Annotated in this window: 48 protein-coding genes and 2 tRNA genes (2 of these 50 cut by a window edge); 31 read left to right on the top strand and 19 right to left on the bottom strand. The window is 68.7% G+C overall.

Annotated elements, in window-relative coordinates; genetic code table 11:
* The 5 genes from RKE50_RS14195 to RKE50_RS14175 form a co-directional block, all read left to right on the top strand.
* A protein-coding gene (locus tag RKE50_RS14195; protein WP_350037385.1) for an SDR family NAD(P)-dependent oxidoreductase crosses the window boundary here: on the top strand, positions 1 to 318 show its final stretch. Its footprint begins 603 nt before the window's first position; only the last 318 of its 921 coding nucleotides appear in the window; the start codon falls outside the window, past its left edge; its stop codon occupies positions 316 to 318.
* 28 nt (positions 319 to 346) lie between these two features.
* Positions 347 to 1,525, top strand: coding sequence for an acetyl-CoA C-acyltransferase (locus tag RKE50_RS14190; protein ID WP_350037383.1), 1,179 nt, complete (start codon positions 347 to 349; stop codon positions 1,523 to 1,525).
* Between the two features lie 76 nt (positions 1,526 to 1,601).
* Positions 1,602 to 2,585, top strand: a complete 984-nt coding sequence (locus tag RKE50_RS14185; protein WP_350037381.1) for an NADPH:quinone oxidoreductase family protein — start codon at positions 1,602 to 1,604, stop codon at positions 2,583 to 2,585.
* A 2-nt stretch (positions 2,586 to 2,587) separates the two neighbouring features.
* Positions 2,588 to 3,754, top strand: coding sequence for an iron-containing alcohol dehydrogenase (locus RKE50_RS14180; protein ID WP_350037380.1), 1,167 nt, complete (start codon positions 2,588 to 2,590; stop codon positions 3,752 to 3,754).
* Positions 3,751 to 4,188, top strand: coding sequence for an acyl-CoA thioesterase (locus RKE50_RS14175; RefSeq protein WP_350037378.1), 438 nt, complete (start codon positions 3,751 to 3,753; stop codon positions 4,186 to 4,188). Before RKE50_RS14180 ends, RKE50_RS14175 begins: the two co-directional genes overlap by 4 nt.
* Before the next feature lie 2 nt (positions 4,189 to 4,190).
* Here the strand turns inward: RKE50_RS14175 and RKE50_RS14170 are convergent, their stop codons facing one another.
* Positions 4,191 to 5,399, bottom strand: a complete 1,209-nt coding sequence (locus tag RKE50_RS14170) for an MFS transporter (RefSeq protein WP_350037376.1) — start codon at positions 5,397 to 5,399, stop codon at positions 4,191 to 4,193.
* A complete protein-coding gene (locus tag RKE50_RS14165; RefSeq protein ID WP_350037374.1) occupies positions 5,383 to 6,201 on the bottom strand; it encodes an SDR family NAD(P)-dependent oxidoreductase in 819 nt (272 codons plus the stop codon). The genes RKE50_RS14170 and RKE50_RS14165 overlap by 17 nt, the downstream gene beginning before the upstream one ends.
* 295 nt (positions 6,202 to 6,496) lie before the next feature.
* On the opposite strand from RKE50_RS14165, the gene carA reads away from it, so the two are divergent.
* The 8 genes from carA to RKE50_RS14125 are packed head-to-tail and all read left to right on the top strand — an operon-like array spanning position 6,497 to position 17,155.
* Positions 6,497 to 7,642 (top strand): glutamine-hydrolyzing carbamoyl-phosphate synthase small subunit, encoded by a 1,146-nt coding sequence (gene carA, locus RKE50_RS14160; protein WP_350037372.1) that lies wholly within the window; start codon positions 6,497 to 6,499, stop codon positions 7,640 to 7,642.
* 4 nt (positions 7,643 to 7,646) lie between these two features.
* Complete coding sequence (gene carB / locus RKE50_RS14155; RefSeq protein ID WP_350037370.1) at positions 7,647 to 10,868, top strand: carbamoyl-phosphate synthase large subunit; 3,222 nt, start codon at positions 7,647 to 7,649, stop codon at positions 10,866 to 10,868.
* Positions 10,865 to 11,341, top strand: coding sequence for a transcription elongation factor GreA (gene greA, locus RKE50_RS14150; protein ID WP_350037368.1), 477 nt, complete (start codon positions 10,865 to 10,867; stop codon positions 11,339 to 11,341). The genes carB and greA overlap by 4 nt, the downstream gene beginning before the upstream one ends.
* A 51-nt stretch (positions 11,342 to 11,392) precedes the next feature.
* Entirely contained in the window at positions 11,393 to 12,013 is a 621-nt protein-coding gene (locus RKE50_RS14145) for a hypothetical protein (protein ID WP_350037366.1), read from the top strand.
* A gap of 3 nt (positions 12,014 to 12,016) precedes the next feature.
* On the top strand, positions 12,017 to 13,402 hold the full coding sequence (locus RKE50_RS14140) for a hypothetical protein (RefSeq protein ID WP_350037364.1): 1,386 nt from the start codon (positions 12,017 to 12,019) through the stop codon (positions 13,400 to 13,402).
* Positions 13,402 to 14,382, top strand: a complete 981-nt coding sequence (locus tag RKE50_RS14135; RefSeq protein ID WP_350037362.1) for a sterol desaturase family protein — start codon at positions 13,402 to 13,404, stop codon at positions 14,380 to 14,382. The genes RKE50_RS14140 and RKE50_RS14135 overlap by 1 nt, the downstream gene beginning before the upstream one ends.
* A complete protein-coding gene (locus tag RKE50_RS14130; protein ID WP_350037360.1) occupies positions 14,382 to 15,491 on the top strand; it encodes a glycosyltransferase family 4 protein in 1,110 nt (369 codons plus the stop codon). The genes RKE50_RS14135 and RKE50_RS14130 overlap by 1 nt, the downstream gene beginning before the upstream one ends.
* A gap of 11 nt (positions 15,492 to 15,502) precedes the next feature.
* Positions 15,503 to 17,155: a heparinase II/III domain-containing protein gene (locus RKE50_RS14125; protein ID WP_350037358.1), complete on the top strand. Its 1,653-nt coding sequence runs from the start codon at positions 15,503 to 15,505 to the stop codon at positions 17,153 to 17,155.
* Here the strand turns inward: RKE50_RS14125 and RKE50_RS14120 are convergent.
* The 5 genes from RKE50_RS14120 to RKE50_RS14100 are packed head-to-tail and all read right to left on the bottom strand — an operon-like array spanning position 17,089 to position 22,517.
* Entirely contained in the window at positions 17,089 to 18,642 is a 1,554-nt protein-coding gene (locus RKE50_RS14120; RefSeq protein ID WP_350037356.1) for an alkaline phosphatase family protein, read from the bottom strand. The two genes, RKE50_RS14125 and RKE50_RS14120, sit on opposite strands and share 67 nt — an antisense overlap.
* On the bottom strand, positions 18,639 to 19,772 hold the full coding sequence (locus RKE50_RS14115) for a glycosyltransferase (protein WP_350037354.1): 1,134 nt from the start codon (positions 19,770 to 19,772) through the stop codon (positions 18,639 to 18,641). The genes RKE50_RS14120 and RKE50_RS14115 overlap by 4 nt, the downstream gene beginning before the upstream one ends.
* Complete coding sequence (locus RKE50_RS14110; RefSeq protein ID WP_350037876.1) at positions 19,765 to 20,730, bottom strand: glycosyltransferase family 2 protein; 966 nt, start codon at positions 20,728 to 20,730, stop codon at positions 19,765 to 19,767. Before RKE50_RS14110 ends, RKE50_RS14115 begins: the two co-directional genes overlap by 8 nt.
* Complete coding sequence (locus RKE50_RS14105; protein ID WP_350037352.1) at positions 20,730 to 22,187, bottom strand: oligosaccharide flippase family protein; 1,458 nt, start codon at positions 22,185 to 22,187, stop codon at positions 20,730 to 20,732. Before RKE50_RS14105 ends, RKE50_RS14110 begins: the two co-directional genes overlap by 1 nt.
* 12 nt (positions 22,188 to 22,199) lie before the next feature.
* Positions 22,200 to 22,517 (bottom strand): YhbY family RNA-binding protein, encoded by a 318-nt coding sequence (locus RKE50_RS14100; RefSeq protein ID WP_350037350.1) that lies wholly within the window; start codon positions 22,515 to 22,517, stop codon positions 22,200 to 22,202.
* 93 nt (positions 22,518 to 22,610) lie between these two features.
* Here RKE50_RS14100 and rlmE point away from each other — a divergent pair, with 93 nt between their 5' ends.
* The 17 genes from rlmE (at position 22,611) to RKE50_RS14015 (ending at position 41,852) form a co-directional block, all read left to right on the top strand.
* Positions 22,611 to 23,273, top strand: a complete 663-nt coding sequence (gene rlmE / locus RKE50_RS14095; RefSeq protein WP_350037348.1) for a 23S rRNA (uridine(2552)-2'-O)-methyltransferase RlmE — start codon at positions 22,611 to 22,613, stop codon at positions 23,271 to 23,273.
* A gap of 186 nt (positions 23,274 to 23,459) precedes the next feature.
* A complete protein-coding gene (ftsH, locus tag RKE50_RS14090; protein WP_350037346.1) occupies positions 23,460 to 25,391 on the top strand; it encodes an ATP-dependent zinc metalloprotease FtsH in 1,932 nt (643 codons plus the stop codon).
* 33 nt (positions 25,392 to 25,424) lie between these two features.
* Entirely contained in the window at positions 25,425 to 26,288 is an 864-nt protein-coding gene (gene folP, locus RKE50_RS14085; RefSeq protein WP_502937890.1) for a dihydropteroate synthase, read from the top strand.
* Positions 26,285 to 27,634, top strand: a complete 1,350-nt coding sequence (gene glmM / locus RKE50_RS14080; protein ID WP_350037344.1) for a phosphoglucosamine mutase — start codon at positions 26,285 to 26,287, stop codon at positions 27,632 to 27,634. Before folP ends, glmM begins: the two co-directional genes overlap by 4 nt.
* A gap of 81 nt (positions 27,635 to 27,715) precedes the next feature.
* Positions 27,716 to 28,462 carry a triose-phosphate isomerase gene (gene tpiA, locus RKE50_RS14075; protein WP_350037342.1) on the top strand — a complete coding sequence of 249 codons (747 nt, stop codon included), beginning with the start codon at positions 27,716 to 27,718 and terminating at the stop codon, positions 28,460 to 28,462.
* 24 nt (positions 28,463 to 28,486) lie between these two features.
* Positions 28,487 to 28,882 carry a preprotein translocase subunit SecG gene (gene secG / locus RKE50_RS14070; RefSeq protein WP_350037340.1) on the top strand — a complete coding sequence of 132 codons (396 nt, stop codon included), beginning with the start codon at positions 28,487 to 28,489 and terminating at the stop codon, positions 28,880 to 28,882.
* 30 nt (positions 28,883 to 28,912) lie between these two features.
* A tRNA-Leu gene (locus tag RKE50_RS14065) sits at positions 28,913 to 28,998 on the top strand.
* A gap of 237 nt (positions 28,999 to 29,235) precedes the next feature.
* Positions 29,236 to 29,312, top strand: a tRNA-Met gene (locus RKE50_RS14060).
* A gap of 96 nt (positions 29,313 to 29,408) precedes the next feature.
* Positions 29,409 to 29,894 carry a ribosome maturation factor RimP gene (rimP, locus tag RKE50_RS14055; protein WP_350037338.1) on the top strand — a complete coding sequence of 162 codons (486 nt, stop codon included), beginning with the start codon at positions 29,409 to 29,411 and terminating at the stop codon, positions 29,892 to 29,894.
* A 4-nt stretch (positions 29,895 to 29,898) separates the two neighbouring features.
* The gene (gene nusA, locus RKE50_RS14050) at positions 29,899 to 31,398 is read left to right on the top strand and encodes a transcription termination factor NusA (protein WP_350037336.1); all 1,500 of its coding nucleotides are present in this window, start codon (positions 29,899 to 29,901) and stop codon (positions 31,396 to 31,398) included.
* Positions 31,399 to 31,456: 58 nt separating this feature from the next.
* On the top strand, positions 31,457 to 34,096 hold the full coding sequence (gene infB, locus RKE50_RS14045) for a translation initiation factor IF-2 (protein WP_350037334.1): 2,640 nt from the start codon (positions 31,457 to 31,459) through the stop codon (positions 34,094 to 34,096).
* A 9-nt stretch (positions 34,097 to 34,105) separates the two neighbouring features.
* Positions 34,106 to 34,516, top strand: coding sequence for a 30S ribosome-binding factor RbfA (gene rbfA / locus RKE50_RS14040; RefSeq protein ID WP_350037332.1), 411 nt, complete (start codon positions 34,106 to 34,108; stop codon positions 34,514 to 34,516).
* Between the two features lies 1 nt (position 34,517).
* The gene (truB, locus tag RKE50_RS14035; protein WP_350037330.1) at positions 34,518 to 35,447 is read left to right on the top strand and encodes a tRNA pseudouridine(55) synthase TruB; all 930 of its coding nucleotides are present in this window, start codon (positions 34,518 to 34,520) and stop codon (positions 35,445 to 35,447) included.
* Between the two features lie 99 nt (positions 35,448 to 35,546).
* Positions 35,547 to 35,816: a 30S ribosomal protein S15 gene (gene rpsO, locus RKE50_RS14030; protein WP_350037328.1), complete on the top strand. Its 270-nt coding sequence runs from the start codon at positions 35,547 to 35,549 to the stop codon at positions 35,814 to 35,816.
* Between the two features lie 58 nt (positions 35,817 to 35,874).
* Positions 35,875 to 38,013: a polyribonucleotide nucleotidyltransferase gene (pnp, locus tag RKE50_RS14025; protein ID WP_350037326.1), complete on the top strand. Its 2,139-nt coding sequence runs from the start codon at positions 35,875 to 35,877 to the stop codon at positions 38,011 to 38,013.
* Positions 38,014 to 38,166: 153 nt separating this feature from the next.
* Positions 38,167 to 39,165, top strand: coding sequence for a tetratricopeptide repeat-containing glycosyltransferase family 2 protein (locus RKE50_RS14020; RefSeq protein ID WP_350037324.1), 999 nt, complete (start codon positions 38,167 to 38,169; stop codon positions 39,163 to 39,165).
* Positions 39,166 to 39,398: 233 nt separating this feature from the next.
* Positions 39,399 to 41,852 carry a TonB-dependent receptor gene (locus tag RKE50_RS14015; RefSeq protein WP_350037322.1) on the top strand — a complete coding sequence of 818 codons (2,454 nt, stop codon included), beginning with the start codon at positions 39,399 to 39,401 and terminating at the stop codon, positions 41,850 to 41,852.
* Between the two features lie 28 nt (positions 41,853 to 41,880).
* Here the strand turns inward: RKE50_RS14015 and RKE50_RS14010 are convergent, their stop codons facing one another.
* From RKE50_RS14010 to dksA, 12 genes are all read right to left on the bottom strand, one after another.
* On the bottom strand, positions 41,881 to 43,491 hold the full coding sequence (locus tag RKE50_RS14010) for a tetratricopeptide repeat-containing sulfotransferase family protein (RefSeq protein WP_350037320.1): 1,611 nt from the start codon (positions 43,489 to 43,491) through the stop codon (positions 41,881 to 41,883).
* Between the two features lie 46 nt (positions 43,492 to 43,537).
* Positions 43,538 to 45,469: an acetate--CoA ligase gene (acs, locus tag RKE50_RS14005; protein WP_350037319.1), complete on the bottom strand. Its 1,932-nt coding sequence runs from the start codon at positions 45,467 to 45,469 to the stop codon at positions 43,538 to 43,540.
* A 127-nt stretch (positions 45,470 to 45,596) separates the two neighbouring features.
* Entirely contained in the window at positions 45,597 to 46,481 is an 885-nt protein-coding gene (gene panC, locus RKE50_RS14000) for a pantoate--beta-alanine ligase (protein ID WP_350037317.1), read from the bottom strand.
* A gap of 280 nt (positions 46,482 to 46,761) precedes the next feature.
* Entirely contained in the window at positions 46,762 to 47,553 is a 792-nt protein-coding gene (panB, locus tag RKE50_RS13995; protein WP_350037315.1) for a 3-methyl-2-oxobutanoate hydroxymethyltransferase, read from the bottom strand.
* A gap of 16 nt (positions 47,554 to 47,569) precedes the next feature.
* Positions 47,570 to 48,253: a deoxynucleoside kinase gene (locus RKE50_RS13990; RefSeq protein WP_350037313.1), complete on the bottom strand. Its 684-nt coding sequence runs from the start codon at positions 48,251 to 48,253 to the stop codon at positions 47,570 to 47,572.
* Complete coding sequence (gene folK / locus RKE50_RS13985) at positions 48,237 to 48,767, bottom strand: 2-amino-4-hydroxy-6-hydroxymethyldihydropteridine diphosphokinase (RefSeq protein WP_350037311.1); 531 nt, start codon at positions 48,765 to 48,767, stop codon at positions 48,237 to 48,239. The genes RKE50_RS13990 and folK overlap by 17 nt, the downstream gene beginning before the upstream one ends.
* A 31-nt stretch (positions 48,768 to 48,798) precedes the next feature.
* Positions 48,799 to 50,076 (bottom strand): polynucleotide adenylyltransferase PcnB, encoded by a 1,278-nt coding sequence (gene pcnB / locus RKE50_RS13980; RefSeq protein WP_350037309.1) that lies wholly within the window; start codon positions 50,074 to 50,076, stop codon positions 48,799 to 48,801.
* 449 nt (positions 50,077 to 50,525) lie between these two features.
* Entirely contained in the window at positions 50,526 to 51,938 is a 1,413-nt protein-coding gene (locus RKE50_RS13975) for a sigma-54-dependent transcriptional regulator (RefSeq protein ID WP_350037307.1), read from the bottom strand.
* A 51-nt stretch (positions 51,939 to 51,989) separates the two neighbouring features.
* On the bottom strand, positions 51,990 to 54,971 hold the full coding sequence (locus tag RKE50_RS13970) for an ATP-binding protein (protein WP_350037306.1): 2,982 nt from the start codon (positions 54,969 to 54,971) through the stop codon (positions 51,990 to 51,992).
* Positions 54,961 to 55,137 carry a hypothetical protein gene (locus tag RKE50_RS13965; RefSeq protein ID WP_350037304.1) on the bottom strand — a complete coding sequence of 59 codons (177 nt, stop codon included), beginning with the start codon at positions 55,135 to 55,137 and terminating at the stop codon, positions 54,961 to 54,963. Before RKE50_RS13965 ends, RKE50_RS13970 begins: the two co-directional genes overlap by 11 nt.
* Before the next feature lie 30 nt (positions 55,138 to 55,167).
* Positions 55,168 to 56,064: a tRNA glutamyl-Q(34) synthetase GluQRS gene (gene gluQRS / locus RKE50_RS13960; RefSeq protein WP_350037301.1), complete on the bottom strand. Its 897-nt coding sequence runs from the start codon at positions 56,062 to 56,064 to the stop codon at positions 55,168 to 55,170.
* 22 nt (positions 56,065 to 56,086) lie between these two features.
* The gene (gene dksA / locus RKE50_RS13955) at positions 56,087 to 56,695 is read right to left on the bottom strand and encodes an RNA polymerase-binding protein DksA (RefSeq protein WP_350037299.1); all 609 of its coding nucleotides are present in this window, start codon (positions 56,693 to 56,695) and stop codon (positions 56,087 to 56,089) included.
* Between the two features lie 220 nt (positions 56,696 to 56,915).
* Between dksA and RKE50_RS13950 the strand changes: the two genes are divergently transcribed.
* A protein-coding gene (locus tag RKE50_RS13950) for a M15 family metallopeptidase (RefSeq protein ID WP_350037297.1) crosses the window boundary here: on the top strand, positions 56,916 to 57,671 show its 5' portion. 6 nt of this gene lie beyond the right edge of the window; 756 of the gene's 762 nt are visible here — the first part of the coding sequence; it begins with the start codon at positions 56,916 to 56,918; the stop codon falls past the right edge of the window.

Raw genomic sequence — 57,671 nt, 5'->3', positions numbered from 1 at the left:
ACCGAGGGGCTGATCCCCGAGAAGGCCTTCGAGCTGCTGACGCCGGAAACGGTAACCCCGGCGGTGCTCTACCTCGTCAGCGAGGATGGGCCGACGCGGACGATTCTCGCCGCCGGCGCCGGCAGCTACGCCGTGGCCAAGATCGTCGAGACCGATGGGCGCTGGCTGCCGCCGGAAGAGCAGACCCCGGAGGGCATTGCCGCACACTGGGACGAGATCACGGCGACCGCCGGCGAGCGCGCCCTGAATGCGGGCTTCGAGCAGACCGCGAAGATGCTCACCAAGGCCGCCGAGGGTCTCGGCATCAAACTGGATTGAGGCGGGCGAAACCCGCAGGGAGAACAACATGAGAGACGCGGTCATTGTCAGCACCGCCCGCACCCCCATCGGCAAGGCCTACCGGGGCGGCTTCAACAACCTCGCCGGCGCCACGCTCGGCGCCGCGGCAGTCACCGAGGCGGTGCGCCGCGCTGGGGTCGACCCGGCGACGGTGGACGATGTCATCATGGGTGCCGCCCTTCAGCAGGGCGCCACCGGCCAGAACATCGCCCGGCAGATCGCCCTGCGCGCCGGCCTGCCGGTCACGGTGCCGGGCATGACGCTGGACCGGCAGTGCTCCTCGGGCCTGATGGCGGTGGCCACGGCGGCCAAGCAGATCCAGCACGACGGCATGGACTGCGTGGTCGGCGGCGGCCTCGAATCCATTTCCCTGGTTCAGAACGAGCACATGAACGTGCACCGCATGGTCGACGAGGAACTGATGGCCATGCACCCGGACATCCACATGCCCATGCTGCAGACCGCCGAGGTGGTGGCTAAGCGCTACGGCATCAGCCGCGAAGCGATGGACGAGTACGGCCTGCAGTCGCAGCAGCGCACCGCCGCCGCCTACGAGGCCGGCCGCTACGCCGACGAGCTCGTGCCCGTGACCTGCCGGCGCATCACCTGGGACAAGGAAACCGGTGAACAGTCCGAGGCGGAAGTCACGGTGAGCGCCGACGAGGGCATCCGCGCGACCACCGCCGAGGGCCTGGCCGGCCTGAAGACAGTAATCGAGGGCGGCACGATTACCGCCGGCAACGCCTCGCAGCTGTCCGACGGCGCGTCGGCGCAGGTGCTCATGGAGGCGAAGCTCGCCGAGCAGCAGGGGCTGGAGCCCCTCGGCCTGTATCGCGGCATCGCGGTGGCCGGCTGCGAGCCCGACGAGATGGGCATCGGCCCGGTCTTCGCCGTGCCGAAGCTGCTCAAGCAGCACGGCCTCTCGGTGGACGACATCGGCCTCTGGGAGCTGAACGAGGCCTTTGCCGTGCAGGTGCTCTACTGCCGCGACCAGCTCGGTATCGACAACGACAAGCTGAACGTGGACGGGGGCGCTATCGCCATCGGCCATCCCTATGGCATGAGCGGCTCGCGCATGGTCGGCCACGCGCTGATCGAGGGGCGCCGCCGCGGCGTCAAGTACGTGGTCATCACCATGTGCGTGGGCGGCGGCATGGGAGCCGCGGGCCTCTTCGAGGTACTCTAGGCAGCTGCTAAGCAAGCGTTTCAATACGCCGCGGCGCCCCACCCGCCGCGGCATGACAACCCGGCAGGAGAAGACAATGCAGGCACTGGTATGCCGGGAGCACGGCCTCCCGGAAAAACTCGACCTGGTGAAGGACTGGCCCGAGCCGGAAGTGGGCGAGCACGACGTGCTCATCGGTGTGAAGGCCGCCGGCCTCAATTTCCCCGACGTGCTGATCATCCAGGGCAAGTACCAGTTTCAGCCCGACCTGCCCTTCGTCCCCGGCGGCGAATGCGCCGGTGAGGTGCTCGCGGTGGGCGACAAGGTCTCGCGCTTCAAAGTGGGGGACCGGGTGCTGTCCATGACCGGCCACGGTGCCTTCTGCGCAAAGGTGGCGGCGAACGAGAACGCCGTGTTCCCGGTGCCCGAGGGCCTCGACTTCAACCAGGCCGCCGGGGTCGCCATGACCTACCTGACGTCCTACCACGCGCTCAAGCAGCGGGCGCAGCTGAAGAAGGGCGAGACCCTGCTCGTGCTCGGCGCCGCCGGCGGCGTCGGCAGCACGGCCGTCGAGCTCGGCAAGCAGATGGGGGCAACGGTCATCGCCGCCGCGAGTTCCGATGAAAAGCTCGCCTTCTGCCGGGAGCTCGGCGCCGACGAGACCATCAACTACAGCGACACGGACCTGAAGGCAGCGGTCAAGGAACTGACCGGCGGCCGCGGCGTCGACGTGGTCTACGACCCGGTCGGTGGCGACTACAGCGAGCCCGCGCTCCGGGGCATGGCCTGGAACGGCCGCTATCTCGTCATCGGCTTCGCCAGCGGCCCGATCCCGTCGATCCCGCTCAACCTTACCCTGCTCAAGGGCTGTGCCATCGTCGGCGTGTTCTGGGGCCGCTTCCTCGGCGAGGAGCCCGAGCTCGCCCGGCAGAATACCGAGGAGGTCTGGGCCCTGTTTGCCCGCGGCGAGCTCAAGGCCGCCGTGACCGACGTCTTCCCCCTCGCGGACTTCCGGGAGGCCTACGCCTGCATGATGGAGCGCCGGGCGCGCGGCAAGGTCATCCTTACCCTGGGCGACTGACCGTGGACGCGTTCACCTTCAACACGGTGCCGCGGCTGGTGTTCGCGCCCGGCGCGGCCCGGGAGCTGGCGGCCCACTGCCGCAGCCTGGGCATTGCCCGCCCGTTGCTGGTGACGGACCCGGGCCTGGTCGAGATCGGTCTCGTTGCTCCCGTCGAGGCGGCGCTCGGTGCCGACGGCCTCACGGTCACGCGCTTTGCGGAGGTCCGCGAAGACCCGCCGGAGTCCGTGGTGCTCGCCTGCGTCGAGCAGGGCAGGGCCGCCGCTGTCGACGGAGTGGTCGCCGTCGGCGGCGGCAGCTCCATGGACACGGCGAAGGTCGTCGCCGCGCTCCTCGCCGGCGAACAGCCGCTGGCGAGGCTCTACGGCGTGGACCAGGTCCGCGGCGGCCGCCTGCCGCTGGTGCTCGTCCCCACGACCGCCGGTACGGGGTCCGAGGCGACGCCGGTGGCCGTGATCACCACCGGCGAGACCACCAAGGCCGGCGTGTCGTCGCCGGTGCTGCTGCCGGATATCGCGGTCCTCGACCCGGAGCTCACCCTCGGCCTGCCGCCGCGGGTGACTGCCATGACCGGCATCGACGCAATGGTGCACGCCATCGAGGCCTATACCTCCCGGCACAGGAAGAACCCGGTGTCCGACAACCTGGCCCGCAGTGCGCTTGCGCTGCTCGCCGGGAACCTGCGCACGGCGGTGCAGGACGGCGCCAACCTCGAGGCCCGCTCGGCGATGCTCCTCGGTGCCTTTCAGGCCGGCCAGGCCTTCGCCAACGCCCCGGTGGCGGCGGTGCACGCGCTGGCCTATCCCCTCGGCGGCCACTACCACATCCCGCACGGACTCAGTAATTCCCTGGTGCTGCCGAGCGTGCTCGAGTTCAACGCGGCCGCGGCCGCTCCCCTGTACGCGGAGCTGGCGCCGCTGGTCCTCGGCGGCCCGGTGGAAGGTGCCGCGGCGGAGGCCACGGAGGCGCTGGTGGCCGCCCTGCGCGCGCTGATCGAGGCGGTGGGCCTGCCGGCGACCCTGGCGGAAGCCGGCGTGCCGGCCGCGGACCTGCCCATGCTCGCCGACGACGCGATGCTGCAGCAGCGCCTGCTGGTGAACAACCCGCGGGAGGTGGCGCGGGAAGACGCCCTGGCGATCTACCGCGCCGCCCACGGGGCCGCGGCGTGAGCGACCGGGAGCAGCCCCGGCGCGGTGACTACCGGGTGTTCTACCCGTTGAGCACGCGCTGGGCGGACAACGACATCTACGGGCACGTCAACAACGTCGTGTACTACGCCTGGTTCGACAGCGCCGTGAACCGCTACCTGATCGAGGAAGGCGGCCTCGACATCGCCGGCGGCGACGTCGTCGGCTTCGTGGTCAGTTCCGGCTGCGAGTACCTCGCGCCCGTGACCTACCCGGAGGCCATCGAGGTCGGCATCCGCGTCGACCGCCTGGGCAACAGCTCCGTCCGCTACGGCGTGGCGATCTTCCGCGCCGGCGAGGACGCGGCCTGCGCGCACGGCCATTTCGTACACGTCTTCGTCGAGCGGGCGACGAATCGCGCCGTTGCCATGCCGGGCGCGCTGCGCGACGCCCTCGAGCGCCTCGGCGCCGGCTGAGGTCAGCGGTCCGCCAGGACCAGCACCACCAGGGTGAGGAAGATCACCGTCGCGCTGAACAGCGGGGCGAGGGCCGGTGCGACCTGGTACAGCGCCCCGCCGATGAGCGGCCCGCTGACGAAGCCGATGGCGGGGCAGGCCCCCACCAGCCCGGCCGCGCCACCCTGTTCCTCCGCTCCGACGGCGATGGAGGCCCCGGCGGTCACCGCGGGCATGGTCAGCCCGAGGCCGGCGCCGAGGCAGCCCATACCCGCGGCGATCAGCCCGAAGCCCTGCGCGGAGCCGATGCAGGCCGCCCCGGCGAGGGTGGCGAGAAGCCCGAGGCGCATGAAACTGCCCGGCGCGAGCTTCAGCCGCTGCATGACCGTGACCTGGATGGCAAAGGCGAAGACGGCGGAGATCATCATCGCCGCACCGGTGTACTGCGCGGTGCCGATGCTGGAGAGGCCGAGGGCATCCTGGAGCAGGAAGCCGAGGGTCTGCTGGATCGCCGAGAACCCCGTGAACAGGGCCACGGCGGTGAAGATATACAGCCGCACCCGCGGGTCCGTGAAGCGCAGCCGGGCGCGCCGGTGGCTGCGTCGCTCGTCCACCGGGATGCGCGGCAGTCCGCGCCAGACCACGACGGCGGCGACCGCGGTGAGCGCGCCGGCGAAGTACAGCGGTGCCAGCAGGCCGAGGGCCGCGAAGGCGCCGCCCATGGCCGGGCCCAGGATCATGCCGATGCTGTTGGCGGTACCGAGGCGCGCCATGGCCCGCGTGCGCGCGGCGGGCGTCGTGTGGTCCGCCGCGTAGGCGGTGCAGGCCGGGGTGGTCGCCGACATGATCATGGACTGACCACAGCGGGCCACGAGCGCCACGGTGTAGAGGACGGTGCCGCCGAGAAGGCCCGCCAGCCCGGCCCAGAACACCGACGTGAACAGCACGGTGCCCACCGTGTAGCCGACCAGGCCGGTGATGATCACGGGCTTGCGGCCGGCGCGGTCGGAGAAGCGCCCCCAGCGCGGCGAGCCGAGGGCGAAGACCAGCGCCGAGACGGCGATGATCGAAGTGATCTGCAGCTCCGACAGCCCGACCTCGCGGCCGAGCGGTGCGAGCACGGCAAACACCAGGGACTGGCCGATGGCGGTCGCGATCAGCGCGAACAGCAGGATGGCGAGCTCGCGGCCACCGAGGGTCGGCGCGGGCTGCGCTTCAGCGTCCGCCGGCACGGTGCAGTCCGAGCAGCCGCGGGTAGCGGACGGGGAAGAGGGTGGCGATGAGCGCGGCGAGGCGCGCGTCGCGACCGAGGAGCAGGCGCGCCCGGCCGCGCTCGGCGGCGCGCAGGATCTGTGCCGCGGCCGCGTCCGGCGCGGTGCGCGCGAAGGCCCGGAAGGCTTCCGCCCGGGCCTCCGGCGTGTCTGCCGGGTCGGCGCTGCGCGCGTTGCGGGCGATGTGCGTATCGACCCCGCCCGGGTGCACGCAGCAGACCTCGACGGGGCTGCCGGCCAGCGCCAGTTCCTGGCGCAGCGCCTCGCTGTAGCCGCGGACGGCAAACTTGGCGGCGTTGTAGGCGGACTGCGTGGGCACGCCGATGATGCCGAACAGGGAGGACAGGTTGACGAGGTGGCTGCGCGGCGCGCGCGAGAGCAGCGGCAGGAAGGCCTGGGTGCCGTGCACCACGCCGTAGAAGTTGATGTCCATGAGCCAGCGCAGGTCCTCGATGGTCGCCTCGGCGGCGCTGGCCACCAGGCCGACGCCCGCGTTGTTCACCACCAGCTCAAGCGCATCGGTCTCGGCGGCAACGGCGTCGCGCCAGGCGAAGACCGCGGCGCGGTCCGCGACGTCCACCGGGGCGGTGGCACAGGGGATCTCGGGCCGCGGCAGGCTTGCGGCCGTGGTCGCGAGCGCTTCGCCGTCGACATCGCAGAGCCATAGGGCGCAGCCCTGGGCGTTCAGTGCGCGGGCCAGGGCGCGGCCGATACCGGAGCCGGCGCCGGTGACGGCGGCCCGTTTGCCGTCAAAGTAAGCCATGGCGATTCCTCGCGGGAGAGCGCTGCATGATAGGCCATCGGCCGCGCCGCTGACAGGCGCTGCGCCGGTCGCGGACGCCCGTTCTGGACAGCCGGGGTGGCCATCCCCTACAATCCGCGGGCCAAGCGCCGGGCTCATGCCGGCAGCCTGGTTCAGGTGACAGTCCAGGTAACACAAGCCGTGCCATCGCCGCGCTGCGTCGGAGCACGTCACGGGAAGCGAGATGCAGGCCAACTCATCTCGCTTTTTTGCGGCCGCTCGACCGGTGCCGAGGCCCCACTGAGCGGAGGTTTCTTTGTCCAGCCCTGCCCTTCTCGCCCTCGCCGACGGTTCCCTGTTCCGCGGCAGCGCCATCGGCGCCGAGGGCAGCGCCGTCGGCGAGGTGGTCTTCAACACCGCCATGACCGGCTACCAGGAAATCCTCACCGACCCGTCCTACGCGAAACAGCTGGTCACCCTGACCTACCCGCATATCGGCAATACCGGTACCAACCCGGAAGATGAGGAATCGCGGGCCGTCTGGGCCGCCGGCCTGGTCATCCGCGACCTGCCGCTCTTCGCCAGCAGCTTCCGCAGCACCCGGCCCCTGGACCAGTACCTGCGTGACCAGGGGGTCGTGGCCATCGCCGGGATCGACACCCGCCGCCTCACCCGGCTGCTGCGCGAGAAGGGCGCCCAGGCCGGCTGCATCGTGACCGGCGAAGCCGCCGCGGACGAGGCCGCCGCCGTGGCTGCGGCGGGGGCATTCCCGGGCCTCGCCGGCGCCGACCTGGCGCGCGAGGTGACCGTGGATACGCCCTACCGCTGGACCGAGGGCAGCTGGCAGCTCGGCAGCGGTTTCCGCCAGTTCCAGGAAAGCGATCAGCGCTTTCACGTCGTGGCCTACGATTACGGCGTCAAGCGCAACATCCTGCGCATGCTCGCCGACCGCGGCTGCCGCCTGACCGTGGTACCGGCCGAGACGCCGGCGGCGGAGGTGCTCGCCCTCGAACCGGACGGCATCTTTCTCTCCAACGGCCCCGGTGACCCGGAGCCCTGCGACTACGCCATCGCCGCCATCCGCGAGCTGCTGGAGACGGACATCCCGGTCTTCGGTATCTGCCTCGGCCACCAGCTGCTGGCCCTGGCCAGCGGTGCGCGCACCGTGAAGATGAAGTTCGGCCACCACGGCGCCAACCACCCGGTGCAGGACCTCGACGCCGGCACGGTGCTGATCACCAGCCAGAACCACGGTTTTGCCGTCGACGACACGGCGCTGCCGGACTGCCTGCGGGTCACGCACCGCTCGCTCTTCGACGGCTCGCTGCAGGGCATCCACCGCACCGACAAGCCGGCGTTCAGCTTCCAGGGCCACCCGGAGGCGAGCCCGGGGCCGCACGACGCGGCGCCGCTCTTCGACCATTTCATCGAGCTCATGGCCGCGCGCGGCGCGGGGAACTGACGCCATGCCGAAACGTACGGACATCCAAAGCATTCTCATCCTCGGCGCCGGTCCTATCGTCATCGGCCAGGCCTGCGAGTTCGACTATTCCGGCGCGCAGGCCTGCAAGGCGCTGCGCGAGGAGGGCTTCCGGGTCATCCTGGTGAACTCGAACCCGGCCACGATCATGACCGACCCGGCCATGGCGGATGCCACCTACATCGAGCCCATCGAGTGGCAGACCGTGGAGCGGATCATCGAAGCCGAGAAGCCGGACGCGCTGCTGCCCACCATGGGCGGGCAGACTGCCCTGAACTGCGCTCTCGACCTCGCCCGGGAGGGCGTCCTCGAGGCCCACGGGGTGGAGATGATCGGTGCCACCAAGGAGGCCATCGACATGGCCGAGGACCGGGAGCTCTTCGACAAGGCCATGCGGCGCATCGGCCTCGAGACCCCGCGCGCCCAGACCGCGCACAACCTCGAGCAGGCCTATGCCGTGCTCGAGGACATCGGCTTCCCGTGCATCATCCGTCCGTCCTTCACCATGGGTGGCTCCGGCGGGGGTATCGCCTACAACCGGGACGAGTTCGAGGAGATCTGCAACCGCGGTCTCGACCTGTCGCCCACCAACGAACTGCTCATCGACGAGTCGCTCATAGGCTGGAAAGAGTTCGAGATGGAGGTGGTTCGCGACCGGAACGACAACTGCATCATCGTCTGCTCCATCGAGAACTTCGACGCCATGGGCGTGCACACCGGTGACTCCATCACCGTGGCGCCGGCGCAGACGCTCACGGACCGGGAGTACCAGCTCATGCGCAACGCCTCCCTGGCGGTGCTGCGCGAGATCGGCGTGGAGACCGGTGGCTCCAACGTGCAGTTCGGCCTCGACCCCGAGACCGGGCGCATGGTGGTCATCGAGATGAACCCGCGGGTGTCCCGCTCCTCGGCGCTCGCCTCCAAGGCCACCGGTTTTCCCATCGCCAAGGTGGCTGCCAAGCTGGCCGTGGGCTACACCCTCGACGAGCTGCAGAATGAAATCACCGGCGGCGCGACGCCGGCCTCCTTCGAGCCGTCCATCGATTACGTGGTCACCAAGATTCCCCGCTTCGCCTTCGAGAAGTTCAACGCCGCCGACCCGCGGCTGACCACGCAGATGAAGTCCGTCGGCGAGGTCATGGCCATGGGCCGGACCTTCCAGGAGTCCGTGCAGAAGGCGCTCCGTGGCCTCGAGGTCGGTTCCGTCGGCTTCGAACACCGCATCGACGTGGACAACCCGGACCTGCGCGACGAGCTCATCGGTGAACTCACCAACCCGGGGCCGGACCGGATCTGGTACCTCGCCGATGCCTTCCGCGCGGGCATGGCCGTGGAAGAGGTCTACGGCTACTCGGGCGTGGACCCGTGGTTCCTGGTGCAGATCGAGGACATCGTCAAGACCGAGAACGGCCTGAAGACCGAGGCGCTGCGCGACCTCGATGCCGCGCGGCTGTTCGAGCTGAAGCGCAAGGGCTTCTCCGATGCCCGCCTCGCGGTGCTGCTCGGCGTGAGCGAGGCGGAGGTGCGCAACCACCGCCACGAACAGGGCATCCGGCCCGTCTACAAGCGGGTCGATACCTGCGCCGCGGAGTTCGCCACGGCCACCGCCTACCTCTACTCGACCTACGAGGAAGAGTGCGAGGCGGCGCCTTCGGAGCGGCCGAAAATCCTGGTGCTCGGCGGCGGTCCGAACCGCATCGGCCAGGGCATCGAGTTCGACTACTGCTGCGTGCACGCGGTACTCGCCATGCGCGAGGACGGCTACGAGACCATCATGGTCAACTGCAACCCGGAGACCGTGTCCACGGACTACGACACTTCGGACCGGCTCTACTTCGAGCCGGTGACCCTCGAGGACGTGCTCGGGATTGTCGAACTGGAGAAGCCCGCCGGCGTCATCGTGCAGTTCGGCGGCCAGACGCCGCTCAAGCTGGCCCGCGCCCTCGAGGCGGCGGGCGTGCCGATCATCGGCACCACGCCCGATGCCATCGATCGCGCCGAGGACCGCGAGCGCTTCCAGCAGATGATCAACAAGCTCGGCCTCGCGCAGCCCGCGAACACCACCGTACGCAGTGTCGATGCGGCGGTCGCGGCGGCGGAACGGATCGGCTACCCGCTGGTCGTGCGGCCCTCCTACGTCCTCGGCGGCCGGGCCATGGAGATCGTCTACCGCGAAGAGGACCTGCTGCGCTACATGAACGACGCGGTGTCCGTTTCCGATGACGCGCCGGTGCTGCTCGACAGCTTCCTGAGCGCGGCGATCGAGGTGGACATCGACGCGGTCTCCGACGGCGAGACCGTGGTCATCGGCGCGATCATGCAGCACATCGAGCAGGCCGGCGTGCATTCCGGCGACTCGGCCTGCTCGCTGCCGCCCTACAGCCTGCCGCCGGCGGTGCAGGACGAGATGCGCGCGCAGGTGCGGCGCATGGCCCTCGAGCTCGGGGTCCGCGGCTTGATGAACGTTCAGCTGGCGTGGCAGGATGATGAGGTCTACGTGATCGAGGTGAATCCGCGCGCGTCGCGGACCGTGCCCTTCGTTTCCAAGTGCATCGGCGTGTCCCTGGCCAAGGTGGCCGCGCGCTGCATGGCGGGGACCTCGCTGGCCGACCAGGGATTCACGGAGGAGATCGTGCCGCCCTTCTTCAGCGTGAAGGAGGCGGTGATGCCCTTCAACAAGTTCCCGGGGGTCGACCCGATCCTCGGCCCGGAGATGAAATCCACCGGCGAGGTCATGGGCACGGGCGAGACCTTTGCCGGTGCCTTCGCCAAGGCGCAGCTCGCCGCCGGCGACCCGCCGCCCCGCCAGGGTACGCTGCTGGTCAGCGTCCGCGACGCCGACAAGCCCGGGGCCGTGGAAGTGGCCCGGCAGATGGCGGAGCTCGGCTTCGATCTCGTCGCCACCGGCGGCACGGCCCGGGCGCTGGAGGCGGCGGGCCTCACGGTGCGTCGGGTCAACAAGGTCATGGAAGGCCGGCCGCACATCGTCGACATGATCAAGAACGACGAGGCGGACATCATCATCAACACCACCGAGGGCCGGCGGGCCATCGCCGACTCGGCGCCGATCCGGGCCAGCGCCGAGGCGCACCGGGTCTTCTACACGACGACGCTGGCCGCGGCCGAGGCGGTCTGCCTGGCGCTGAAGCAGGGGAGTGACAAGGCCGTAAGGCGGCTGCAGGACCTCCACGGGAGCATGCATCGATGAACAAGGTACCGATGACCGTCCAGGGCGAGGCGGCGCTGCGCAAGGAGCTCGAGCACCTGAAGAAAACCGAGCGCCCGCGCATCACGCAGGCCATCGCGGAGGCGCGGGAGCACGGCGACCTGAAGGAGAACGCCGAGTACCACGCGGCCCGGGAGCAGCAGAGCTTCGTCGAGGGGCGTATCATGGAGATCGAGGGCAAGCTGTCCCACGCCCAGGTGATCGACGTAGCCCAGCTGCCGAAGACCGGAAAGGTCCTGTTCGGCACCACGGTGGACCTGATCAACACCGAGACGGACGAGACGGTCACCTACCGCATCGTCGGTGACGACGAGGCGGACGTTAAGCAGAACCTCATCTCCGTGAGCTCACCGATCGCCCGCGCCCTCATCGGCAAGGAGGAAGGCGAGGTGGTCGTGGTGAAGGCCCCGGGCGGGGACATCGAGTACGAGATCGATGAGGTCCGGCACGTGTAGGTCCATTACTGGTAGAGGCGGCGCTTGACCATCCCCGAGCCTGGTGCATTGTTGAAAGACTGGCTGGCCCCCGCCCCTTGGGATGCCGCCTCCATCAACGCACATCTCGCTGCCAGCACCCCCGAGTCCATCGGGCTCCCGGTGCTGCTGGTAGCGGCAGTCACCCTGCCTTCGGCGCTTGCCTGGCGCTGGCTTCGTGGCCCCGCTTCCTGGCCGGGGGCCCTCGCTATCATCGCCGCCGGATGGCTTCTGCTCGACCTGCCCTGGCAGTGGGAACTGGCTCACCGGCTTGCAGATACGCAAACCCGGTTTGCAGCGGTGCCGGCCACGGAGCGACCCGGGCGCACGGAGCATGCCGGGGCGTTCAACACCGCCAACTCGGTGAGCCCGATTATCGAAGCCAGTCCCGGGCGCATCTTCGTGGCATCCCTCGACGAGGGCATCGGCATGCTGACCGCATACTACCTTTACCCTCTGAACCCCTACTGGGCGCGCTCCGGTCCGCAGCTGCCTCCGCCAGGCAGTGTGCGGCCCGGTGACTACATCCTGGCGCTGCCGCCGGTGACGCTCCGCTACGACAGGGACAGGCGTCACCTTCTCGACGGCGATACCCACTGGCCGGCGCGCCTGGTTACCGCGCGTCCCTGGGGTGCTCTCTTCCGGGCGCTGTGACGCGTGGACCTGGCCCTCGCACTGCTGGCGCTCCTGCCCCTCGCACTGCCAGTGCTCTGGCTGTGGCGCCTGCTGGCACCCCGGGGCGCCCGCCGCTGGCTGGTTGTCGGTTACGGTCTGCTGGGGGGCCTGCTGGGTTGGCCGCTGCTGTTGCGTGGGCTCGATGCGCTGGGCATTCCGCTGGCCCCCGGCCTGCTCTGGGTACTGTTCGTCGGCCTCGCCCTGGCGACTGTGCTGGTCCCGCGTGGCCGGCCCGGTGCCCCGGCTCCCGTTACCAACCCCGGCATCCTCCCCGGGGGTAACGGGCGGCTGATCCTGGTGTTGCTCGGGGCCCTGCTTGTCCTGCGCCTCGGCGGCCTGGCCCTGGAAGTCTACTGGCGCCCGCTTTACCCTTTCGACGCGACCATGCACTGGGCGACCAAGGCCCGCGTGTGGTCTGCCTACCGGGAACTGCTGCCGTTCGTCGATAATGCGCAGTGGCTGCTGGAGGTCGACGGGCGGGTATTCACGGACCACCATCCCGCCTACCCGCGGACCGTCCCGCTGCTCCAGGCCTGGATGGCGCTCGCGGTCGGCTACTGGCATCCCTCCCTGGTCAACCTGCCCTGGCTCCTGTGTGTGCTCGCGCTCGGCGCGGCGTTCTACGGGCAAGCGCGCGAAGCCGGCGCGCAGCCCCTGGCGGCGCTGGTGTTCCTCTGGTTCCTGCTCACCCTGCCCTTGCTGAACACTCATGTAGCGCTCGCCGGTTATGCGGACCTGCTCCTTGGCACGGCCTACTGCCTGGCGCTCATGGCCCTGTTCAATGCCATCCAGCAGGGAGCGCGCTGGCAATGGGTCCTGGCCTTTGGCTGTGCCCTGGGCTGTGCGCTCATCAAGAACGAGGGCTTCTTCTGGATGCTCACTCTCCTGCCCGCCTGTTGGGCCGCCTGGCGGGGCGGGCCCGGCCTGCTGCTGGCAATGGCGGCGGTAGGCGCGGTGGCGGTTGCCGTTCTTTTATTCTTCCCCCGTGAACTCGTGGTTGCCGGTCACTCCCTCGCCAGCCTCGACCTGTATTATCGGCCCGGCAGCCTGGCGGCCATCGGCCGCAGCCTTTTCCTTTTCGACAACTGGCACTTCGGCGCCTGGTTGCCGCCGGTGCTGCTGGCGCTTGTCGCCTGGCGTGCGCCCTGGGGCCTTCGCCAATGCGCGCCGGTGCTTGCAGCCCTCGGCAGTGCGCTCGTGCTGTTCATCTTTCTCTTCACCTGTACGCAGTTTGCCATCGGAGCTATCCGCCACACGGCGGTTGGCCGCATCAGCCTGCACCTGCTGCCGGCGAGCCTCTTCCTGGCCGGCTTGCTGTATGGTTACCTGTTGCAGGAATCGCAGCTGGCGAAAAAGGAGGAGCGCTGATGGGCATCCCCGCGACCCGGTCCGGCGAACTGTCCGACCGTCCCGTCGGCACTGTTCTTGTTATGGCGTGGGTTGTCCTGGGTGCAGCCAGTGCCCTTGTTGCCCTTGCGCCGTCCGCCGTAGCTGCTTTTCTCGAGGAGGTTCTCCCCGTCCTGTCGCGGCACGTGCGGCCGGAGAAGGCGGTTTATTCACCGATTGCCTACTGGTGCCTGCTCACCGTGGCCTGGGGAGCGCACCGCTGGCGGCCCGCTTCGCCCGGAGCATTCGTCACCGCCGCTTTCCGGCAGGACCTGCTCTGGTACCTGTTGACCATGGCGTCTCGCCTGCTTTTCCTGAGCGCCTTTGTCGCTGTGCTGGGCGCATTCTACCGCCAGCACCTGGGTTTCCTGGAGGTCCGGGCCGTCGCAGCCTGGCACCCTGCGGCGCAGTTCCTGGCGGGGGTCATGGTGGCGGATTTCGCGCGCTGGTTGAGCCACCTGGTGCGCCACAAGGTGCCCCTGTTCTGGCGTTTTCACGCATTGCATCACTCCCAGCGCGATCTCAACCTGTTCACGGACGCCCGCGTGCACCCGGTTGACCGGATGGTCTCCGCAACGATCACGACGTTGGTGCTCCTGAGCCTCGGTAACGCGACACCGGTCGTGATGGCCTGGCTTGTATTCGAGACCGTGTATCCCAAGCTCTACCATGCGAATCTCCGCGCAAATTTCGGCCGGCTTCGCTTTCTCCTGGTGACGCCCCAGTCGCACCGTGTACATCACAGCGTCGAGCCGCAGCACCACGACAGGAACTTCGGTTTTATTTTCTCGATCTGGGACTGGCTCTTCGGCACCCAGTATCCAGGTAGTGATGACTACCCGCTCACGGGCATTCCGGACGAGAACTTTCCCCTGGAAAGCAGCGGCACCGCCGGTGACTTGCTGCGAACCACGCTGCAACAGCTTTGGTACCCCATCGCCGGAGGCCCCGGGAAGCGCTGATGCGCGTGGCGCTTGCGATCCAGCACTACCCGCCTTACCTGGGAGGTGCCGAGTGCCAGGCCCGGGACCTGGCGCGCGCCCTGGCGGCACGCGCGCACCAGGTTGAGGTCGCGAGTACGCGCTGGTCAAAAGCGCTGCCGCGACAGGAGGTGACGAGTGGAGTGGCGGTCTGGCGGTTGCCTGTCGCCGGGCCGCGCTGGTTGCGTTATCCATCGGCTTTCCTGGCGGGGCTGCGCGCGGGCTGGCGCCTCGGAGGGCGGGTGGATGTGCTACACGCGCACTGCCTGTCCGCCTTTGCCCTCGGAGCCGTGCTGGCGGCCCGCAGGCGGGGTGTCCCGTGCCTGCTGAAGCTCTGCTCTACCGGCGCTTGCGGTGACCTGGCGCGCCTTCGGCGACCGTGGTTGCTGGGCCTGCCGGAGAGGATCCTGCGCCACGTGGAGCGGCTGGTGGTGCCCTCGCTGGTTGTGGCCGATGAACTGGCAGCGGCGGGCGTACCGGCTTCCCGTACCCTGGTACTGCCGTCGATCTTCAATGTGCCGGCGAACCCCCGTCGCGCCATGCACCCGCCGCGCCGCGCGCTCTACGTCGGTCGCCTGCACGAGGGCAAGGGGCTGCGCACGCTCATGGAGGCCTGGCCTGCCGTTGTCGGCCGTGGCCTGCAACTGGTGCTCGTCGGCGACGGTCCCCTGCATGACGAACTCGCCGCCTGGGCGCGCTCCCCGGCAGTCGCCGGCTCGGTCGAACTGGCCGGATACCGTGCGGACCCCACCGTTTACTACCGCGGCGCCGACCTGTTCCTTTTCCCTTCGCGTTCGGAGTCCTTCGGCAACGTGATCGTCGAGGCGATGCTGCACGGCCTGCCGGTGCTGACCACTGCGGTGGGTGTCGTCGCCGAATGGAGCGCGGAGGCACCGGTTTATCGCCTCCCGGCTGATGATGTGGGCGCCTGGCGCAGCGCGCTGCAGGCGGCGGCTGCGGGTGCGCTCGATCCCGGCCTGGGCGAAAGTGCCCGTCGTTTCGCCTGCCGCCATTACGCGCAGGAGCCCGTGCTTGCCGGGCTGGAGCGGGTTTACCGGGACCTCGTCGAGGCCCGGGGGCTGTCCTCCTGAGCGCCGCGTCGATGCAATCCCTGGCCCGCCTCTACTGGCGCCTGCGGTACCTGACGCCCCTGCAGCTCATGCAGAGGCTACGGCTCCGGCTGCAGCCGGCAGCCCGCCTGCGACCACAACCGGCTGCGAGCGTGGTGCCGCCGCCGGGAGCCTGGCAACGTCCCGCGCTGGCAGCGTCGGTCTACCTGGGCAAGCACCGGTTCCGCCTGCTCGGCCGCGAACTCTGCCTGGCACTGCCACGGGCGTGGAGCGATTCGTCGCTCGGACGCAAGTTCCTCATGGAACTGAATACCTTCAACTGGCTCCGCGGCTGCAACCGCGAGGATGGCGCCGCGCTGCTGGAGAGCTGGGTCGCGGCACAGGGGCGGCCGGGTGGGCCTGGCTGGCATCCCTACATGACCTCACAGCGCATCGGCAACTGGCTGCTTTGGAGCCGGGCGGGACACGACCTCTCGCCGGCGGCCTGCGTCAGCCTTGTGCAGCAGCTTCGCTACCTCGAGAAACGGCTGGCCTACGATGAGTGTGATCACAAACTGATCAGCAATGCGCGCGCGCTGCTTTTCGCGGGCCATTGCCTGTCGCATCCCCGGGCAGCGCGCTGGCGGTGTCGAGGCGAGGCAATGCTGTCCCGCTGGTTGCCGCGGCTCGTGCTCGGTGACGGGGGCTACCGCGGTGCCAGCCCCATGTATCACAGCGCGCTGCTTCTCGATCTCCTCGATATCGCCAACCTCTACAGTGCCCGGGGTAATCCCCCGCCGGAGGCGCTGGCCCGCGTCGTGCCGGCCGCACTGCACTGGCTGCGCGCCCTCTGTCACACGGACGGGGCCCCGGCGCTCTTCAACGACTGTGCTTTCGAGGTCACCGTGGCGCCCGCTGAACTCGAGGCCTACGCGCTGCGCCTCGGCTGGTCGTACTCAAGACCGCCGGTCGAGGGCTGCGAGCTGTTTGCGGAAACCGGGTTTGCCCGCCTGCAGGCTGGCCCGGCGCTCCTGCTGGCCGATGTCGGTCCGCTGGGACCGGACTGCGCTGCGGCACACGGTCATGCAGATACCCTAACCTTCGAGTTCACGCTGGGACCTCGGCGCGTCTTTGTTGACGGCGGGCTCTCGACCTACGAGGGCCTTGCCCAGCGCCTGCGGGAGCGGGGAACCGCAGCGCACAATACGCTGCTTCTCGACGGTCGCAATTCCTCCGATGTCTGGGGGCTGTTCAAGCTCGGCCGGCGCGCGCGGATCCTGGCGCGCGAGACCGGTGAAGACGGAGCGTCGCACTGGGTGCGCGCCAGCCATGATGGCTACCGCAGGGGGGGGTCCCCGGCAATCCACGAACGCTGCTGGCGCCTCGGCGAGGATGAGCTCCAGCTGGAGGATCGCCTGGAGGGCCGGGGCAACCACGCGGTGGAGCTCCGCTTCCAGGTCCATCCTGAGCTGGACATCGAAGAGCTGCCGGGGCGGCGGCTGCGCATTGGCGGCGCGGGGTTCCCGGGCCTGGAACTCGAACTCGACGAGCGCCTGTCCCTGTCGCTCGAGCCTTTCAGCTACGGCACGCATTTCGGCCCCCCCCGGACGGGCACGGCCATCGTGGGCCGGGCACGGCTTCAGCTGCCCGTGTCCCTTTCCTGCCGTGGCTGCTGGCCGGCGCGGGTTCCAGCCAGAAGCGAGTAGCCGTTACCGAGCTCGGGCGGTCCACCAGCGAGCGCGCTCATCGTTCCCGCCACGGCCAGTATGCTCCCGCCGGCCGGCACGTCGCCGGGGGAAATACCCTGGCCGGCCAGAAGCAACAGCATCCGGTCGTTGTGCGCGCCGGTCCAGAGGGGTGGCGTGTCCAGCTGGAAAGGTGTGATGCCCTCGCCGCTGACCAGGTCGATGGGGCCGGACTCCGCCCATTCCACCAGCACGTCCGGGAGCGTGCTGGTGGCCGCGGCGCCGTAGTGGTCGGTCGTGAACAGCGCCCGGCGCACCAGGGGCGCGTCGGTCCTGCCGCAGCGCAGGCTCTCAAGCAGGCTGCAGAGCTCGCGCCCGAGGACTTCGTAGTCGGCTTTGGGGACACGTCCTTGCCGCTCGCGCCCCTGCAGGTTGATGCGCAGGCCTCCGACGTTGTCGTTCAGGCGCACCGGGAAACAGTCCAGTGCCTGGTAGTCGCTTCGCTGCAGCTTTGCGTCCAGCCATTGCCCCGGACCTGATAACAGCCGCCGCCAGGGCGCTGGCATGCGTCGCCAGAGGCCCTTCATGGCGGCCCGCGCCGAGCCGCGCGCCTTGCCGCTGTGGGCGAGCCGGGCCTTGAGCACGCGCTCCAGCATGTCGGGGTGGACATGGCCTGGCCCCATGCCCGGCCCCGCGAAGATGGCCACGCGGAATTCCCCGGAAAGCCCGGCTACCAGCTTTCCCACGGCCTGATCGAGCTTCACGCAGATCCGGGCGAGCGGGTCGGGGTCGCCGGTTGCGGGGTGGTCCGGGTGTGTCGAGTCGTGACAGTGCCACAGCAGGTGCCCGGCGCAATGGCCGGCGTCGAGGCCGACGACGGCGAGGTCCCAGGGTGTTTCCGCCAGTTGCCATGCCGCCAGCGTGGCCTGTTGGTCCACGCGTGCCTCGATCGAAGCGAGCACTTCGCCAACGACCAGCAAGGCCGAGTGTTCGTGGCGGTGCGCGAGGCAGGGGCAGCGGGTCGGTGCGCCGAGCTTCTTCACGAGCTCGTCTTGCAGCGATGCCGGATGGCACTCGAATTCGCGTTCGGGCACGCTGAGATGCATATTCCAACCGTTAATGCTTCGTAAAGAAGCCTCGCCCGGCTCGATGGGTGCCTTCGGGGCGTTGATCAGCAGGACGCGCCTGCCCTCGCGAGCCAGCAGGTCGTAGAAGGTGGGGACACGCGCCGCCACCGCATGTTCGGTGTCCGCAGAATAGTCGCCGGCCTCGCTCTGGCGGTGGTAGTAGCGGCCATGGTGGTCCGGTGTCGTACCCGTGTAGAGGCTTGGCATGAGCGCATTGGCGCCGAGGCCGGGAAGGCCCGCGATGACGGTGGCGCCGCCCGCTTCGCGCAGTGCACGGAGCTGCGGGAGCCGGCCCGCCGCCATGCCGTCTTCCAGCAGCCCGGGGTCGCAGCCGTCGAGCATGATCAGGAGCGTTCGGGTGGATTGCGCAGCCGCTGTCACAGTGCCTCCAGGGCCGCCAGTACCGGATCCCAGCCATGCCGGCGCGCGCTCTCCGCTGCCTCATGGCCCATGCGTCCCGCCCGGTCGCCTTCCAGGATCGCGCGGATTGCCGCGGCCAGCGCGGCCACGTCTCCGGAGGCTACCGAGAAGCCATTCACCCCCTCGTCGATTGCCGCCGCGAGAGAGCCCACGCGGGTGGCGATGACCGCGCGGCCGTAGCTCATGGCGAGCTTGGCGACCCCTGATCCGGTGGCGGAACGGTAAGGAAGCACGACCGCATCGCAGGCGGCGAAATACGTCGCCACCTCCTGCTCGGGGATATAGCGATCGTGGAAGTACACTGCGTCCTGCAGGCCCAGCGCCCGTACGCGCTGCTCCCACGTCGCCCGGGGCTCCCAGCACTCCCCGGCCACTACCAGCCTGCATGGTTGGCTGCGCTGCAACTCGGCCAGTGCCGCGAGCAGCAGATCCAGGCCCTTGTAGGGCCGGACGAAGCCGAAGAAGAGCAGCAGCGGCCCGGCGCTTTCCACCCCCAGCCGTTTCCGGGCCTCGTCGCGCGATGGCAGCGCGGCCCGGTCAATGGCATAGGCGGGGTGCTCGACCCTCGCGCACACTACCTCGCCCAGCAGCGCTCGCAGTTGCCGCTCTTCGCTTTCACCGTGGACGAGGAATGCGTCGGCCCGGCGCAGGACCAGCCTGCTGGCGATGCGGGCAAGACGGCCGCCATCATGGCCCACCACGTTGTGGCACAGGAAGATGATGCGCAGCCCCGGGCAGCGGCGCCGGAGGAGTACGGCGAGGCCGGCAAAGGCCGGACCCCAGTACAGGTGCCACCAGGGCAGAATCACCGTATCGGGCCTGAAAGCGCAAACCGCGCTTGCTGTTCGCCACCAGCTCAGCGGATTGAGCGGGTCCAGCAGCGGCTGCGCGGAGGGTTCGAAGATTCCTCGATCTTCCGGTGCCCGGTCTCCACGCCCGGGGTAGAGCCAGCGGGGATACTGGCGACTGACGCTGATGAAGAGGGCCCGGCTGTGTCCGGCGAGGGCGCGGTACAGCTCGGTCGTGTAGCGGGCGATACCCCCCTTGAACGGCCAGGACGGGCCGATGACGGCGTAGCAGCGCTCAGTCACGCCGGTCTTCCGGGGCCTGTGCGCGAGCCTCCAGGGCGCGCACCTTTTCGAGGGTCAGCTCCTGCAGCTGTCGCTGCTGCGAGATGAGGTCCGCAAGCAGGCCGGTAACGAAGGCAATGAAACCCAGGGTCAGCAGGACCCCACCGAGGAGCAGGGATTGCACGTGGCCATCGCCCTGACCGGCGAGGTACAGCATGAGGAAGCGCAGCACCGGCAGCGCACCGGCGAACCCCAGGATCGCACCGAGGCCGAAGAATACGCGGACCGGGCTGTACATGGCATACATGCGCAGCATCGCCACGAGCTGCAGGCCGATGAATTGAGGAAGGCTTCGGAAAAGCCGGGAGGGGCGCGTGTCCGGCCGGGTGGTTACCGGGACCCAGGCGATCCGCAGGTCCTTGCTTGCGGCCTGGAGGATCATTTCCACGGTGTAGCTGAAGCGCGAGAGAATATTCATGCGCAGCGCCGCCTGCCGCGACAGGGCCCGGAAGCCGGACACGGCATCGGGAACGTCGATGCCCGCCAGCGAGCGCACGGCCCGGCTGCCGATGCGCTGCAGCCATCGCTTGTGTCGCGGCGAGCCGGGATCCCGGTGGGGCCGCCGGTCACCGATGACGATATCGGCCTCGCCGGCGAGAATCGGCGCGATCAGGCGTGCGAGGTCCTCGCCCCGGTATTGTCCGTCTGCATCTGTGTTGACAATGATGTCGGCGCCGAGCGCCAGGGAGCGGTCAAGGCCGCTGCGGAAGGCCCTTCCCAGGCCCTGGTTTCCGGTGTGGCGGACCACTTCGGTCACGCCGCGGGATTTTGCCACGGCGGCGGTGTCGTCGGTGCTACCATCGTCTACGACCACGACCTCGATGCGGTCTATGCCGTGGAGTTGCTCTGGGAGGTCTTCGAGGGTAGTCGGCAGGTGGTCCGCCTCGTTGAAGCAGGGAATCTGTATGACCAGTTTCATCACGCTGTTTCCTCTCGCTGGTCTCCGCCCGGCAGGCGACGCGCCTGCAGGATAGCACCGCGCCCGGTGACGATAAGGCCGACGCAAAGAATGCAGACCGCCGCCGCAGTGGCGCTGCGGGGAGCGATCTCCTCCAGGAGCTGTCGTGCCAGGAGTGCAACGCCGAGCAGGACTGGCGCCGGCAACAGGGTGGCTGGCGCCGCGGCATCGCCGGAGCGGGAAACCAGGAACAGCAGGAGCAGGGCACTGGCGGCGTAGGCAAAACCGAGACCCAGCAGGTATCCCGAGAGCCCGGCTCCGGGCTGGCCCGCGACGACCGCAACAGCGACGGCCAGGCAGGCGGCGCCCGCCAGCAGGGCGAGAAGCAGCAGCTTGAAACGACCCCGGGCGATGGCAGTGAGTCGCAGCCCCTGCACCAGCGCCAGCGGCAGCAGTAGCCACAGGTTTGCTGCGAGCAGGACTGCTGCGTCGTGGAACCCGGCGCCGAGGAGCCGCGGCACGAGCCAGGGCAGCAGCTCCAGCCCCAGCAGGTAGCCGACTCCCCCGAGGTAGAAGCAGAGAGACCAGTAAAGCGCGATGAAGGTTGCCTGCCTCCCCTGTCCCGCATTGCGGGTAAGAAAAGGCAGAGCACTGTTGTTGATCATGCGAAGCGCCTGGCCGAGCATCGCCAGGACCTGTAGCAGGAAGGCCACCTCTCCCAGCCGCCCGGGCTCGGGGAGCAGGTACCGAAGGGCGATCAGCAGCCCGGGCCCGAACCAGGCGAGCAGGGTGGCGGCGAGGGCCAGGACGGGCCCGTAGCGTAGAAAGGCGCGTACAGTGTCGGCGGACCACTGCAGCCGCAGCGGGCCCCAGCGATGTGCATGCAGATGCCAGGCCGCGGCGAGCCCCAGCCACCAGCAGGTGGTCTGCGCCAGCGCTATGGTCACGAGGTCGTGGCCACTCCAGGCAAGGGCCACGGCCGCGGCGACTTCGAGTAGGGCGACCGGTGCGCTGGCGTAGAGCACATAGTCGTTGCGTTCGCGGCACATGAACAGCGCCAGTAACCAGCCCGTGGCGCCGCGCGCGATGACTCCCTGGGCGTAAATGACGATGAGCAGCCGCAAACCCGGGTCGGGCTCGCCGAGGAGTGCCGCGAAAAGCAGCACGAGGGTGGCCGCCAGTGCCAGCGCCAGGCGCAGCGCCATGCCACTTGCCGCGAGGGAGGCACGGCGGCCGTGGCTGGTCTGCTCCCAGCGCGCCAGGAGGAGTTCGTGCATCCCCCACGCCGAGGCGCTCGTCGCAATCAGGTACCAGCTCTGGGCGTAGACGTAGTGCCCGTACTGTTCGATGCCGAGGAGCCTGGCGAAGACGACCAGGTAGACAACCCTGAGGGCGAGGTACCAGGCCTGGTTGATGGCCTGCAGGGAGCCGCCGCGGAGCAGCCGCCGGTGTTCGCTGCCGCTGCCTCCCTTCGCCATTCGTGTCGTGGGTTAGAGTGCGCGGAGAAGGTTGGAGAGCTTGGGATCAGGGCGGTCACTCCGGCGCAGCAGGAGGGCGATCGCCCCGATGGTCTGGATGAGCCGCGCGTCACAGCGTGCGCAAAGGCTGTCGAGGAGCGCGCGACGCTCGTCGCGGTCGCCCGCGGTGACGCGGACCTTGATCAACTCGTGATCCGTGAGGGCCCTGTCGACCTCGGCGATCACGCCGTCACTCAGGCCGCGCCCGGCGATGGTGACGACGGGTTTCAGCCGCTGACCGCGAGCTCGCAGCTGGCGGATCTGCTCCTTGTTCTTCGGATCGCTGTGCATTCGCTTCGTGCTATGGTTGGCGCCTGCGCAGTGTAGCGAACCGCGGAAGCGGAGGGTAGCCGCGCTGTCGGGTAGGCAACAGGACCGGGGGCCGTGGCAAAGAAACGTTCATCCAGCAAGGCCTGGCTTCGCGAGCATCGCGATGACCCGTACGTGCAGCGCGCCCAGCGGGAGGGTTACCGTTCCCGTGCCTGCTACAAGCTTCTGGAGCTGCAGGAGCGCGATCGGCTGATCCGGCCGGGCATGACCGTGGTGGACCTAGGCAGCGCTCCCGGTGGCTGGTCCCAGGTCGCCGCGGAACTCGCAGGTGACCGGGGACGCGTGGTGGCGTCCGATATCCTGCCCATGGACAGCCTCGCGGGGGTGACCTTCATTCAGGGAGATTTCACGGAAGACGCTGTATTTGACGCGATCTGTGGCGAACTGGAAGGCAAAGGTGCGGATGTTGTGCTTTCCGACATGGCGCCCAACATGAGCGGCCTGGCCGCCGTGGACCAGCCCCGGGCGATGCTGCTGGCGGAACTGGCGCTGGACCTCGCGCTGCGCATGCTCCGCCCCGGGGGCACGTTCGCCTGCAAGGTTTTCCAGGGCGAGGGCTTCGAGGCCCTGCTGGCCGATGCCCGCGCCGGCTTCGAGCGGGTACAGACCCGCAAGCCCGCTGCATCCCGCTCGCGGTCCCGGGAGGTCTATCTCGTCGCCACGGGCGCCATTGAAAACGCCCGCGGTGCCCCGACATCAGTAGATGAGAGACAATAGACCCCGCCGGCCGTAGCAATCGATGTCCAGGAAAGCAGGACCCGGGAACTGGTCCCGGGAAGGGCCGGGCAGCGGCAACTGGGGACGATGCGCCCATACGCTATACTGGGCAGGAGAATCACGCGGCACTGTCCGCCGCGCGGCGTCAGCGGCGCCGGGAAACACGAGGTATCAGCATTGAACGACATGGCAAAGAATCTGCTCCTCTGGCTCGTGATCGCGGCGGTCCTGCTGTCGATCTTCAACAATTTCAACATGCAGAGCCCCACGGAGCGCCTGGTCTACTCGGCGTTCATCGAGGAAATCCAGCAGGACCGGGTAGAGAAGGTCGTCATCGACGGCCTGACAATCACCGGCACGCGCTTCGACGGCTCGCGCTTCGAGACGACGCGGCCCATGGTCGAGGACCCCAAGCTCATCGATGACCTGCTGACCCACGATGTGGAGGTCGAAGGTCGCGAGCCGGAGCAGCAGTCCGTCTGGACGCAGCTGCTGGTTGCCAGCTTCCCGATCCTGATCATCATTGCCGTGTTCATGTTCTTCATGCGCCAGATGCAGGGCGGCGCCGGCGGGCGCGGCGGCCCGATGAGCTTCGGCAAGAGCAAGGCGCGGCTCCTCGGCGAGGACCAGATCACCACCACCTTTGCCGACGTGGCCGGCTGCGACGAAGCCAAGGAAGACGTACAGGAACTGGTCGAGTTCCTGCGCGACCCGAGCAAGTTCCAGAAGCTGGGCGGACGCATTCCCCGCGGCGTGCTCATGGTCGGCCAGCCCGGTACCGGCAAGACGCTGCTGGCGAAGGCCATTGCCGGCGAGGCGAAGGTGCCTTTCTTCTCCATTTCCGGCTCGGATTTCGTCGAGATGTTCGTCGGCGTCGGCGCGTCCCGGGTGCGCGACATGTTCGAGCAGGCGAAAAAACAATCGCCTTGCATCATCTTCATCGACGAGATCGACGCCGTCGGCCGGCACCGGGGTGCGGGCCTCGGCGGTGGTCACGACGAGCGGGAGCAGACCCTGAACCAGCTGCTGGTCGAGATGGATGGTTTCGAGGTGAACGACGGCGTTATCGTCATCGCCGCCACCAACCGGCCCGACGTCCTCGACCCGGCGCTCCTGCGCCCGGGCCGCTTCGACCGCCAGGTGGTGGTGGGTCTGCCGGATATCCGCGGCCGCGAGCAGATTCTCAAGGTGCACATGCGCAAGGTGCCCCTGTCCGAGGACGTGGACGCGTCGCGCATCGCGCGCGGCTGTCCCGGCTTTTCTGGGGCCGACCTCGCCAACCTGGTCAACGAGGCGGCCCTCTTCGCCGCCCGCGCCGGCGTGCGCACCGTCGGCATGACCCAGTTCGAGCTCGCCAAGGACAAGATCATGATGGGCGCCGAGCGCAAGTCCATGGTGATGTCGGAACACGAGAAGCGGAACACGGCCTACCACGAGGCCGGTCACGCCATCGTCGGCCGGCTGGTGCCCGAGCACGACCCCGTGTACAAGGTCAGCATCATTCCCCGGGGCCGCGCCCTCGGCGTGACCATGTTCCTGCCGGAGGAGGACCGCTACAGCCATAGCCGGCGCCATATCGTCAGCCAGATCTGCAGCCTGTTCGGCGGCCGGATCGCCGAGGAAATGACGCTCGGCAAGGACGGCATCACGACCGGGGCCTCGAACGACATCCAGCGGGCCACCGAGCTCGCCAGGAACATGGTCACCAAGTGGGGCCTGTCCGAGAAGATGGGGCCGCTCATGTACGACGAGGGCGGCGACGAGCCCTTCCTCGGCCGCAGCGCGACGCAGCCGCACAACGCGATGTCCGACGAGACTGCCAAGCAGATCGACGCGGAGGTCCGTGCCATCGTCGACGAGTGCTACGCGACGGCGAAGCGGATTCTCGAGGAGAACATCGACAAGCTGCACGTCATGGCCGAGGCGCTGATGGTCTACGAGACCATCGACTCTGACCAGATCGACGACATCATGGCCGGCAGGCAGCCGCGGGAGCCGGAAGGCTGGGGCGGCAGCAGCGGCGGTCCCAGCGGGCCGAGCGCGGTCGGCGATGACGACCGGGCGACCGGCGACGACAAGCCGGCCAGCCCCATCGGCGGCCCCGCCAGCGAGCACTGACCTCGGCCCTCGCGGGCCCCGGTGGCTGACGCGGTGACCACGGCCCCCGTGCTCCGGGGCGGGGGGCGCGCCCTGTCCCTCGATCGGCCCCGGGTCATGGGGGTTCTCAACGTCACCCCCGACTCCTTCTCCGACGGTGGTCAGCTCTACCGGGCTGGCCGCGCCGACCTCGACGCCATCCTGCACCGTGCCGACGCCATGGTCGCGGCCGGGGCGAGCCTGCTCGACATCGGCGGTGAATCCACCCGTCCCGGGGCGGAGCCGGTCACCGAGGCCGAGGAACTCGCCCGGGTGGTTCCCGTGGTGGAAGCCCTGGCCGGTCGCGTCGACGCCATGCTCTCGGTCGACAGCAGTACCCCGGCTGTCATGTGCGCCGCGGCTGACGCCGGCGCCCATCTCATCAACGATGTGCGCGCGCTGCGCCGTCGCGGAGCCCTGGAGGCGGCGGCAGCGAGCGGACTTCCGGTCTGCCTGATGCACATGCAGGGCTCGCCGGAAACCATGCAGGCCGACCCGCGCTACGTCGACGTGGTCACCGACGTCGAGGGTTTTCTCCACGAGCGGGTGGCCGCCTGCCGCGCGGCGGGCATCGACGCCGGGTCCATCCTGCTCGATCCGGGTTTCGGTTTCGGCAAGACCGTCGCGCACAACCTCGCCCTGCTAGCGGCGCTGCCCCGACTCGGGGCGCTGGGCCATCCCCTGCTGGTCGGATTGTCGCGCAAGTCGCTCATTGCTAAGCTCCTCGGGCGGTCCGTGGAGGAGCGTTTGCCGGCCAGCCTGGCGCTTGCGGTCCTCGCCGCGGAGCGCGGCGCCAGCATCATCCGTGCCCACGACGTCGCTGAGACCGCAGATGCGCTCGCCATGGTGGCGGCGCTGGCAGAGGCAGGAGCCGCATGAGCAAGCGTTACTTCGGTACGGACGGCATTCGCGGTACGGTCGGCCAGGCACCCATTACCCCCGATTTCATGCTCAAGCTGGGCTGGGCCTGCGGCCGGGTGTTCACGGAACGCTCCACGGAAGCGGGCCGCTGTTCCGTGATCATCGGCAAGGACACGCGCGTTTCCGGCTACATGTTCGAATCGGCGCTGGAGGCCGGGCTGGTCGCTGCCGGCGTGGACGTCAAGCTCCTCGGGCCGATGCCGACCCCCGCCGTGGCGCTCATGACCCGCAGCCACAACGCCGACGCGGGCATCGTCATCAGCGCCTCCCACAATCCCTTCGAAGACAACGGCATCAAGTTCTTCTCCGCCGAGGGATCGAAGCTGCCCGATGACGTGGAGCTGGCCATCGAGGCGATGCTCGCTGCGCCGCTGGAAACGGTGCCGCCGCGTGCCATCGGCAAGGCCGTGCGCGTGGTCGACGCGGCCGGCCGCTACATCGAGTTCTGCAAGAGCACGGTGCCCGAGGGCTTCAGCCTGCGCGGCCTGCGCGTGGCGCTCGACTGCGCCCACGGGGCGACCTACGCCATTGCGCCGGCGGTGTTCGCCGAGCTCGGTGCCGAGGTGGAGTCCATGGGGGCCTCGCCCGATGGCTTCAACATCAACCAGGGCGTCGGCTCCACGGACATGGCGTCGCTCTGCGCCCTGGTGCGCGCGAAGGGCGCCGACGTCGGCATCGCCTTCGACGGTGACGGCGACCGGGTGCTGTTCGCGGACGAGCAGGGTGCGGTCGTCGATGGCGACGAACTGCTCTACATCATCGCCATGCACCGTCTCGCCCGGGGCACCGCCGACGCCGGCGTGGTCGGCACGCTCATGACCAACCTCGGCCTGGAGCTCGCCCTGCGCGAGGCCGGCCTCGACTTCGCGCGCACGCCGGTCGGAGACCGCTACGTGCGCGAGCGGATGGTCGCGGAGGGCTGGCACCTGGGCGGCGAGTCCTCCGGGCACATCATCTGCAGTGATGTCACGACGACCGGGGACGGAATCGTGGCGGCGCTGCAGGTGCTCCAGGCCCTGCGCGCGGCCGGCAAGCCCCTGTCCGAGCTCGCCGCCGGCATGAACCGGCTGCCCCAGCGGCTGGTCAACGTGCGCCGCAAGGGCAATGGTGCCCTCGAGGGTAACGGTACGGTCGCCGCAGCCGTGGCGGCGGTGGAGGCAGAGCTCGGCGACGCGGGGCGCGTGCTCTTGCGGCCGTCGGGCACGGAGCCGGTCGTACGGGTCATGGTCGAGGGGCGCGACGCCGAGCAGGTCGAGGCCCTTTGCGAACGCCTGGCAGAGGAAGTTGCCCGCGGCCTTGCCTGACCGCTTTTCCCGCCGATTCCCGCTTGTCACCCCCGGTGGTCTTGGGTACCATTGCGCCCCTTTCCGAGCCGGGTGCTAGCGATGCGACGTCCCTTGGTCGCTGGAAACTGGAAGATGCACGGGTCCCTTGCCGCGAATCGCGGCCTGCTCGAGGGGCTGGCATCGGCCGGGTTGCCGGACGCCGTCGACGTGGCGGTGTGTCCGCCGTTCGCCTACCTGCAGCAGGCCCTGTCGCTCTGCGCAGGCAGTGCCCTGGCCGTTGGCGCGCAGGACTGCAGCCACATGGCGGAGGGTGCCTACACCGGCGAGGTGTCGGCGCCGATGCTGGCGGACCTGGGCTGCCGCTGGGTGATCATCGGCCACTCGGAGCGGCGCCAGTATCACCGGGAGACGTCGCCGCTGATCGCCGCCAAGGTGTGTGCGGCGGCCGACGCCGGGCTGGCCCCGATCATCTGCGTCGGGGAGACGCGCGAAGAGCGCGAAGGTGGCGAGGCGGAAGCCGTCGTCGCCGAGCAGCTCGAGGGTGCGCTGGCCGACGAGCCGCGCGCTGCGGGAGTGGTAATCGCCTATGAGCCCGTCTGGGCCATCGGCACCGGGCTCACCGCGAGCCCTGACGAGGCGCAGGCCATGCACGCGTTCATCCGCGAACGGCTGGCGGGAATCGTCGAGGACGCCGAGGCGGTGCGGCTGCTCTACGGCGGCAGCGTCAAGGCCGGCAACGCGGCAGACTTGTTTGCGCGCCCCGATATCGATGGCGCGCTGGTGGGAGGCGCCTCCCTAGATGCGGAAGCCTTTACCGCGATCGTGCGCGCCGCCGCCACGGACTGACGCCCGGAAACGGGCAGGGGAGTTATGGAACAGATCGTATTGATCGTGCACCTGCTGCTGGCCCTGGCCATCATCGGCCTGATCATGCTGCAGCAGGGGAAGGGCGCCGACATGGGTGCGTCCTTCGGTGCCGGGGCGTCGCAGACGCTGCTTGGCAGCACGGGCAGCGCCAATGTGCTGACCCGCGCTACGGCCTGGCTGGTCGCGGCTTTTTTCGCCACCAGCTTCGGCCTTGCGATCATCGCCACGGAGAAGACGCGCAGCGTCGATGACGTGGATATCGCCGTGCCGGCGATGCAGCAGCAGCCGGCTGCGGAAGAGGCTTCCGCCGACGACCTGCCGGCGGTGGAGGCGGGCGACGTGCCCGCGGCAGCGCCGGTAGAAGGCGATTTGCCCACGGGAGACGTTCCCGAAGCGTAGGCGCCGGGGTAGAATAGGCAGGATCAACAAGCCGAAGTGGTGGAATTGGTAGACACGCTATCTTGAGGGGGTAGTGAGCTATGCTCGTGGGGGTTCAAGTCCCCCCTTCGGCACCAAACACAGCAAGTCGAGGGATCTGCTCCGCTGCGCGGAGTGCTCGCGGGGCCCTGGCCGGGCGCACCTGTGCGGCCCAGTTAAGTCCCCCCTTCGGCACCAAACAGCCCGGTCGCGGGCGAAAGGGACAGGCACAAAGGTTGTTGACCACACCGGGAGGCCTACCTATAATATGCGACCTCTTTGGGGGCACCTTGAGGGTGTGTCCCGGGCAAGCAAGCTTGCCATGAGCGTTTTGATGCGGGGTGGAGCAGCCTGGTAGCTCGTCGGGCTCATAACCCGAAGGTCGTCGGTTCAAATCCGGCCCCCGCTACCAAATACGCATCACCTGCTCCGGAACCTGGTGATGCGGCGTGAAAAGCCCCTTTTTGGGGCTTTTTCGTTTGTACCGAAAAAAATTCGCAGGAGACGCGTGAGCGGCAGGGAAAACAGGCTGCGTGAGTTGCTCGGACCGACCGTAGAGGCCCTGGGCTTCGAACTCTGGGGTGTCGAGCTCCTGGCGCAGGGGCGCCACAGCGTACTGCGGGTGTACATCGAGCGGCCCGAGGGCATCAGCGTCGATGACTGCGCCGCGGTGAGCGAGCAGGTCAGTGCGGTCCTGGATGTCGAGGACCCGATCAACGGTGAGTACACCCTCGAGGTGTCGTCGCCGGGGCTGGACCGCCGGCTCTTCGCCCTGGCCCAGTACGGTCGCTACCTCGGCGAGACCATCGACCTGCGCCTGCGCATGCCCTTCGAGGGCCGGCGCAAGTTCCGGGGGCTGCTCAAGGGCGTCGAGGGTGAGGACGTGGTGGTACAGGTCGATGACCACGAGTATCTGCTGCCCTTTGACACGATCGACAAGGCGCGGGTGGAACTGCCGGCAGACATCGGCGGCAACGGGCGCGAGGCAAGGTAGGCTCATGAACAAGGAAATCCTGATGGTCGCGGAAGCCGTCTCGAACGAGAAGGGCGTTTCCGAGGACATTATCTTCGAGGCGATCGAGCTGGCGCTGGCCACGGCCACCAAGAAGCGCTACGACGAGGACGCGGAGATTCACGTCAGTATCGACCGCGAGTCCGGCGACTACGAGACCGTGCGCCGCTGGCTCGTGGTGCCGGACGACGAGGTCGCCCTGCTCGGGACACAGTTCACCACGGAGGAGGCCGCCGAGAAAGATCCCGGCCTCAAGGTCGGCGACATCTACGAGGAGAAGGTCGAGAACGTCGAGTTCGGCCGCATCGCCGCGCAGACGGCCAAGCAGGTGATCGTGCAGCGCGTCCGCGACGCAGAGCGCGCCCAGGTCGTCGAGGAATACCAGGACCGGGTCGGCGAGCTGGTCGCCGGCTCCGTGAAGAAAGTGACCCGCGACAACATCATCGTCGACCTCGGCAACAACGCGGAAGGCCTGTTGCCCCGCGGTGAACTCGTGGGCCGCGAGACCTTCCGGGTCAATGACCGCGTGCGCGCCATCCTCACCGAGATCAGCACCGAGACCCGCGGCCCGCAGCTGATCCTGAGCCGCGCCTGCCCGGAGATGCTCATCGAGCTGTTCAAGATCGAGGTACCGGAGATCGCCGAGGGCGTTATCCAGATTCGCGCTGCGGCCCGGGATCCGGGTTCCCGCGCCAAGATTGCCGTGAAGACCAATGACCAGCGCATCGATCCCGTGGGTGCCTGTGTGGGCATGCGCGGCTCGCGCGTCCAGGCCGTGTCCAACGAGCTCGACAACGAGCGCGTCGATATCGTGCTCTGGGATGACAACGCCGCCCAGCTGGTGATTAATGCCATGTCGCCGGCGGAGGTGGAGTCCATCGTCGTCGACGAGGACGCCCACGCCATGGATGTGGCCGTGTCCGAGGATAACCTCGCCCAGGCCATCGGCCGCTCCGGCCAGAACGTGCGCCTGGCCAGCGAGCTCACCGGCTGGACCATCAACGTGATGAGCAACGAGGAAGCCGCGGAGAAGCACGAGGCCGAGGCCGGGCAGATCATCCAGACCTTCATGGACCAGCTCGACATCGACGAAGAGGTCGCGGAGATCCTCGTCGACGAGGGCTTCACGACGCTCGAAGAGGTGGCCTATGTCCCCCTCGACGAGATGCTTTCCATCGAAGGCTTCGACGAGGAGATCGCCGAGGAGCTGCGCGCCCGTGCCAAGGATGCGCTGCTGACGCTCGCGATCGCCTCCGAGGAGCAGCTCGGGGCAAACGACCCGGCCGAGGACCTGCTGACCATGGACGGCATGGACCGGCACCTCGCCTACCTCCTCGCCAGCCGCGGCATCGTCACCATGGAAGACCTTGCCGAGCAGGGCGTCGACGACCTGATGGATATCGAGAACATGACGGAAGAGCGCGCAGGCGAGTTGATCATGACCGCGCGCGCCCCCTGGTTTGCCGAAGAGGAAGCCCAGTCCTGAAGGCACTGGCCAGTACCACGGAAACTCAGGGAACCAGGGTAGCTAGGAGAGTATTTGCATGGCGCAGGTGACAGTAGAGCAGCTGGCGAAATCCGTAGGCGCATCGGTGGAGCGGCTCTTGACCCAGATGCGGGACGCCGGTCTGCCCCACAAGGACGCCGCGGAGCCGGTGTCCGATGAAGACAAGCAGACGCTTCTCGCCCACCTGAAGCGCAGCCACGGGGAATCCGCGGCGGCGCCGAAGCGTATCACCCTGAAGCGCAAGACCATGAGCACGCTGCGCACGGGCGGTTCTTCCGGCAAGAAGACGGTCAATGTCGAGGTTCGCAAGAAGCGCACCTACGTGAAGCGCGAGGAGCCCGAGGCGCCGGCCGAGGAAGCACTGGAGACGGCGGCCAGCGCCGAAGCCGAGCTGCCGGAAGCGGCCGCGGCGGAGGCTCCGGCAGCTGCAGCACCGGAGGCCCGCCCCGCCGAGGAAGTCCCCGCGCCGAAGGAGCCGGAATTCGAGCCCGTTCCCGAGGAAGAGGACGAGCCCGAAGACCTCGACCCGGAGGTGCTGCGCCAGCGCGCCGCCCTGCGCCGCAAGCAGAAAGAAGAGGAAGAGGCCGCAGCCCGCGCGGCAGCGATTGCTGCGCGCAAGGCCGAGGAAGAGCAGCGCCAGGCCGCCGAGGTGGCCGGGAAGGCGCGGGAAGAGGCGCCGAAGCGTCCCAAGCGCCTGCACGCTGCGCCGTCCGAACAGCCCCGCGATGAGCAGAAGCGCAAGAAGGGCCGTCTCGGCCGCAACGAACCGCTCGGCCGCGGCAAGCAGCGCGGGCACAACCTGTCCCTGTCCGACCTCGAGGCGGCAGAGGGTCGCGTGCGCCGTCGCGGTGGCCGCAAGAAGATGAAGGCCACTCACGAAGAGCACGGCCGTCACGGCTTCGAGATGCCGACGGAGAAGAAGATCTACGAGGTCGAGATTGCCGACATGATCTCCGTCGGCGGGCTCGCCGAGGCCATGGCGGTCAAGTCCGGCGTGGTGATCAAGGAACTCATGAAGCTCGGCGTCATGGCGACGATCAACCAGATGATCGATCGCGACACGGCGACGCTGGTGGTCGAGGAGCTCGGTCACAGGGTCAAGTACATCAGCGCAGACGCGCTGGAAGAGGATCTCACCGAGACCCTGTCCCAGCACGAGGGCACGCCGGAGCCGCGCGCGCCGGTGGTCACCGTCATGGGCCACGTCGATCACGGCAAGACGTCGCTGCTCGACTACATCCGCAAGGCCAAGGTGGCCTCCGGCGAAGCCGGTGGCATCACCCAGCACATCGGCGCCTACCACGTCGAGACGGGCCACGGCATGATCTCCTTCCTCGACACCCCGGGGCACGCGGCCTTTACCGCCATGCGGGCCCGCGGTGCGAAGAGCACGGACATCGTGATCCTCGTGGTCGCCGCTGATGACGGCGTCATGCCGCAGACCATCGAGGCGGTGCAGCACGCGCGGGCGGCGGGCGTACCGCTCATCGTCGCGGTGAACAAGATCGACAAGGAAGGGGCGGACCCGGACCGCGTCAAGAACGAGCTCTCGGCCCAGGAAGTGATCCCGGAGGAATGGGGCGGTGACACGCAGTTCGTCCACGTCTCCGCGATCACCGGGGACGGCATCGACGCACTGCTCGACGCCGTGCTCCTGCAGGCCGAGCTCCTGGAACTGACGGCGCCCAAGGATGTGCCTGCCCAGGGTATCGTCATCGAGTCGCGCCTCGACAAGGGCCGCGGCCCCGTCGCCTCCCTGCTCGTGCAGAGCGGTACGCTGCGCCAGGGCGAGATCGTTCTCGCGGGCCTTCAGTACGGCCGCGTCCGCGCCATGCTCGACGAGAACGGTGAGTCCATCGAGACCGCCGGTCCGAGTATCCCGGTGGAGATTCTCGGCCTGGACGGCACGCCCGACGCCGGCGACCAGTTCGCCGTGGTCGAGAACGAGAAGCAGGCCCGGGACCTCGCCGACTATCGCCAGGCGAAGATGCGCGAGAACAAGCTGCAGCGGCAGCAGGCGGCCAAGCTCGACAACATGTTCGAGAGCATGACCGCCGGCGAGAAGAAGACGCTCAACGTGGTGGTCAAGGCCGATGTGCGCGGTTCGCTGGAAGCGATCCAGGCCGCGCTCCTGGACCTCGGCAACGAAGAGGTGCAGGTGAACATCGTCAGCAGCGGCGTCGGCGGCATCGCCGAGACCGACGTTACCCTGGCCATTACCTCCAGTGCTGTGATCTTCGGCTTTAACGTCCGCGCCGACGCCGCGGCCCGGCGGCTGGTGGAGAACGAGGGCGTCGACCTGCGCTACTACAACGTCATCTACGACCTCATCGACGACGTCAAGCAGGCCCTGTCCGGCATGCTGGCGCCGGAGATGCGCGAGGAGATCGTCGGTATCGCCGAGGTGCGCGAGGTGTTCAACTCGCCGAAGCTCGGCCAGGTCGCCGGCTGCATGGTCACGGAAGGTACGGTCTACCGCAGCAAGCCGATCCGCGTGCTCCGCGACAACGTGGTCATCTACGAGGGTGAGCTCGAGTCCCTGCGCCGCTTCAAGGACGACGCCAACGAGGTCCGCAACGGCATGGAGTGCGGCATCGGCGTGAAGAACTACAACGACGTGCAGGTCGGGGACCAGATCGAGGTGTTCGAGGTCAAGGAGGTCGCCCGCTCCCTGTAGCGGCCCGCCATGGCACGAGAGTTCAGTCGTACCCAGCGGGTCGCCGATTACCTGCAGCGGGAGCTGGCGCTCCTGATCCAGCAGGAGGTCGACGACCCGCGCGTGGGTATGGTCAGCCTGACCGGTGTCGACGTGAGCCGGGACCTTGCGCACGCGAAGGTCTGGTTCACCCGCCTCGGCAGTGACAGCGCCGAGGAGGCGACGGAAGCCGCAGACGCGCTGAACGGCGCCGCCGGGTACCTGCGCACGCTGCTCTCCCAGGAGGCGACCATGCGCAGTGTCCCGCGGCTGCGCTTCGCCTTCGACAGCAGCGTTGGCCGCGGCCGCCACATGGAAGAATTGATCCGCGAGGCCGGCGAGCGCGACCGTGCTCTCGATGCCCGCCGCGAGCGCGACGACGCAGCGGACGGGGAGGGCTGAGGTGGCCCGCCGCCGGCACGGCCGCCCGATCAGCGGCATCCTGGTGCTCGACAAGCCGGCGGGGCTGTCTTCGAACCGGGCGCTGCAGCGGGCCAAGGGTCTGTACCGGGCCGCGAAGGCGGGCCACACGGGCAGCCTCGACCCCCTCGCCACGGGGGTGTTGCCGCTCTGCTTCGGCGAGGCGACCAAGGTGTCGCAGTATCTCCTGGAGGCGGACAAGGTCTACGAAAGCACCTTCGTCTTCGGTGTCAGCACCGACACCGGGGATGCCGAGGGCACGGAGACGGGGCGCGCCGATGCCGGCGCCCTCGACGCGGCCGCGGTGGAAGCGGCGCTTGCCGCGTTCCGCGGCGAGGTCGAGCAGGTCCCGTCCATGTACTCCGCCATCAAGCAGGGCGGCAGGCCGCTCTACGAGCTGGCGCGCCAGGGCGTGGAAGTGGAGCGCAAGGCGCGCCGGGTCACTATTTTCGCCTTCGAGCTGCAGGCCTTCCGCCAGGGCGAGCAGGCCGAGGCCGATGTGCGGGTGCACTGCAGCAAGGGCACCTACGTGCGCACCCTGGCGGAAGATCTCGGGGCAGCGCTCGGCTGCGGTGCGCACGTGTCGCGGCTGCGCCGGCTGCAGTCCGGCCCCTTCCGCATCGACGAGGCGGTTACCCTGGACGCGCTGCAGGCCCTCCGGGACGCCGGCGACGAGGCGGCGCTGGACGGGCTCCTGCTCCCGGCGGAGCGTGCCCTCGCGGACATGCCCCTGGTGACGCTCAGCGAATCGGCGGGTTTCTACCTGCGCCAGGGCCAGCCGGTGCTAGTGCCAAACGCGCCCTGTGATGGTATGGTGCGCGTCGCCGCAGAGAGCGGGGAACTGCTCGGTATCGGCGAGATATTGGACGACGGGCGCGTTGCGCCGCGTCGACTGATGGTCACCAGGCGGTGACACGAACCTGTCTGTAAATCTGCACGGACAGGCTCTTTACATGAATCGGCCACGCAGCGTAACGGGCGCGGCCTCGCAGGTTAACAAGAGGATGAACACATGGCATTGACTGCCGAGAAAAAAGCGGAAATCGTCAAGGACTACCAGCGCGTAGAGGGTGACACCGGTTCACCGGAAGTACAGGTGGCGCTGTTGACGGCCAATATCGAACAACTGCGCGACCACTTCTCGTCGCACAAGCAGGATCACCACTCTCGCCGCGGCCTCATTCGCATGGTCAACCAGCGCCGCAACCTGCTCGATTACCTCAAGCGCAAGGACGCCGCGCGCTACGCGGAACTGATCAAGCGCCTCGGCCTGCGCCGCTAGGCCAACCACACCGGGGCCCAGGGGCCCCGGTTGTCGTTTAAAGAATCGGAGAAAGATTGTGAATCCAGTAACCAAGACCTTCCAGTATGGCGGCCAGACCGTCATGCTGGAGACCGGGCGTATCGCCCGCCAGGCCACCGGTGCCGTGCTCGTGACCGTCGAGAACACGTCGGTGCTGTGCACCGTGGTCGCGGAAAAGAGCTCCAAGCCCGGCCAGCCGTTCTTCCCGCTGTCGGTCCACTACCAGGAGAAGACCTATGCCGTCGGCAAGATCCCGGGCGGCTTCTTCAAGCGCGAGGGCCGGCCCAGCGAGAAGGAAACGCTGACCTCCCGCCTCATCGACCGCCCGATCCGCCCGCTGTTCGCGGACGGCTTCATGAACGAGGTGCAGGTCGTGTGCACGGTGATGTCTGCCGACAAGCACATCGATCCGGACATCCCGGCAATGATCGGCACCTCCGCCGCCCTGGCGATCTCCGGCTGCCCCTTCAACGGTCCGATCGGGGCCGCCCGCGTGGGCTTCACGGAGCAGGACGGCTACCTGCTGAACCCGGCCTACGCGCAGCTCGCCGACAGCAAGCTGGACATGGTCGTCGCCGGTACGAAGGACGCCGTGCTCATGGTCGAGTCTCAGGCTGACCAGCTCACGGAAGACCAGATGCTGGGTGCTGTCCTCTACGCGCACCAGGAAATGCAGGCCGTGGTCCAGGCCGTGAACGAGCTCGCCGCGGAAGCCGGCAAGCCGCGCTGGGACTGGCAGGCCCCCGCCGTCGACGCGGAACTCGTTGCCGCGGTCGAGGGCCAGGTCAAGGACGCGCTCGGCGAGGCCTACCGCATCACCGAGAAGGCCGCCCGCTACGAGCGCGTCGGCGAGATCCGCCAGGCCTGCGTCGAGGCGCTGGCGGTCGAAGGCGGCCCGAGCGAGGAAGAGGTCAAGGACGTGTTCAAGAGCGTCGAGAAGCAGCTCGTGCGCAAGCGCATCCTCGACGGCGAGGCCCGCATCGACGGCCGCGACAACCGCACGGTGCGCCCCATCGCCTGCGAGATCGACGTGCTGCCGAAGGCCCACGGCTCGGCCCTGTTCACGCGCGGTGAGACCCAGGCGATCGGTGCCGTCACCCTCGGCTCCACCCGCGACGCGCAGATCATCGACGCCCTCGAGGGCGAGCGCCGCGACCCGTTCATGCTGCACTACAACTTCCCGCCCTACTCGGTCGGCGAAGCGGGCCGTATCGGCTTTACCGGCCGCCGCGAAGTCGGCCACGGCCGCCTGGCCCGCCGTGGTCTCGCCGCGGTGCTGCCCGGCGAAGAGGAGTTTCCCTACACCGTTCGCGTGGTCTCCGAGATCACCGAGTCCAACGGCTCCAGCTCCATGGCGTCCGTCTGCGTCGGCTCCATGGCGCTCATGGCTGCGGGCGTGCCCCTGAAGGCGCCGGTGGCCGGTATCGCCATGGGCCTGGTCAAGGACGGCAACCAGTTCGCGGTGCTGACCGATATCCTCGGTGACGAGGATCACCTCGGCGATATGGATTTCAAGGTGGCCGGTACCGCCGAGGGCGTGACCGCCCTGCAAATGGACATCAAGATCGAGGGCATCAACGAGCAGATCATGGAAATCGCCCTGGAACAGGCGCTGCAGGCTCGTCTGCACATCCTCGGCCAGATGAACCAGGTCATCGCCGAGGCCCGCGAGGTCACCTCCGAGAACGCGCCGAGCATGGTCACGCTCAAGGTCGACGCGGACAAGATCCGCGACATCATCGGCAAGGGCGGCGCCACGATCCGCGGTATCACCGAGGCCTCCGGCGCGACGGTGGATATCGACGACGACGGCACGGTGCGCATCTTCGGCCAGGACCAGGCGGCGCGCGACGCGGCCGTGGCCATGGTCGAGGAGATCACGGCCGAGGCGGAGATCGGCGCGATCTACGAGGGCCGGGTGGCCCGCATCGTCGACTTCGGGGCTTTCGTCAACATCCTTCCGGGCAAGGATGGCCTGGTGCACATCTCGCAGATCGCGAATGAGCGCGTCGAGAATGTCGCCGACTACCTGACCGAAGGTGAGGAAGTCCGCGTGAAGGTCCTCGACGTAGACCAGCGTGGCCGCATCAAGCTGTCCATCAAGGAACTCCTCGACGAGGAAATCGAAGAGGAAGCCACCGAGGCGCAGGCCCCGGTGGACGAGGCCACGGAGTAAGGCCCCGGAACCTGACGGAAAAGGGCGCTTCGGCGCCCTTTTTTTCTGGTTCCTCTCACCATTCCCGGCACCGTGCCAACACCCTGCCGGGAAACGGTCCGCTTTCCCGGGTGACTTTGCTAAGGTTGGCGCGCGTTTCCTGTCGAGGTGCCCATGGCGACCCTTTCCCTGTGCATGATCGTTCGCGACGAGGCCTGGATTCTCGAGGAATGCCTGGCGTCGGCACGGCCGCAGGTGGACGAGCTGGTGGTGGTGGATACGGGGTCCGTGGACGGCAGCCGGGAGATCGCGGCGGCCCATGCCGACCGGCTGCTGGACTTCGCCTGGTCCGACGACTTCTCGGCGGCGCGCAACCACGGGCTGGAGGCGGCCGGTGGAGACTGGATTCTCGTCCTGGACGCCGACGAACGGATCGCGGAAGCCGATTACCCGCGGCTGCGGGCAGCCATGGCCGAGGAGGCCTTCGACGGCTTCTACCTGCCCCAGCACAACTACGGTGACGACCAGGCGGCCAGGGGCTGGCGCCCGGCGGGCGAGCATGCGCCGCTTGCCCGCGGCTACAGCGGGTACACGGTCAACCCGATTCTGCGGTTATTCCGCCGGCACGAGGCGATCCGCTACCAGGGGCGCATTCACGAGATCGTCGACGGCACCATTGCCGAGGCACGTCGCGGCGAACTCGCGGTGCCCCTGCATCACTACTGCAATGCCAACACGGAGCGACCGCGCAGGGTACGCGGCGAGCGCTACCAGGCCCTGCTCGAGCGCGAGCTGGCGGCGGGCGCCGATGGGCGCCTCTACGGCCTCGCGGCTGCCGGCGCGTTGAACGTCACGGGGGACTATCGCCGGGCCCGGGACTATTTCCTGCGCGCCGCGGAGCTGGGCTACGAGCCGCAGCGCAGTCTCGAGGGGGCGGCGGAGGCGAGCTACCGCGAGGGCGACGTCGGTGCGGCGAACGATCTCTACCAGCACCTCTACCGCGACGGCTACCGGACGCCGTCCCTGTGCCTCAACCTGGCCAACCTGGCTGTGCGTCGCGGCGATCGCGCAGCCGCCCTGGGCCTGCTGCGGGAGTGCCTGTCGCTCGGCGGCCTGGGGCCTGACATCAACGCCTTGATCGAGCGGAATATCGTGCATCTCGCCGGGGCATAGGGTGCATGTGCGCGCACCGTGGTGGTGCGCGCGTCGCCGATGCCGCCGCGGGCGCTGCGTCTTCACGCGCCACCGGCAGCACCGCGCCGCGGGCGCCAATTGGTGTGAACCTTGCTTGGGTATTATTTCCTATTGCCTGTATCCGGTCCGGCAGGAAAATGGCAGCCAGAACCCACCTGACGGATCAATAACGATCAATGGGGCGGCAACCGATGTCCAAGAGGGGAAGAACCATGCAACGCAACCAGTCCGCACACCCGCGCTCCCGACTGTCCCGGGCGGTCGCCCTGGCCTCCCTGCCCCTGGTGGGGGCGGGTGCCGGCGGCGCGTCGGCCCAGGAAGGGGCCCGTCTCGAGGAGGTGGTCGTTACCGCTTCCCGCCGGACCTCCACGGTCCAGGACATTCCGATCAACATCTCCGCCGTGAGCGCAGAGAAGATCGAGAAGTATCGCCTCACGGGCATCAACGAGATCGCGCGCTACGTGCCCGGCCTCACGGTCATCGACCGCGGTGCCCGGGACGAGGTGCCGGATATCCTGGTCCGCGGCCTCAACACCTCGCAGCTTGGCCCGGGCTACACCAGTGACACGGTGGCCACCTACTTCGGCGACATCCCGCTGCCCCTCGACATCCGCCCGGTGGACCTCGAGCGGGTGGAGGTGCTCATCGGGCCGCAGGGCACCCTCTACGGCCAGGGCACCATGGGTGGCGCCATCCGCTACCTGCCGAACCGCGCCGACCCGGAGGCTTTCGGCGTCGACCTTCGCGGCACGCTGAGCCAGAACTTCGAAAGCGACGACATGTACAACGATGTCGGCGTGACGCTGAACCTGCCCATCATCCGCGACAGCCTGGCCCTGCGTGTCAACCTCGACCGCGTGGACGACCCCGGCTTCATCGACTACGACTTCGTCGTGCGCGAGGCCGGTGTCTCCGATCCGGAGCCCGACTTCTCCAACCCGGACGAGGTGAACGCGAACCTGCGCAGCTTCGATGACGCGAACGGCGAGGATACGCTGGCTGCCCGCGCCAACCTGCGCTGGCTGCCCACGGACTGGCTGGATGTGAACCTCTGGTGGCTGTACCAGGACACGGAGGCCGAGGGCCGTCAGATCAACCACAAGCAGGCCTTCGGTACCGGTGACTACGTTTCCGCCTACCGCTACCTCGAGCCGAACGACTACACCAACGAGCTGTACAGCCTGGAGGTGAAAGCCGATCTCGGCTTTGCGGAGGCGACCTTCATCTACGGAGAGACCGAGTACGAGGAAGAGGGCCAGCGCGACCAGACCGACCTGCTGCTCAACTTCGAGTACGGCTACGAGGCCTTCCCCACCTTCTCCTCCTTCACCCGGGAGGTCGTCGACGAGGAGACCGAGACCATCGAGATCCGCCTCGTGTCCACCTACGAAGGCCCCCTGTCCTGGGTGCTGGGTTATTTCAACAACGAGGTAGAGAGCTTCAGCGAGAGCCGCGAGTTCACCCCGGGCTTCGACCAGTTCGCGGTCGACAACTTCGGCGGTGTGCAGCTTCGCCCCGACAGCCTCGAATACATCTCCCAGGGCTTCGACACCGAGAAGGAAGAGGCGTGGTACGGCGAGATCTCCTACCGCTTCTTTGATCGCCTCGAGCTGACCTTCGGCTACCGCGACTATACCTTCGAGGTGGACAATCGCTCGGGCTTCGGCCTGCCGCTGCTGGAGACCGTGTTCTTCGGCGAGGACCCGACGGCGATCAACATCGACTTCGGCGAAAACGTCGGCGATGACAACGGCGACCTGATCAAGCTGAACGCCGCCTTCGACATCGACGACGACAACATGATCTACGCCACCTATTCCGAGGGTTACCGCAACGGCGGTGTCAACGCCGTGCCGGCCTGCCCCCCGGACGTCAACGAGAGCGACACGCAGAACCTCTGCGCGCTCCCCGACGAGGTGTTCATTTCCCCGGACCAGATCGAGAACTACGAGATCGGCTACAAGGGCCTGCTCCTGGACGGCCGCATGTCCCTGAATGCCGCGCTGTTCTACATCGACTGGACGGACCTGCAGGTCGACACGGTAACCACCTTCGGCCAGCTGCCGATCGTCGGCAACGGCTCCGCCGCCGAGAGCCAGGGCCTGGAGCTCCAGGGCAACTGGCTGATCAACGAGAACTGGGAAGTGCAGCTCAGCTACGCCTACACGGACGCGGAGCTGGTCGAGGACGCGCCGGGCCTGGTGGACGACTTCACCGGCACCGAGGGCGCGCGTCTGCCCGGCCACGCCGAGCACCAGGGCACCTTCAACGTGACCTATAACACGATGGTCCTGGACGGCATCGACCTCGCCATCAATTACGGCATCGTCTTCTCCAGTGATGTCTACAACATTACCGGCGGCGACGAGACCGGCGCGCTAATCGACCCGGCGACCGGCGAGGCGGCGGACTTCGGCGGCGAGGCGATCCCCGAGTGGGACGTGCACCACCTGGCGATGACGTTCAGCAAGGACCAGTGGTCCCTGCAGGCCTTCGTCGATAACCTCTGGGACGAGTACTACGTGACCGGTACGCGGAACACGCGCCGCTTCCTGCAGAACGGCGTCGGTCCGGGCACGCAGATCGGCGGCTTCACGGTGCGCTCCTACGGCAATTTCGTCGGCGCACCGCGCACGGCGGGCATCCGCGCTAGCTACAGCTTCTGACCGTCGCGCAAGCCGCGGCCGCCGGCGCTCAGGCGCCGGCGGCCGGTGGCAGCACCCCGGCCTCGGCGAGGATCGCCGTCGCCGGGGCCAGTTCCTTCTCGTAGCGCCGCCAGCGCGCCAGCGCATCCCGGTACAGGGGCTTGCGCACTTGCAGGGCGCTCGGCGTCGCCACTCCCCCCGCGTTCTGGTGGAACGCCAGGCAGAGCGGTTCCCAGGGCAGATCCAGGTAGGTAAGCAGCGAACGCACCTCGCTTTCCGGGTCCGCGACCAGTGCCTCGTAGTGCAGGCTGTGCACGCGGTCGCCGTAGAGTGACTGCCAGTGCCCCATCAGCCGCTCGAAAGCCGCGACGTAGTGCGCCGTGCTCTCGAGGTCGTAGTGGTAGTCGTAGTAGGAATAGTCCACGGCGAACAGCTGCCGGTAGTTGCTGAGGCAGGTGTCCCGCGGGTCGCGGCGCAGGAGGACGATGCGCGCCCCCGGCAGGCTGCGCAGGATGAAGCCGACGTAGAGTGCGTTCAGGGGCATCTTGTCGAGGAGGTACTGCCCCGGCGCCGCCGTGCCCTCCAGCCTCGCCGCGGTGCTTTCCAGGTAGTGTGCCGCGGCGGCCCCGGCCGGCGCCGCGAGGGCGGCACTGACCACGGCCGGGTCGAGGACGGCGCCGCTACCGCCGGTACCGGCGCTGCGCCGCACCGCGTGGGCGAGGTCCTGGATCTCACCCAGGCTGGTGACCGCTTCATGGCTGCTGAGGATGCGCTCGACGAGTGTCGTCCCGGTGCGCGGCATGCCGACCACGAAGAGCGGGTTTGCCCTGTCCCCGCTGCGGGACCGTCGCTCGCGGTCGCGTTCGCGGAAGCTTTCCCGCAGCGCGGTGAACAGCGCCGCGTCCCGCGCCCGGCCTTCCAGCGCCTTTGCCCGGCGCCCGGCCTTGCCTTTTTCCAGCGCCCTGAAGGCGGCGGCGTGATCGCCGCGGAGCTCGTGTTCCCGCGCCAGCGCGTGGCCGAGGTAGAGGGCGTCCTCGGCGGAAAGATCGGTGCGTTCGGCCTGGGCCGTGAGCACGGGCAGGTCGCCGGCAGCGTCACCGGTCTTGCGCAGTTCGGACAGGGCCCACCAGGCCCGGGCAAAGGCCGGGCGGAGGGCGAGGGCGGTGCGGTAGTGGGTCTCCGCGGCCTCGGCATGGCCGAGGAACTGCTCGGCGGCGGCGAGGTTGAAGCGGTACTGGGCGTTGTCCGGTGCCAGGCGCACCGCCTCGGCGAGCGCGCCCCGGGCCTCCTCGTAGCGGGCCAGGCGGGATAGCACCACGCCGGCAGTATCGAAGCCGAGAGCATTCGCGGGCCCCGCGGCGAGAGCGCTTCGGGCGGCCGCCAGGGCGTCGGCGTTCCGGTTCAGCCGCGACAGGAGCCGTGCCTGCTGCGCGAGGTACTCCGCGTTGCCGCCGTCGAGTTCCAGGGCCCGGGCGCGAAGCCCCTGGGCCCGGGGCAGGTCGCCGGCCGCCTCGGCAACCACGGAGAGCAGGAACCAGGCATCGGCGAAATCCTGCTGCTGGGAGAGGATCGCCTTGCAGCAGGCGGCCAGGGGAGCATATTCGCCCCGGTTCAGGTGGCGCTGGGCGCGCCGGTGCAGTGCCTGGACGGATTCCGCCATGGGCGCAGTCTACCCGCTCCCGGCGGTGCCGTCTGTTGCCCGCGGCTCAGCCCGGACGGTTCTCCACCAGGCTGTCGACGACCGACGGGTCGGCGAGGGTGCTGGTATCGCCGAGGCTCTCGAGCTCGTTCTCGGCGATCTTGCGCAGGATGCGCCGCATGATCTTGCCCGAGCGCGTCTTCGGCAGCCCCGGCGCCCACTGGATGATGTCCGGCTTGGCAATGGGTCCGATCTCCTGCACGCACAGGGCGATGAGCTCGGCCTTGAGTTGCTCGTCCGGCTCCACGCCCTGCATGGGCGTCACGTAGCAGTAGATGCCCTGGCCCTTGATATCGTGCGGGAAACCGACCACGGCCGCCTCGGCGATCTTGTCGTGCAGCACCAGGGCACTCTCCACCTCGGCGGTACCCATGCGGTGCCCGGAGACGTTGAGCACATCGTCGACGCGGCCGGTGATCCAGTAGTAGCCGTCCTGGTCACGGCTCGCACCGTCGCCGGTGAAGTAGTAGCCCGGGTAGTGGCTGAAGTAGGTATCCACCATGCGCTGGTGATCGCCGTAGACGCTGCGGATCTGGCTGGGCCAGGAGCGCTTGACGACGAGGTAGCCGGCGCCGGGACCCTCGATCTCGCTGCCGTCCTCGGCCAGCAGGGCGAGTTCTACGCCGAAGAAGGGAAAGGTGGCGGAGCCGGGCTTGAGGGCCGTGGCGCCGGGGAGCGGCGTGATCATGTGCGCCCCGGTCTCCGTCTGCCACCAGGTATCGACGATCGGACAGCGCCCGTCACCGACCACGTTGAAGTACCACTCCCAGGCCTCCGGGTTGATCGGCTCGCCGACGGTGCCGAGGACGCGCAGGGTCTCCCGGGAAGCCCGCTTTACCGGCTCGTCGCCCACCGCCTGCAGGGCGCGGAGCGCCGTCGGCGCGGTATAGAACGTGTTCACCTTGTGCTTGTCGACCACCTCCCAGCAGCGGCCCGCATCGGGATAGGTCGGCACCCCCTCGAAGACCAGGGAAATGGCGCCGTTGGCGAGGGGCCCGTAGACGATATAGGTGTGGCCGGTGACCCAGCCGACGTCCGCCGTGCACCAGTACACCTCGCCCTCGCGGTAGTCGAACACGTACTTGAAGCTCATGGCCGCCTGCAGCAGGTAGCCGCCGGTCGTGTGCAGTACGCCCTTCGGCTTGCCGGTCGAGCCGGAGGTATAGAGGATGAAGAGCGGGTCCTCGGCGTCCATGGGCTCCGGTTCGCACTCGGCCGGCGCGGCTTCCACCAGCTCGTGGTACCAGGCGTCGCGCTCGCCGTTCCACTCGATGTCGCCGCCGGTGCGGCGGGCGACGATGCAGCTGTGCACCCCGGGGCATTCGGCGAGGGCCTTGTCGGCGTTGGCCTTGAGCGGTACGCGCTTGCCGCCGCGCAAGCCCTCGTCGGCGGTGATGAGGGCGCAGCAATCCGCGTCGAGGATGCGGTCCTTGAGCGCCTCCGGCGAGAAGCCACCGAAGACCACCGAGTGAACGGCGCCGATGCGCGCGCAGGCCAGCATGGCATAGGCGGCCTCGGGGATCATCGGCATGTAGATGCAGACCCGGTCACCCTTGCCGACGCCGCGCGCCTTGAGGGCATTCGCCAGCCGGCAGACGGCCTCCTTGAGCTCGGCGTAGGTGATGGTTTTCGAGTCTGCCGGGTCGTCGCCCTCCCAGAGCAGCGCGGCCTGGTCGGCGCGTGCGGGCAGGTGCCGGTCTATGCAGTTCTGGCTGACGTTCAGCTTGCCGCCGCGGAACCAGCTGGCTTCACCGCGGTGGAAGTCGTAGCTGCAGACTTCTTCCCAGGGGGCCATCCAGTCGAGGAAGGTCTCGGCCTGCTCGCTCCAGAACGCGTCCGGCTCCTCGAGGGAGCGGCAATACAGCTCGGCGTAGCGCGCCGCATCGACGTGGGCATCGGCAAAGTTATCGGGTACCGGGTGGACAGGGAATTCGGACATTGGCGGGCCTCCGTTCCTTCGGACAGTGTTCCCTGATGGTAGTCCTGCGCCCGCGGAGAGCAAGGCGACCATGGTCTAGGGGGGGCTCCACGGAGGGATCGCCGGGGCCGGCGCGCCCCCCGGGCCGTCAGGGCGTGGCGAGCATGCCCCAGTCGGTTGCGGGGTTCAGGCTCAGCCGCAGGTTGTCGATGAGGCGCGTCCGGCCCAGGCGGGCGGCGGCGAGGATGGCGATTTCCTCCGTGTCCTCCGTGACCTTGCGCAGCGTGCGCGCGTCGCGGATGGCAAAGTAATCGGGCTCGAAGCCCGCCTGCAGGAGGCGCATGCGCGCGTGGGACTCGAGCTGCAGGAAGTTGTCGAAGCCGCAGGCGATGGCATCGCGGCAGCTCGCGAGGGTCTCGTGCAGCAGGGGCGCGATGCGCCGTTCCGTGGCGGACAGGTAGCCGTTGCGGGAACTCAGCGCGAGGCCGTCCACGTCGCGCACCGTCGGCACGCCGACGACAGTCACGGGCAGGCAGAGGTCCGCCACCATCTTGCGCACGATGGACAGCTGCTGGAAGTCCTTTTCACCGAAGATGGCCAGGTCCGGCTGGACGATGTTGAACAGCTTGGCGACGATCGTGGCCACGCCGTTGAAGTGGCCGGGGCGGCTGCTGCCGCAGAGGGTCTCGGACAGGTCCGGCACCAGCACCTGGGTGTGGCGCTCGAGCCCTTCCGGGTAGATGTCGGCGGCCTCCGGCGTGTAGAGGAACTTGACGCCTTCGGCGAAGAGCTTTTCCTTGTCGGCCGCCAGCGTCCGCGGGTAGGCGTCGAGGTCTTCACCGGCGCCGAACTGCAGCGGGTTGACGAAGATGCTGACGACGACGATGTCGGCCAGTTCATGCGCCCGGCGCACCAGCTGCAGGTGGCCGTCGTGGAGATTGCCCATGGTGGGCACGAAGGCGATGCGCTGCCCCCGCTGCTTGCACTCGGCGAGCTGCGCCCGCAGCCGCTGCCGGTCACCGGTTGTCTTCATGACGTACGCCCCCGCTTGCGGTCAGGGTGGAGCCGCTGCCATGCGCGGCGCCTGTCTATACGTTACTCTACGCGGGGCTGACGCGGCCCCGTGAAGGGAGACCGAGTATGCCCCATGGTCCTGGGGGCAGCAACAAAAGTGTCACGCAACAACACACCTTTTTGTTACGAAAGGAATCACTTGTAGCGCGATCTGGTTATATACACCCACTCGAAGTGAGTGTTTACTACTGCCGGACGCCCGGGAGCAGAGGCCGGACAGGCAGACGACGGCCTGCGGCCTAGGCGTAGGTATGCGTGTCGGCCGGGAAATCGCCGGCTTTCACGGCCGCCACGAAGGCGGCCAGCGCATCCTGTACGCTGCCCGTATCGGCCATGAAGTTGCGCACGAAGCGGGGTACCCGGGGGCTGAGGCCCAACAGATCGTGCAGGACGAGGACCTGGGCGTCGGTACCGGCGCCGGCGCCGATGCCGATCACGGGGATGTCGAGCTTGCTGCTGATGTCGGCCGCCAGCGGGGCGGGCACGCACTCGAGCACGAGCAGCGCGGCACCCGCGTCCTGGATCTCGACCGCGTCGGCGAGAATGGACTTGGCTTCCTTCGGCGTGCGCCCCTGGACCTTGAAACCGCCGAAGGCATTCACCGACTGCGGGGTGAGACCCAGGTGCGCGCAGACCGGGATGCCGCGCTCGACGAGCGCGCTGATCGTATCGGAGAGCCAGACGCCCCCCTCCATCTTCACCATCTGCGCGCCGGCCTGCATCAGCGCCGTGGCGCTGTCCATGGCGGTTTCCGGCCGGTCGTAGCTCATGAACGGGAGGTCGGCGATGACCAGCGCGTCGCCGCCGGCCCGCGCCACGCAAGCGGTGTGGTAGGCCATGTCGTCCACGGTCACGGGGATGGTGCTGTCGTGCCCCTGCAGCACCATGCCGAGGGAGTCACCGACCAGGATCGTCTCCGCCCCCGCTTCATTGACGAGGCGGGCGAAGGTGGCGTCATAGGCGGTGATGCAGACGAACTTCTCTCCCGCCGCCTTCATCCTGTCGAGGGTGCTGATGGTGATCTTGCCCATGGACCTGCCTGAAACCCTAGCCGAAAAAGGTGGGATTGAAGTAGTGGCGCCCGCTGCGCACGTCGAGAAGGTAGTCGACGAGCTGGCCGTAGTCGCGCTCTCCCTGGACCAGGTCGATGGCGCTGGCGTTGACGATCAGCAGCGGCGCGCCATCGTAATACAGGAAAAATTCGCTGTACACTTCGTTCAGCTGCTCGAGATAGGCCCGGTCGATGTTGCGCTCGTGGGCGATGCCGCGCTGCTCGATACGCGTGAGAAGCACGTCCGGCGAGGCCTGCAGGTAGATCACCAGGTCCGGCACGGGCGCATCGATGGTGAGCTGGCGGTAGACCTTTTCGTAGAGCTGGTACTCGTCCGGGTCGAGGTTGATGCGGGCGAAGAGCGGGTCCTTCTCGATGAGAAAATCCGCCACGCGCACCGGCTGGAAGATATCCGACTGGCGCAGGTCCTGGATTTTCTGGGCGCGCTGGAAGAGAAAGAACAGCTGCGTGGCCAGCGCGGCCTGCTTGCGGTTCTGGTAGAAGCGTTCGAGGAACGGGTTTTCCTCGGCGTCCTCGAGCATCACCTGGTAGTTGAAGGTGTCGGCGAGGCGGCGCGCGAGGGTGGTCTTGCCGACGCCGATCGGGCCCTCCACGGCGATGTAACCGGGGGGTGTGCGCCCCTTGAGGTCCAGGCTCAGTACCTCATTCGTTGCCGTCAATCTCGCCTCCCCCTGCCACTGGCCCGAGCCCCTCAGCCTGGCGCACCGGGGCGGGCCCGGGGCAGGCGCGTTTCAATGTACCAATATCCTCGCCCCATGGCAGCCGGAAATCCTCGCCGCAGAGGTCCGCCAGGGGCCAGAGCACGAAGGCCCGGCTGGCGATGCCGGGGTGCGGCACTGTCAACCGGGGCAGGTCCAGCTGCCGGCTGCCGTAGAGGAGCAGGTCGAGGTCGAGGGTCCGCGGGCCCCAGCGCCGGCCGCGGACGCGCCCGGCGGCTGCCTCGATGCGCTGCAGGGCGTCCAGGAGGTCGAGGGGTGCCAGGGAGGTGTCCAGCGCGGCTACCGCGTTGAGGAAGTCCGGCTGGTCCTGCGGCCCCAGCGGAGTGCTGCGGTAGAGCGGGGAGAGCGGCCCGGGGCGACAGCCGGGGAGGGCGGCCAGAGCCCGCGCCGCGCCGCGCAACTGCTGCAGCGGATCGCCCAGGTTCGCGCCGAGGCCGATGTAGCAGCGCAGCATAGCCGGTCTCAGGTGCGCGGGGAGCAGGCCACTAGCCGCGACTGCGGCGGCGCCGTCCGCCCCGGCGGCCGCGCTTGCCGCCGGCGGGTTCCTCGGCCGCGACCTCCTCCACGCGCGCCCCGGGATCGAGTTCCTGGAAGCGGGTCCACCACTCGCCGACGCCGCCGGTTTCCTCGCCGGCGGCCTCGCGCAGCAGGAGGAAGTCGTAGGCGGCGCGGAACCGGCGCTGCTCCGGCAGCTCCGCGGCGCGCTTGCCCCGCGGGTTCTCCAGGCGGTGCTGCAGCTCCCAGATCTCCCGCATGGGCTGGCTGAAGCGCTTGGGTATCGCGACGCGGTGGCAGGCCTCGGCGATCACCTGCTGTGCCGCGCTGTGCATGGCCGGTACCGGCGGCTCTCCGCGGTCGCGCAGCTGCTCGGCGCGCAGGCTGGCAGCCGGCCAGAGGAGCGCGGCGAGAATGAAGGCCGGCGTGACCGGCCGGTCTTCGGCGACGCGGCGGTCGGTGCTGGCCATGGCGGCGGCCATCAGTTCCGCGGCGCGCACGTCCCGCGCCATGTGGTGCTCGGCTTCCGGGAACAGGTGTTCCAGCAGGTGGTGCCGGCGCAGGAGCTTGAGGGTGGCAGCGCCGTGGCCGGCGAGGAACAGCTTCAGGATCTCGTCGAAGAGGCGGGCCGCGGGGATGGCGTCGAGGAGGCCGGCCGCTTCCTTGATGGCCGCGGCGGTGTGCTGCTCGATCCTGAAGCCCAGCTTGGCGGCGAAGCGCACCACGCGCAGCATGCGCACCGGGTCTTCCCGGTAGCGCTCGTGCGGGTCGCCGATGATGCGTACCAGCCGGGCCTGCAGGTCGGCGAGGCCGCCCACCTGGTCATGCACCGCGAAGTCACCGGACGAGTAATAGAGCGCATTGATCGTGAGATCGCGGCGTACGGCGTCCTCTTCCAGGGTGCCGTACACGTTGTCGCGCAGCAGCACGCCGCTCTCGCCGCGGCGTGCCTCGCCTTCGCCATCGGCGTCGTGGTGGCCGCGGAAGGTCGTGACCTCGATGATCTCGCGCCCGAAGCGCACGTGCACGATGCGGAAGCGACGGCCGATGATCCGCGAATTGCGGAACAGCCCGTGTATCTCCTCCGGTGTGGCGTCGGTGGCCACGTCGAAATCCTTGGGGTGTCCGCCGAGGAGCAGGTCGCGCACGGCCCCGCCCACGAGATAGGCCTGGAAATCCTGGCTGCGGAGCCGGGCCATGACCTTGAGCGCGTTGGGGCTGATGTTTTTGCGGGAAATGCAGTGCTGGTCCCGGGGAATGACCTTCAAGCGCGGGCATCTCTCGTTGTGGAAAGGCGAGATGGTAGCACAGCCTCCCGGGAATCCGGGGAGATCGGGGGAGATCCCTCCCCCGCACAGGTCCACCCCGGGACAGTTATTCTTATGCGGGCAATTATTCTTAGCGGGCGCAGCCGGGCGGATGTTGCCAGTGCCCGGGCGGGTGGCATAAATGAACGACGGGGAAGCGTGCTTCCCCATCCAGGTCCATTTTTTTTCTTGCGCTTATTCTTATTACTGCTGAATTATTTTTATTGTCGAGCGCCCGTAAGGTTGCAGTGCGCGTGCCAGAAAAATAAAAACTCAATTAAAACAAAAAGATAAGGTTTCAGGTGGGGTGCCTAGTAACGGCCCCGGAGGCCGGTTTGTTACCTTCGGCTACTGTCAATTGTTACAGGCGTTCGGCTGGGTAACGCCCCCGTCGTCGCCGGGGCGCGGGCTCAGGAGGCGGCCTTCTTCCCGCGCGGGGCGCTCTTCTTGCGGGGAATGTCGAAGCGCTGGCGTCGCTCCCAGAGGCACTTGCGGCTGATACCGAGCTTCTGGGCCAGTTCGGTTTCGCTCATGGAGTCCTGGTGCTCGATCACGAAGCGCTGGAAGTAGTCCTCCAGGGACAGGTCTTCCTGGGGGTCCGAGGTGCTGTGGCTCGTCTGCCGTTTCTTCGGGCCGCCGATGCGCTCGCCGCGGAGGCGGCTGATGTTCACCAGCTCGAGGTCGATACCGAGGGTCTCGTTGTCGATCTCGTCACCCTCGGTGAGGATCACGGCGCGCTCGATCGCGTGCTCGAGTTCGCGCACGTTGCCTGGCCACTGGTAGGTCGTGATGGCCTGGATTGCCCGCGGTGACAGGGTCATGGTGCCGCGGCCGAAGCGCTCGACCTGGCGCGCGAGGAGCGTCTCGGCGAGGTAGAGGATGTCCTTGCCGCGGTCGCGGAGCGCGGGCAGGCTGAGGCGCAGCACGTTGATCCGGTAGAACAGGTCCTGGCGGAAGCGGCCCTCGGCGGCGAGGGTCTGCAGGTCCCGGTGGGTGGCACAGATCAGCCGGACGTTCACCTTGCGCGAGTGCACCGAACCGATGCGGCGGATCTCGCCCTCCTGGATGAAGCGCAGCAGGCGCGCCTGCGCTTCCATGGGCAGCTCGCCGATCTCGTCGAGGAAGAGCGTGCCGCCGTCAGCGGCCTCGATCAGACCCATGCGGTTGGTGTTGGCCCCGGTAAAGGCACCTTTCTCGTAGCCGAACAGCTCGGACTCGATCAGCGTCTCGGGAATGGCCGCGCAGTTCACGCACACCAGTGCCTCGCCGGCGCGGCGGCTCTGGCGGTGGATGGCGCGGGCGACTAGCTCTTTCCCGGTCCCGGTCTCACCGAGCACCAGGACCGTCGAGTCCGTGGGAGCGAACTTGGTAACGTGCTCCAGCAGCCGCTGCATGGCGGGACAGTCCCCCACGATCGCCGGGCCGTCTTCGCTGTCCCCGGCCGCGGCCTCTGCCTCGGCGCTCTCCTGGCGGGGGTGCTCGCTGATGATGCGCTTCACGGCATTCAGCATGTCGCCATGGTCGAAGGGCTTGGCGATGTAGTCCACGGCGCCCATGCGCATGGAATCCACGGCGGAGCGCAGGCTGGCGTAGCTGGTCATGATCAGCACCGGCACCTTGCCCGCCTTGCGGATCAGGTCCGTACCCGGTGCGCCGGGGAGGCGCAGGTCGCTGATGATGAGGTCGAACTCACCGAGGGTGTGGTTGCCTTCGGCCTCGGCCACCGAGCCGGCCTCGGCCACCGCGTAGCCGGAGCGCTCCAGCAAGCGGCGGAGGGCGGTACGAATGACCGTTTCATCCTCGACGACGAGAATCTGCTGCATCGCGTGACCCGTTATCCGACGAGCCCCACAACATACCTTCCCGGGGGCGAATTATCCAGCCGCAGCGCCCGCGCTTTCACCGGCAAGCCCGGTAAAGGCCGGGTCATAGCAGGCCGCGCGCAGCGCCAGGGTGACCCGGGTACCGCTCGCACCCGCCGTCGGCCCGGGGCTCTCGATGCGCACACTGCCGCCCATGTCCTCGAGGATGCTGTAGACCAGGGGCAGTCCCAGGCCCGTGCCCTTGCCCGGGTCCTTGGTGGTGAAAAAGGGCTCGAAGACCCGCGGCAGCAACTCCGGCGCGATGCCGTGGCCGCAGTCGTCGACGTGGACCTCCACCGGCCCGCTTTCGCCGGTGGCGGCGCTGACCGTGACCGCGGCGCCGTCAGCGGAGGCGTCCCGCGCGTTGCCGAGGAGGTTGATGAAGACCTGCAGCAGGCGCTGGCAATCGGCGAGTACCAGCGTGTCCCGGGGGCAGTCGTTGACGAAGCTGACCGGGCGCGCGTCGCGGTCCAGGGAGAGCAGGCTGATCGCCTCGTCGACGCAGTCGGCGAGGTTGCAGGGCTCGACCCGGGTATCTCCGGCCCCGGAACCCAGGTGGGAGAAATTCACCAGCGACTCGACGATGCGGCTGATGCGGCCCGTTTGCGTGAGGATGTCGTCCGCGGTCTCGCGAACCTCCGCCGGGTCGCAGGACGCCGCCAGGTTCTGTGCCAGGCAGGCGATGCCGGTGATCGGGTTGCCGATCTCGTGGGCCACGCCGGCAGCGAGGCGGCCGATGGAAGCGAGACGCTCGTTGTGAAGAACCTCGTCCTGCAGCAGCTGGTAGTCGGTAATGTCCTCCACCAGCAGCAGCCGGTCCGCGTCCTCCGTGGGTGCGCTGCAGTGCAGCGTGATCCAGCGCGGCGCCGCCGGGCCGCTGCCGGGGAGCTCGCGCTTGAGCAGGCTGTTCGGCTCCGCCTCCAGGGCCTCGGCGAAAACCGCCTGCCAGGCCCCGGGCAGCGCCGTCCAGCGTGCGCCGATGGCCTCCCCGGCCGGAATCCCGGTCAGGTCTGCGAGGCTCTGGTTCCAGAGCAGCACCTCGCCGTCCACGCCCAGGGAGCACAGGCCCACGGGGAGCGCCTCGAGGGTCTGCCGGTAGTGGCGGCGCAGGTAGTCGAGATCGGCGGCGAGCCCCGTGAAGCGCCCGGCGGCCTTCTCCAGCCGCTGCTCGAGGAGGGTGAAGTCGCCGGCCTCGCCGGGGTAGCTCTTGCCATAGGGCAGGCAGCGGTCGACGATCTCCAGCGCCAGGGCCGGCCCGAGCATGCCGGACAGGTTGGCCTCGATGCGGCTGCGCAGGTGACGCAGCGCATAGGGTCGGCTCTCGCCCCGGTCGAAGCGCAGCTCCCGGAGCGCCCGGTCCACTTCCGTGCGCGCCGTGTCCTCGCCGAGCCCCCGGGCGAGGGCCGGGACGAAATCCGCGGCGGCATTGACGGGCAGCGTGCGCCGGTGCGGGCGGCTGCCGGAGTCCATGGAGCAGATCTCCGCGGCCACGGTCTCCTCCCGGGAGCGGCGGGTCAGGAGGGAGCCGACGATAAAGGCCGCGCAGTTGGCGAGCAGGGCGAGCGTGCAGCGCAGGGCCCAATCGTCGCTGTGGCTCGCGATGATGCCGGCGGTGTTGTTCGACAGCACCGGCAGTACCAGCGCCAGGAACCAGATCGCCAGCCCCAGCGCGAGACCCGCCAGCAGGCCGATGCGATTGGCGCGCGGCCAGTAGGGCGTTGCGATCACCGCCGGCAGGAACTGCAGCGTCCCGCTGAAGGCCAGGAAGCCCAGCTCCGGCAGCGACTGCCCGTTGCCGAGGAAGGCAAAGAACGCGTAGCCGCCGAGGATGAGCGCCGTGATCAGGCTTCGGCGCAGCCACTTCAGTTGCCGGTAGAGGCCGCTGTCCCCGGCGGCTCGCAGCAGCCGGTTCGGCAGCACGAGGTAGTTGAGGCACATGTTGGCAAGCGCCAGGGTGGCGACCACGATAACCGCGCTGGCGGCGGAGAGGCCGGCGACGAAGGCCACGCCGCTCACCCAGGGCGCGCCGAGGGCCGCGCCGAGGCCGAGGCCTGCGAACGAGGCGGGAAAGGTGCTGCCCGCGGCGACGGCGCCCCAGGTCACCGGCAGCACCGGCAGCGCCAGCAGCAGCAGGTAGAGGGGCAGGCCCCAGCTCGCCGCGCGCAGGTGCCGGCTGTCGCTGTTCTCGGCGAAGGCCATGTGAAAGACGTGCGGCATGCAAACGGCACCGGCGAAGAAAAGGAGCAGCAGCAGGCGGGCGGCGCCCGCGGGCAGCGGCGCATCGCCGCCGAGGGAGGCGTGATGCGCGAGGAGCCAGCGTTCCAGCCCGTCGAAGCCGTCGAAAACCTCGCCCACGGCGACGGCCATGAGCAGCGTCAGGGCGCCCAGCTTGACCAGGGACTCGAAGGCGATGGCGGCCACCAGCCCCGGGTTGCGGTTGGGATTGGCGGCGTTGCGGGTGCCGAAGAGGATCGTGAACACCGTGATGATCACGCAGAAGAGCAGCGCCAGGCCATCGCGGGGGCCCCCGCCCGGCAGCAGGTCGAGGCCGCCGCCGGCGAGGTGATGAATGCTGTCGGCGACGGTGCGGATCTGCAGGGCCAGCAGCGGCAGCAGCGTGGCGCACATCGCCAGGGTGACGGCCGCGCCGACCCAGGGGCTGCGGAAGCGGAAGGCCAGCAGGTCAGCGAGCGAAGCCAGCTGGTGTACCCGGCACAGGCGCAGGAGCGGGCGCAGCAGGAGCACCGCGAGGAGGAACATGAGCGCGATGCCGAGGTAGTAGAGAAGGTAGTGATGGCCGTAGAGCGCCGCGAGCGTGAACACGCCGTTGCTGGCCATGCCGCCGCCGATGACGCCCAGGGACAGCACGTAGGTGGCCGGGTGCTCCACGACCCGCCTCGGGATCGCGCCCCGGTCGCCGAAGTAGCCCACCAGGAACAGGACGCTCAGGTAGGCGACGATGGCGAGGAGAACCTGGTCCGGGCTAAAGCTCATCGAAGTCCCGGCGGCGCTGGTTCCAGTACACACCCGCGATTACCGCGGCCCCGACGATGAAGGGACGGTACCAGTGCACCGGGTCCGCGAACATCCAGCGTTCGATGCCCGGGAACAGGATGACGGTGAGGGCGACGGCGAGCAGCAGGCCGCGATCGAGGTACATGGCGATGAGTCCCGGTGGCCTGCGGCGAGTCTACGAGATGCCCGGGGGGGGGTAAAGGCGATCACCCGGCAGTGCTGCCTTCCCGGCGAGCGCCGCCGGCGCCCAGTGCCGCACCGCGTGCTCGAGCAGGGCCGAGGGTGTAGCCGCCGTGGCGGGCGCCGGCGGCTGCGCCAGCAGTTCCAGGGCGCGGCGCAGGTTGGCGCCGGCGCAGCCGTCGTCCAGGGGCGGCGCGTGGTTCTGCTTGCTCAATTTGCGGCCGTCGCTGCCGAGGAGCACGGGGCAGTGTGCGTAGCGGGGAGAGCGGTAGCCGAGACAGGCCTGCAGGTAGCGCTGCCGCGGCGTTACCGACAGCAGGTCGGCGCCGCGGACCACGTCGGTGATGCCCTGGGCGTGGTCGTCCACGACCACGGCGAGCTGGTAGGCGTAGAGGCCGTCGCGGCGGCGGACGACGAAGTCCTCCGGCAGTGCCGTGGCGGCGACGGGGCCCTGGAAGCGGTCCTCGAAGGCGGTCGGCCAGGCCGGGTCCACCCGCACGCGCAGGGCCGCGGGCCCCTCGCCCTCGCCGCCGCAGCGGCCCCCGCAGGCGCCATCCGGGCCGAGTACGCGTCGCGGGCAGTAGCAGCGGCGCAACAGCCCCTTGCGCTCGAGGGCCTCGAGCGCCTCGTCGTAGGCACCACTGCGGGTGTGCTGGTAGCAGACGGGCCCGTCCCAGTGCAGGCGGTGGGCACGGAGGCTGTCGATGATTGCTCGGCTCGCGCCCGCCTGTTCCCGGGGCGGGTCGATGTCTTCCACGCGCAGCAGCCAGCGGCCGCCGTGAGCGCGGGCGTCCAGGTAACTGGCCAGGGCGGCCAGCAGGGAGCCGAAATGGAGGGGTCCCGTGGGGGAGGGGGCGAAGCGCCCGCAGTAGCTGCCGGCGCTCCGGGTCATGCCGGGGTGCAGGCGGGCCGGATCAGCCCAGCTCCTGCCGCTCCTTGATCTCGGCCAGGGTCTTGCAGTCGATGCACAGCGTGGCCGTGGGGCGCGCCTCGAGGCGCTTGATGCCGATCTCGATGCCGCAGGCGTCGCAGAAGCCGTAGTCTTCCTGCTCCAGGCGCTCGATGGTCGAGTCGATCTTCTTGATCAGCTTGCGCTCGCGGTCCCGGGTGCGCAGTTCCAGGCTGAACTCCTCCTCCTGCGTAGCGCGATCGGCCGGGTCCGGGAAGTTGGCGGCCTCGTCCTTCATGTGCGTGACGGTCCGGTCCACTTCCTGCATCAGCTCGCCTTTCCACTTCAGGAGGATGTTCTTGAAGTGGTCCAGCTGCGCGTCGCTCATGTACTCCTCGCCGCGCTTGGGCTTGTACGGCTCGAAGTTCTTGAACTGGCTGTTCGCGGAGGTTACGGCCTGGGCCTTTGCCTTTGCGGCAGCCTTGCTCTTCGCCGGCGCCTTGCTCTTGGCCGGGGCCCTGCTCTTCGCGGGCGCCTTCGCCTTTGCAGCTGCCTTGCTCTTGGCAGAGGCTTTCGCCTTGGCGGCTGACTTCTTGCTGGCTGCGGGCTTCTTTGGGGCGGTCTTGGTCGGCATGGTCTGTCCCATCGACGTGATGACGAGGTCGCTGGCGATCCCCTCGCGGCGGAGGGCCAGCGCCGAAGCGCGCAGAAGCTACCAGATATCGAGGGGCCGTTCCAGCAAAAAAATGGTTGTTCGCGGATTGCCGGCGCGACTGGCAGATAGACGCCGCACTCTCCCCGCAAGAGCGGCCCCCGGCTAGGCGCCGGGAGGGCCCGGTGTCACAATGCGGACCATGGCAACAGCGACCGACAGGCCCGGCGCTGCGCGCGCTGCGCGCGCCAGCGACCTGCCCGATGATCGTCAGCTCGCAGGCCTTGACGACGGTCACCTCGTGCCCCTCCCCGGGGGCGGGCACCTTCACCCGGCGGCAGCTGCCGCCTTCGAGGCCCTGCGTGCCGATGCCCGCGCCGCCGGCTTCGATCTCGCCGTCGCCAGCGCCTGGCGGGGCTATGCCCGGCAGCTGGCCATCTGGAACGGCAAGCTCGCCGGCGAGCGGCCGGTGCATGACGACGCGGGCCGGCCCGTGGCCATGGCGGACCTGACCCTCCCGGAGCAGCTGGCGGCGGTGCTTCGCTTCTCGGCGCTGCCGGGCACCTCGCGGCACCACTGGGGCACGGACCTCGATGTCTACGATGCGTCCGTGTTGCCGGCGGGAGTGAAGCCGGCGCTGACGCCGGACGAAGTGGCGCCGGGCGCTGTTTTCGATGCGCTGCACCGCTGGCTGGACGAGCGCATGGCTGCCGGCGAGAGCCACGGGTTCTACCGGCCCTACGCGCTGGACCGGGGTGGCGTCGCCCCGGAGCGCTGGCACCTGAGCTATGCGCCCCTGGCCAACCTGCTTGCGCCGCGCCTGACGACCGCGCTGCTGCTGCGCAGCTGGGAGGAGGGCGGACAGCCCGCCGGGCTGTCCGCGCTGGTCGCTTCGCTGCCGGTGCTGCTCGAGCGCTACGTCGCCGTGCCCGAGGGCTGGGCGGAGAGCCGGGCGACG

Source organism: Pseudohaliea sp. (assembly GCF_040217025.1).
Classification (GTDB): domain Bacteria; phylum Pseudomonadota; class Gammaproteobacteria; order Pseudomonadales; family Halieaceae; genus Pseudohaliea.
The sequence above is the reverse complement of the archived record's forward strand: the minus strand, read 5'-3'. Positions and strand labels throughout refer to the sequence as shown.

Coding starts and splice junctions, on each gene's coding strand:
- dksA (WP_350037299.1), bottom strand. CDS start 56,695: ATGCCGACCAAGACCGCCCCAAAGAAGCCCGCAGCCAGCAAGAAGTCA.
- rbfA (WP_350037332.1), top strand. CDS start 34,106: ATGGCACGAGAGTTCAGTCGTACCCAGCGGGTCGCCGATTACCTGCAG.
- ftsH (WP_350037346.1), top strand. CDS start 23,460: ATGGCAAAGAATCTGCTCCTCTGGCTCGTGATCGCGGCGGTCCTGCTG.
- greA (WP_350037368.1), top strand. CDS start 10,865: ATGAACAAGGTACCGATGACCGTCCAGGGCGAGGCGGCGCTGCGCAAG.
- glmM (WP_350037344.1), top strand. CDS start 26,285: ATGAGCAAGCGTTACTTCGGTACGGACGGCATTCGCGGTACGGTCGGC.
- RKE50_RS13965 (WP_350037304.1), bottom strand. CDS start 55,137: ATGTACCTCGATCGCGGCCTGCTGCTCGCCGTCGCCCTCACCGTCATC.
- carB (WP_350037370.1), top strand. CDS start 7,647: ATGCCGAAACGTACGGACATCCAAAGCATTCTCATCCTCGGCGCCGGT.
- nusA (WP_350037336.1), top strand. CDS start 29,899: ATGAACAAGGAAATCCTGATGGTCGCGGAAGCCGTCTCGAACGAGAAG.
- RKE50_RS13975 (WP_350037307.1), bottom strand. CDS start 51,938: ATGCAGCAGATTCTCGTCGTCGAGGATGAAACGGTCATTCGTACCGCC.
- folK (WP_350037311.1), bottom strand. CDS start 48,767: ATGCTGCGCTGCTACATCGGCCTCGGCGCGAACCTGGGCGATCCGCTG.
- RKE50_RS14105 (WP_350037352.1), bottom strand. CDS start 22,187: ATGGCGAAGGGAGGCAGCGGCAGCGAACACCGGCGGCTGCTCCGCGGC.
- RKE50_RS14165 (WP_350037374.1), bottom strand. CDS start 6,201: ATGGCTTACTTTGACGGCAAACGGGCCGCCGTCACCGGCGCCGGCTCC.
- infB (WP_350037334.1), top strand. CDS start 31,457: ATGGCGCAGGTGACAGTAGAGCAGCTGGCGAAATCCGTAGGCGCATCG.
- RKE50_RS14100 (WP_350037350.1), bottom strand. CDS start 22,517: ATGCACAGCGATCCGAAGAACAAGGAGCAGATCCGCCAGCTGCGAGCT.
- RKE50_RS14015 (WP_350037322.1), top strand. CDS start 39,399: ATGCAACGCAACCAGTCCGCACACCCGCGCTCCCGACTGTCCCGGGCG.
- tpiA (WP_350037342.1), top strand. CDS start 27,716: ATGCGACGTCCCTTGGTCGCTGGAAACTGGAAGATGCACGGGTCCCTT.
- rpsO (WP_350037328.1), top strand. CDS start 35,547: ATGGCATTGACTGCCGAGAAAAAAGCGGAAATCGTCAAGGACTACCAG.
- RKE50_RS14130 (WP_350037360.1), top strand. CDS start 14,382: ATGCGCGTGGCGCTTGCGATCCAGCACTACCCGCCTTACCTGGGAGGT.
- gluQRS (WP_350037301.1), bottom strand. CDS start 56,064: ATGACCCGGAGCGCCGGCAGCTACTGCGGGCGCTTCGCCCCCTCCCCC.
- RKE50_RS14125 (WP_350037358.1), top strand. CDS start 15,503: ATGCAATCCCTGGCCCGCCTCTACTGGCGCCTGCGGTACCTGACGCCC.
- RKE50_RS14185 (WP_350037381.1), top strand. CDS start 1,602: ATGCAGGCACTGGTATGCCGGGAGCACGGCCTCCCGGAAAAACTCGAC.
- RKE50_RS14190 (WP_350037383.1), top strand. CDS start 347: ATGAGAGACGCGGTCATTGTCAGCACCGCCCGCACCCCCATCGGCAAG.
- RKE50_RS13970 (WP_350037306.1), bottom strand. CDS start 54,971: ATGAGCTTTAGCCCGGACCAGGTTCTCCTCGCCATCGTCGCCTACCTG.
- secG (WP_350037340.1), top strand. CDS start 28,487: ATGGAACAGATCGTATTGATCGTGCACCTGCTGCTGGCCCTGGCCATC.
- RKE50_RS14010 (WP_350037320.1), bottom strand. CDS start 43,491: ATGGCGGAATCCGTCCAGGCACTGCACCGGCGCGCCCAGCGCCACCTG.
- panC (WP_350037317.1), bottom strand. CDS start 46,481: ATGAAGACAACCGGTGACCGGCAGCGGCTGCGGGCGCAGCTCGCCGAG.
- panB (WP_350037315.1), bottom strand. CDS start 47,553: ATGGGCAAGATCACCATCAGCACCCTCGACAGGATGAAGGCGGCGGGA.
- acs (WP_350037319.1), bottom strand. CDS start 45,469: ATGTCCGAATTCCCTGTCCACCCGGTACCCGATAACTTTGCCGATGCC.
- RKE50_RS14135 (WP_350037362.1), top strand. CDS start 13,402: ATGGGCATCCCCGCGACCCGGTCCGGCGAACTGTCCGACCGTCCCGTC.
- RKE50_RS14110 (WP_350037876.1), bottom strand. CDS start 20,730: ATGAAACTGGTCATACAGATTCCCTGCTTCAACGAGGCGGACCACCTG.
- RKE50_RS14020 (WP_350037324.1), top strand. CDS start 38,167: ATGGCGACCCTTTCCCTGTGCATGATCGTTCGCGACGAGGCCTGGATT.